This is a genomic window from Paraburkholderia sp. WC7.3g (assembly GCF_050436345.1).
GTDB lineage: Bacteria > Pseudomonadota > Gammaproteobacteria > Burkholderiales > Burkholderiaceae > Paraburkholderia > Paraburkholderia podalyriae.
On the sequence record NZ_JBNDMA010000002.1, the window covers coordinates 1,603,630 to 1,660,248 of the forward strand.

A 56,619-nucleotide genomic window follows, 5' to 3' on the forward strand; every position below is an offset into this window, starting at 1 on the left:
TACTTCAAGGCCTTCGGCCCGAACTTCGCGGTGCCTGCGCTGTTCCTGCACTTCTTCCCGTCGTGGTTCGTCGGTGTCGCATTCGCGGCGATCGGTATCGGCGCGCTGGTGCCGGCGGCGATCATGTCGATCGCGGCGGCGAACCTGTACACGCGTAACGTGCACAAGGAGTTCGTCAACCGCAACATGACGCACGAGCAGGAGACCAACGTCGCGAAGCTGGTGTCGCTGATCGTCAAGGTCGGCGCGGTCGCGTTCATTCTCGGTCTGCCGCTCACGTACGCGATCCAGCTGCAGCTGCTCGGCGGTATCTGGATCATCCAGACGCTGCCGGCCATCGTGCTCGGTCTGTACACGCGCGTGCTCGACTATCGGGGTCTATTGATCGGCTGGGCGGCCGGTATCGCGACCGGCACGTGGATGGCGCTTTCGCTGAAGCTCGCGAGCTCGATCTTCACGATCCACCTGTTCGGCATGGCGATTCCGGGCTATGCGGCCATGTGGTCGCTGATCGTGAACCTCGTGGTGGCGGTGGTCGTGAGCCTGATCGTGCGCGCGGTGGGCATGCAGCGTGCCGAGGACCGCACGCGTCCGGAAGACTACCTGGACGTCGTCGAAGGCTGATCGGGCTGAAATTCACGCTTTGAACAACGCGACGCCCGCCAACGAAAGTTGGCGGGCGTTTGTGTTGGCGGGCCACTTCAGGGCAGGATAGCGGAACCGTCCTTTCACGCGCTCGCCGCGCGCCGCCATGGCTGCTGCCGATTCTCCCAAACTTATTCCCCGCCGCGCGGCGCTCAGCCGGATGGTGCGCGCGGTCACGTCGCCGTATTACCGCTACCGGCACGCGAAGGTGCTGCATAGCCTGCGCGTCGGGCTCGCGATGCTGGTGTCGATTCTCGCGACGACCGGCATCGATATTCCGCACGGCATCTGGTCGTCGGTGACGCTGCTGGTCGTGATCGGCGGCTTGCAGCATCACGGCAATATCCGCAAGAAAGCGGCGGAACGCGCGGCTGGCACGCTGCTCGGCGCGTCGATCGGGCTGCTGCTGATCGTGCAGCAGAACTTTATCGGTTCGCTGCCGCTCACCTATGTGCTGGAGGCGATCATCGCATCGATCTGCGCGTGGTTCGCGATCGGCTCGTCCGGCTATGTCGGGCTCTTGACCGCGATCACGATGTGCATCGTCGCGGGCCACGGCGACAACCTGATCGCCGTCGGCCTGTGGCGCACGCTGAACGTGCTGATCGGCATCGTGATCGCGCTGGCGTTTTCGTTTGCCTTTCCGCTGCACGCGACGTATTCGTGGCGCTACGGGCTCGCCGCCAATCTGCGCGAATGCGCGGGTATCTACGCGCGGCTGCTCGACGGCGAGACGATTACCGAGGAGGAGCAGGTCAAGCGCTTCCTGCAGATCAACAAGCGGCTCGTGCAACTGCGCTCGCTGATGCCGTCGGTCGCGAAGGAAATCGACGTGCCGCAGACGAAGCTCGAGGAAATCCAGCGGCTGCATCGCTCAGTGCTCAGCTCGCTCGAACTGCTCGCGACGGGCCCGCTGATGAGCGCGGACGCCGCCGCGCGCACCGCCTACGCGGCGCAGTGCGGCGCGGAGGTGCGCGCCGTGCGCGCGATCCTGCTGTCCACCGCGCGCGGGCTGCGCTTTGGCCGCCCGGCGCGCTTCGGCATTCCGGCGGCAGCCCCGCTCGCGAACCGGCATGGCCACGCGGCCACCGCGCTGCCGCCCGACTGGCAAGGACCGTACTGGCTCGGCCAGCGGCTCGCGGAGCAGGTGGACCGATTGCGCGCGCTGCTACTGGAGACGGAGCCGAACTGGAATATCGAGCGTCATGCGCGGGCGGCGCGGATCGCTTAGGCGGCGCTGATCCTCAAACCTGGGCCGGCAAGGTGACCATCCACATCATGCCGAAGCGGTCCATCACCATTCCGAAGCCCTTGCTCCAGAACGTTTGCTGGAACGGCATCACGACCTGGCCGCCGTCGGCGAGCGCGTTGAAGCATTGTTCCGCCGACGCGCCGTCTTCGACGGTCAACGACAGGCTGAAGCCGTTGAACGGGCCGGCCGCCGGATCGCAGTTGCCGTCGGAAGCCATCCACGTGCTCGAGCCCAGCTGCACGTTGGCGTGCATGATCTTGTCGGCGAGCTCGGGGCGCGGCGGGTTGTGCGCGTCCGGTGGCGCTTCCTTGTACAGCATCTTGAAGGTCACCTGGGCGCCGAGCTTGTCGGTGTAGTAGTCGAGCGCTTCCTGACAACGGCCGTTGAAAAACACATAAGGCTGAACGTACATGATCGTCTCCATGGTCAGGCGTTGGGGTGGCGCCGTCGTTGCAAACGAGGAGCGGCGCTGAACCGTGAGGTTCAGCGCCGCCTGTGATGGATGATGGCTTCGCGTGGATCAGCGCAGCGTTTCGATCAGCTTTTCCAGCTTCACCGCGTCCGCGGCGAACGTGCGGATGCCTTCGGAGAGCTTCTCGGTCGCCATCGCTTCGTCGTTGAGGAGGAAGCGGAACGACTTCTCGTCGACCGGCACGCGCTCGATATCCGCGTCGTGCGATGCCTCCGGCGACAGCTTGCGCTCGATCTTGTCGGTGCTCTCATGCAGCTTCTGCAGCAGGTCGGGGCTGATCGTCAGTAGATCGCAGCCGGCGAGTTCCAGAATTTGCGAGGTCGTGCGAAAGCTCGCGCCCATCACCTCGGTCTTGTAGCCGAACTTCTTGTAGTACGCGTAGATGCGACGCACCGACTTGACGCCCGGATCGTTGGCGCCGCCGTCTTTCGCTTCGTCCCATTCGCTGCCGGCGTTCTTCTTGTACCAGTCGTAGATGCGGCCGACGAACGGCGAGACCAGCTGCGCGCCAGCTTCCGCGGAGGCGACCGCCTGCACGAGCGAGAACAGCAGCGTCATGTTGCAGTGGATTCCTTCCTTCTGTAGCACCTCGGCCGCGCGCACGCCTTCCCACGTCGACGCGAGCTTGATCAGCACGCGGTCGCGCTCGACGCCGTGCTCCTTGTACAGCGCGATCAGCTCGCGGCCTTTCGCGATCGAACCTTCGACGTCGAACGACAGGCGCGCGTCGACTTCGGTCGACACCCGCCCCGGGATGATCTTCAGGATTTCGGTGCCGAAGGCGATCAGCAACTCGTCGATGATCGCACCGGCCGGCTTCGACGCATGCGCCTTCACGGTCTTTTCGAGCAGCGGCCGGTAGTCATCTTTCTGCACGGCCTTCAGAATCAGCGACGGATTGGTGGTCGCATCCCGCGGCTTGTACTGCGCGAGCTGCTGGAAGTCGCCAGTGTCGGCCACCACGGTGGTGTATTGCTTGAGTTGGTCGAGTGCGGTTGTCATGTTCGGGCCTTCAGGGCGCATACGCGCCGTGGTTCAGGAGAAGTGAGGACGCCGCCGCGCCGGCTGGACAGAGCAGAGAAACCAGCCGGCGCCGGCGGCCGCGGATCAAGCCGCAGCGCGTCCCACGATGGCGCCGGGAAACGCTGCCGGATACTTCTATTCTATGGCGGATCGCCGAGGACGGTATGAACACCGGGTAGGGACAGCGGGGCATGGCGATCCGTTTACACGCGCCGCGCGTTCAGCACGGCTTGCGTCACCACGCCGGCGACGAGCCCCCAGAACGCCGAGCCGATCGACAGCAGCGTGAGCCCCGAGGCAGTCACCATGAAGGTGACGAGCGCTGCCTCGCGCTGCCTCGTATCCTGCATTGCATTGACGAGCCCGCTCATGATCGAGCCGAACAGCGCGAGCGCCGCGACGGAGACGACCAGCTCCTTCGGGAACGCCGCGAACAGCGCGGCGATCGTCGCGCCAAAGACCCCCGCGAGCAGATAGAAAATGCCGCCCCACACGGCCGCCGTGTACCGCCTGGCGGGATTTTCATGCGCTTCGGGGCCAGTGCAGATCGCCGCCGTGATCGCCGCAAGATTGATGCCGTGGGAGCCGAACGGCGCGAGCAGCAGCGATGCGACGCCGGTCGTCGCGATCAGCGGCGCGGACGGTGTCGCGTAGCCGTCCGCGCGCAGCACCGCGATGCCCGGCACGTTTTGCGAAGCCATCGCGACCACTAACAGCGGAATGCCGATGCTCACGCACGCCGCCACCGAAAACGACGGCATCGTCAGCACCGGATGCGCGAGCGCGACGTGAAAGTGGCTGAAATCGAGCAGCCCGAGGCCGCCGGCGGCGGCCGTGCCGGCCACGAGCGTCGTCGGAATCGCGTAACGCGGCACGAACCGTTTGACGATCAGGTAGGTGAAGAACATCGTCAGCACGAGCGCGGTCTGGAACTGCGCCGCGCGGAAAATCTCGATGCCGATCTCGAACAGGATGCCCGCGAGCAGCGCCGACGCGAGGCCGGACGGAATCCGCTTCATCAGCGAGTCGAACCAGCCGGTGACGCCGACCAGCGTCAGCAGCGCCGCGCAGAAGATGAACGCGCCGATCGCCTGCGCATACTCGACATGCGGCAGCGACGACACCAGCAGCGCGGCGCCCGGCGTCGACCACGCTATCACGATCGGCGCGTGAAAGCGCAGCGACAGGCCGATCGTGCAAAGGCCCATGCCGATCGACAGCGCCCAGATCCACGACGAAATCTGCGCATCGCTCAAATGCGCGGCCTGGCCCGCCTGGAACATCAGCACGAGCGAGCTCGTGTAGCCGGTCATCGCCGCGACGAAGCCCGCGACGATCGTAGACAGCGACGTATCGGCGAGCGGATTGAAGCGCCTCGGCGGCGTGGCGGCGGGGGACAGCTGGGGCGTCGGGGACGAACTCATGCGAAGGCTTTGTTGTTGTGGAAGTTAAAGCGTCAGGGTGCGGCGGGTTGATCGGCGGGCGTTACTTGCTCAACACCCGCATGGCTGTCTCCAGGCCCGCGAGCGTCAGCGGATACATGCGGTGGCCCAGCACTTCGCGGATCGCGCTGACCGACTGCCGGTACGCCCACAGTGCTTCCGGTTCCGGGTTCAGCCACGCGAAGTGCGGGAAATGATCGGCGAGCCGGCGCAACCACACCGCACCGGCCTCGGCATTGTTGTACTCGACCGAGCCGCCCGGCTGCAACACTTCGTATGGGCTCATCGTCGCGTCGCCGACGAAGATCAGCTTGTAGTCGGGCGTGAACTTGTGCAGCACGTCCCACGTCGGCGTGCGCTCGGCGTGGCGGCGGCGGTTGTGCTTCCACAGGAAGTCGTACACGCAGTTGTGGAAATAATAGAACTCGAGGTGCTTGAACTCGGCCTTCGCGGCGGAGAACAGCTCTTCAGTGCGCTTCACGTGATCGTCCATCGAGCCGCCGACGTCGAGCAGCATCAGCACCTTCACGTTGTTGTGCCGCTCGGGCACCATCTTCAGATCGAGCCAGCCGGCGTTGGCGGCGGTGCTGCGGATCGTATCGGGCAAATCGAGTTCTTCCGCGGCGCCTTCGCGGGCGAAACGGCGCAACCGCCGCAGCGCCACCTTGATGTTGCGCGTGCCGATTTCGATCTGGTCGTCGTAATCGCGATACGCGCGCGCTTCCCAGACCTTGACGGCCGTGCGATTGCCGGCCGCGTCGCCGCCGATGCGCACGCCCTCGGGGTTATAGCCGCCATTGCCGAACGGCGACGTGCCGCCCGTGCCGATCCATTTGTTGCCGCCCTCGTGACGCTCCTTCTGCTCGTCGAACAGTTCCTTGAGCCGCTCCATCAGCTTGTCGAGGCCGCCCATCGCTTCGATCTGCGCCTTTTCCTCCGGCGACAGATCGCGTTGCAGCTTCTTCTTCAGCCAGTCGAGCGGAATGTCGAACGCGAGTTCCGAGGTCGCCGCGACACCGTTGAAAAACGTGCCGAACGCCTGGTCGAACTTGTCGAAATACTGCTCGTCCTTCACGAGCGTGATGCGCGCGAGGTAGTAGAACTCGTCGAGCGACGGCGCGATCACGTTGGCCTTCAGCGCTTCGAGCAGCGTCAGGTATTCCTTCACCGAGACCGGCAGTCGCGCGGCGCGCAGCGAGTAGAAAAAGTCGATCAGCATGCTGGATGTCCTGCGGCGCGGCGCCCGCTCAACGGTTGTTGCGGTTCATGAACAGCAGCCGCTCGAACAGGCTCACGTCCTGTTCGTTTTTCAGCAGCGCGCCGTGCAGCGGCGGCACGATCTGCTTCTGATCGGCCGAGCGCAGTGCTTCGGGCGGGATGTCTTCGGCGAGCAGCAGCTTGAGCCAGTCGAGCAGTTCGGACGTGGACGGCTTCTTCTTCAGTCCCGCGACGTTGCGCAGCTCGAAGAAGCTCTGCAGCGCCGCCGCGAGCAAATCCTTCTTGATGCCGGGGTAATGCACGTCGACGATCTGCTGCATCGTCGACGCATCCGGAAACCTGATGTAGTGGAAGAAGCAGCGGCGCAGGAACGCGTCGGGCAATTCCTTCTCGTTGTTCGACGTGATGATCACGAGCGGGCGATGCTTCGCGCGCACCAGCTCGCGCGTCTCGTACACGTAGAACTCCATGCGGTCGAGTTCGCGCAGCAGGTCGTTCGGGAATTCGATGTCGGCCTTGTCGACCTCGTCGATCAGCAGCACGCTCTGTTCGTCCGATTCGAACGCCTGCCACAGCACGCCCTTGACGATGTAGTTGCGGATGTCCTTCACACGCTCGTCGCCGAGCTGCGAATCGCGCAGACGCGATACCGCGTCGTATTCGTAGAGCCCCTGCTGCGCCTTGGTGGTCGATTTGATGTGCCATTGCAGCAGCGGCATGCCGAGCGCCGCGGCGACTTCCTCGGCAAGCATGGTCTTGCCGGTGCCGGGTTCGCCCTTGATCAGCAGCGGACGCTTGAGCGTCATCGCGGCGTTGACCGCGAGCTTGAGGTCGTCGGTGGCGACGTACTGCGATGAGCCTTCGAAACGCATGGCGAGATGCTCTTGTGCAGGAAAAAACCCAGTATAAGTCAGAAGGCCTGTTGGCCTGAAACCGGCTCACGTAGGGTGTCAGCCGCGCAGTGATGCCGCTGCGGTGCCGCTGTGATACCGCCTCAGTGCCGTTGCGATGCCGCCGCGGGCACGGCGCGGGGCCAGTCCCGGCGGGGGTTGCGCGGTGCCCGTGTCTGGTGGACGTTCGGCGCGGCGTCGCGGTACAATGGGCCCGATTTTTTTGGCCTGCGTGGCTACCCTACAAGAAGAACGGCGCGGACCGCTGCCTTTGTGGGCACCCGTTTCCCCTCAAGCCAGGTTACATCTATGAATAAATTCGTCGGCAAACACGTCGTGATCGCAGCGCTGTCGGTGCTCGCGGGGTATGCGGCCAGTGCGCACGCAGCGGATGTCGTAGGCAACGCCAAGGCGGGCCAGGACAAGGTCGCGATGTGTATCGGCTGCCACGGCATCCCTGAGTACCGCACGGCTTATCCAGAGGTTTTCCGCGTGCCGAAGCTCGGCGGACAAAATCAGGCGTACCTCGACAACGCGCTGCACGCCTACAAGAAAGGCGACCGCCATTTCGCCACCATGCACGCGATCGCGACGTCGCTGTCGGACCAGGACATCGCCGACATCGCCGCGTACTACGCAGCGCAAACTGCCGCTTCGAAAAACAATCCCGACAAGTGATCGGCGTCGGTCACCAGCACATCCAATTCGCGGGATAGGAGATTTCATGATCAAGCCCCAACAGGCACTCCACACGGTATTCAAGGCGGTCGGCGCGGCGGCGGTAATCGGTCTGGCCGCGGCGAACGCCGCGCACGCGGCGGACGCCGGCAACGGCAAGGTGCTTTCCGACAGCCACAACTGCGCGGCCTGCCACGGTGTCAACCTGAACAAGCCGGTGAGCCCGGAGTATCCGAAGCTGGCCGGTCAGCACTCCGACTATGTGTTCTGGGCACTGCGTCAATACCAGATGGGTACCGGCAATCCGCACCTCGGCCGCAACAACGCGATCATGCAGGCACAGGTGCAGAGCCTGTCGCTAAGCGACATGAAAGACATCGCCGCTTACGTCGAATCGCTGGAAGGCGACCTCGTGCAGAAGAAGTAAGCGTCGCGCGTGGGTTTCGCGCCGAAGCTTCAAAAGCAGAACACCCCGCTTCGGCGGGGTGTTTTGCTTTGGGGGTGACGCGGCGCTGGGAGTTTCAGTCGCTTCAGTGGCTCCTGTGGGCTTCAGTCGCGAGTCGCGCGCCGTTCGATGCGCTGAAGATACGCGTCGGTGTCCGGCGGTGTGCCGGTGCGCTGCGCTTCCCAGATAGTTTCGCCGAGGCAGTCCATGATCGCGTGCTGCGCCTCGTGCGTCGAGCCGAGGCGCGCGGCGAGCCGCTCGTGCGCGGCGCGAATGCCGGGCGGCTGGTCGATCGACAACTGCTCGGAGATCGCCAGATGCATCGACAGGTGCAGGAAAGGATTGGTCTGTCCGCGCTCCGGCGAATAGTCCTGCGCCTGGGCGGCGGGGCCGTCTCCGAGGTCGGCGTGGTATTCCGGATGCTCGACGATCCAGTCGGCGGCGATCGCCTCGAGCGGCGTCAGAATCTCGCCTTGGCGCTGTTTGCGCCAGGTGTCGGTGAAAAAGAGGCGAACTTCGTCGCGGCTGGGATTGAACATCGTGGAACCGGTGCGTGGGAGTGGGGCGTGTGCGAGGCGCGATGATGCGCGATGGTGCGCGACGGTGCGTATAAGCACTGCGCACTTCGGGTAAAACACTATTTTACGCGGCGGCCACGCGGGCTGCAGGCGCGGTGCACGGCCTCGGGTTTCGAGCTGGTCCGCGCCTAGAGATCGGGTGGCGGGGTCTTCGGCCGGAACTCGCACAGCGGCTCAATCACGCAATGCCAGCATTCGGGGCGGCGCGCCTTGCACACGTAGCGTCCATGCAGAATCAGCCAGTGGTGCGCATCGTGCCTGAATTCGGCGGGCGTGAATTTTTCGAGTGCCGCTTCGACCGCGCGCACGTCCTTGCCGGGCGCGAGGCCGGTGCGGTTGGCGACGCGGAAAATGTGCGTGTCGACCGCGATGGTCGGATGGCCGAACGCCGTGTTCAGGATCACGTTGGCCGTTTTGCGGCCGACGCCGGGCAGCCCTTCGAGCGCCTCGCGATTCTCGGGCACCTCGCCGCCGTACTGGTCGAGCAGGATGCGGCAGGTCGCGATCACGTTCTTCGCCTTCGTGCGATACAGACCGATCGTCTTGATATAGCTCGCGACACCTTCCTCGCCGAGGTCGAACACCTTCTGCGGCGTGTTCGCGACCGGGAACATCCTGCGCATCGCCTTGTTAACGGATACGTCGGTCGCCTGCGCCGACAGCAGCACCGCGATCAGCAGTTCGAACGGCGTCGTGTACTCGAGCTCGGTGGTCGGATGCGGATTCAGGCTCTGAAGCGTTTCGTAGATCGCGCGGCGTTTGTTCGCGTTCATGCGGAGCGGGTCCGTGTGGATGGGGCAGGCTGCGCCGGCATGGTCAGCGCGCGGTCGGTGGCGAGTTGGACGGCGGGTTCGGCTCGTCGGATGGCTGCTCCGAGCTGCGCGTGTCGTCGCCGCCAGCGAGGCCGAGACGGCGGCGGCGCGCTTCAGCGGCGTCGATCTGGGCCTGCACGTCCGCGCTGACGTTCTCGGTATTCAGCGGTCCCTCGCCCTTCGCGACCATGTCTTCTTTCTTCTTGCGCGCGCGTTCGAGCGCGGCCTGGATGATCGCGCGTTTCTTCGCTTCTGCGTCGTCCGCAAGCGGTGAAGCGGAAGTGTCGGACGGCGCTGTCGCGGCGGGGGCCTGCACCGCGGCCGGCGCAGTCGCCGGCGCGCTCGCGCTCGCCGCTCGCCGCGCCGCCGCACGCGCTTCGGCGGCGTCGCGCTCGCGCGCGATACGCGTCTCGTGGCGGTCATGACGCGCTCGCGCCGCGTCGGCCTGGCTCTGGCTCCAGGCGTTCCAACCGGAGGCCTCGCCAGTCACGGGCAGCATCGCGATGCAGTCGACCGGGCAGGGCGGCACGCACAGGTCACAGCCGGTACATAGCTCGGCGATCACGGTGTGCATCTGTTTCGGTGCGCCAACTATCGCGTCGACGGGACACGCCTGCATGCACAGCGTGCAGCCGATGCACACCTGTTCGTCGATAACCGCCAGGGGACGCGGACGTTCGACGCCATTGGCGGAATTCAGCGGAATCACCGGTTTGCCGAGCAGCGCGGCGAGGCGCGCGATGCCCTCGGCACCGCCGGGCGGGCACTGGTTATAGTTCGCCTTGCCGCTAGCGACGGCTTCGGCATACGGACGGCATGCGGGATAACCGCACTTCGTGCATTGCGTTTGGGGCAGCAGATCTTCGATGCGATCCGCGAGTGTTTTGACGTCTGTCACGGTTACGACGTGGGGAGTTGCCGTGCGATCGCACAGCCTGAAATAAATAGCCCATTATCGCCGATTTCCCGGATTGCCATTCGCAATCCATGTGCCATAATCGAAGCGCTTCATTCGAAAGACCGCAGAAAGGGTGTGTTTCCCAACCACGACGCGCCCGCTAAACGCCGCCACTGCAAGGCTCGAGGAGAGGCCGGCGGCGCGATCCGGACAACGCGGCTCACGAAGACGATGCCACCATGAATCAGCCGAAAATCAAAAGAGATCCTGAAGGCACGAGGCGCCGCATTTTGCTTGCGGCTGCCGAAGAGTTTGCAAGTGGAGGACTGTTCGGCGCGCGAGTCGATCAGATCGCCCGCCGCGCGGAAACCAATGAACGTATGCTCTATTACTACTTCGGTAGCAAGGAGCAGCTATTCACCGCGGTACTCGAGCACGCGTTCAGCGCGCTCAACGAAGCGGAGCGCACGCTCGAACTCGGTGGAGTCGCGCCCGTCGAGGCCGTTACGCGTCTCGCGCATTTCGTGTGGGACTACTACCGCGATCATCCCGAGTTGCTGCGACTCATCAACAACGAGAATCTGCACGAAGCACGCTATATGCAGAAGTCGACGCGCATACGCGAAATGATTTCGCCGATCGTCGCCACGCTCGGCGGCATTCTCGAACGCGGGCAACGCGCGGGGCTGTTTCGCACGAACATCGACCCGCTGCGCTTTTACGTCACGCTGTCGGGCATGGGCTACTACATCGTGTCGAACCGTTTCACGCTCGAGGCGACGCTCGGCCGCGATTTCAGCAGCGCCGCCGAACGCGGCGAGGTGATTCAGATGAATACCGAACTGCTGCTCGCGTATCTGTTGAGAAAGTAACGGGTGTTGCCGCGGGGACCATTGCTGCGGTAAAAAATCAGTATCACGAACAAAGCGAGATAAAAAAGCCAACGGCCTCGAACGAGACCGTTGGCTTTTTCAATGCTATTGCAGGTTTAGTGCTCAGGCTTCGACTTTCTCTTTCGTCGTTCTTGCCGCCTTGTTGTGCTCGAGAATGAAGTCGCGCAATTGCGGGTAAATGATCGTGCGCCAGCGGCGGCCCGAGAAAATGCCGTAGTGGCCGCATTTCTCCGCAGTGAAGTGACGCTTGTTCTTCGCCGGAATGCCGCTGCACAAGTCGTGCGCCGCGTAAGTCTGGCCGTCTCCGGAAATGTCGTCGAGTTCACCTTCGATCGTAAACAGCGCGGTCGTCGTGATGTCCTGCGGCCGCACTGGTTCGCCGTTGACGACCCACGTGCCATCGGCAAGACGGAATTCCTGGAACACGACGCGGATCGTGTCGAGGTAATAGTCGGCATCCATGTCGAGCACCGCGTTGTACTCGTCGTAGAAGCGGCGGTGCGCTTCGGCGTCGTCCTCGTCGCCGCGCAGCAGGCTCTGGTAGAAATCCCAGTGCGACGCCGCGTGACGCTCCGGATTCATCGCGACGAAACCGGTGTGCTGCAGGAAGCCGGGATAGACCTTGCGGCCCGCGCCCGGATAGTTCGGTGGCACCGTGAAGATCACGTTGTTCTCGAACCACTCGTACGAGTGCTGCGTGGCCAGCGAATTGACCGAGGTCGGGCTCTTTCGTGCGTCGATCGGGCCGCCCATCATCGTCATCGTGCGCGGCGTGTCCTCGCCGCGGCTCGCCATCAGCGAAATGGCGGCGAGCACCGGCACCGTCGGCTGGCACACCGAGATCACGTGCAGATTCTTCGCGCCGATATGGCGAATGAATTCCTGGATATACGCGATGTAGTCGTTCAGACCGAACTCGCCGGCTTCGAACGGCACCATGCGCGCGTCGATCCAGTCGGTGATGTAGACCTTGTGGTCTTGCAGCAACGTGGTGACGGTGTCGCGCAGCAGCGTGGCGTGGTGTCCCGACAACGGTGCGCAGACGAGCACGACCGGCTCGTCTTTCAATTGGTTGACAGCTTCGCTGTCGTCCGCGAAACGCTTGAAGCGCATCAGACGGCAGAACGGCTTTTCGATGAACGTCTGCTCGACGATCGGAATGTTATGACCGTCCTTGACAATCTGGTGAATATTGAATTCAGGCTTCTCGTAGTCCTTGCCGAGCCGGTACAGCAGTTCGTAGCCGGCGGAAAGGCGCGTGGCGCCCGGCACATAGGCTAGCGGACTGGCCGGATTCGCAAATGATTTCGATGCGGCCTGAGCCCAGGCAGTGAGGGGGCTCAGGATCGCCCGCTGGAATTCGTGAAATTGATAGAGCATGTTTGCTCCGTATTAAGCGGTTCGCATGGGGCTTCGCAAACACGCGTGAGGCGTTGCGGCGGGCCATTGTAGTTGTAGGCACATTATTGTCGGCCGACAGTCATCGATGATATCGAACAAGGCAAATTTGTGCAAAGCAACAATATTCGCATTCAGTGTACGCGAATTGTCACGGCGTCATGCTAATGGCGATGCTGCTCCGCCGCTATCAGGGCTTGCCTGAACCTCAAGCTCCATCGCGCGGATGCCGTTATGCGGCGGATGGCCGGTCGCCTGCGCCATTTCCTGCTCGTGCTTCATCAGGTTCAATCCGGTGTGTACCAGCGCCACGTGCGAAAACGCCTGAGGAAAATTGCCCACCAGACGTTTTTCGACCGGGTCGTACTCCTCGGACAGCAGGCCGACGTCGTTGCATAGCGCGAGCAGCCGCTCATACATCTCGATCGCCTCCTGCACGCGCCCCTGCAGCGCGAGGTTGTCCACCATCCAGAACGAACATGCAAGAAAGGTGCCCTCCCCGGGCGGCAGGCCGTCGTCGTATTCGGTGGTGCGGTAGCGCCGCACGAAGCCGCCGTGCATCAGGTCCCGCTCGATCGCCTCGACCGTGCCCTTGATACGCGGATCGTGCGGTGGCAGGAAGGCGACCAGCGGCATCAGCAGCACGCTCGCGTCGAGCTGGTCGCTGCCATAGTACTGTGAAAACGCATTGAGCTCCGGATTCCACGCCTTCTCGCAGACCTCGGCGTGGATCGTGTCGCGCGTCGCGCGCCATTCGTCGAGGGGGCCGTCGAGCTTGAACATTTCGGCCGAGCGGATCGCGCGGTCGAACGCGACCCACGCCATCACCTTCGAGAACGTGAAATGCTCGGGGCCGCCGCGCGTCTCCCAGATGCCTTCGTCGGGTTCGCGCCAGATCGTGCTCAGGTGCTCGAGCATCGCGCGCTGCACGCTCCACGCGGTGACGTCGGCCTGCAGTCCGCCGACGCGCGCGAGATGCAGCGCGTTCATCACCTCGCCGTAGACGTCGAGCTGACGCTGCCCGACCGCGTTGTTGCCGATGCGCACCGGTTTCGCGCCCTCGTAGCCGGGCAGCCAGTCGATTTCGGATTCGGGCAGGCGCCGCTCGCCGCCGATGCCGTACATGATCTGCAACTGGTTCGGCGCGCCCGCCATCACGCGGCCGAGCCAGCTGCGCCAGGCGCGCGCTTCGTCGTAGTAGCCGCCGCGCATCATCGCGAGAAGCGTGATGGTCGCGTCGCGCAACCAGCAGTAGCGGTAGTCCCAGTTGCGCTCGCCGCCGAGCTGCTCCGGCAGCGACGTGGTGGGCGCCGCGACGATGCCGCCGGTCGGCTCGTAGGCGAGCGCGCGCAGGGTGATGAGCGAGCGGCGGATCGGTCCGGCCCAGCGCCCCTCGACGGTGCCGCGGGCCGCCCATTCGAGCCAGTGGTTCTCGGTGCGCGCGAGCGACGTGTGCGGATCGTGCGCGGGCGGAATGCGCAGGTGCGACGGCGCGTAGGCGAGCGAGAACGGCACCCGCTCGCCTTCGGTCACGGTGAATTCGGCGACCGTCTTCATGTCTTCGCCGTGTAGTTCGACCGGCGTGCGCAGCACCGCGTTGTCCGGGCCGACGATCGCCTTGATGCCGCTGTCGTGCTTGAGCTTGTCGACCCACGGAATCGAGAAGCCGTAGTCGAAGCGCAGCACGAGTTCCATCTTCATCCGCACGGTGCCGCGCTTGCCGACGACGATACGGATCAACTCCGACCAGCCGTTGCCAGGCGGCATGAAGTCGATCAGCGTGACGGCGCCGTCGGGCGTTTCGAAGTCGGTTTCGAGAATCAGCGTTTCGCCGCGATAGCGCCGCGTGATGGTCGGCGCGCCGTGCTCGCCCCCGGTGGCGGGGGCGAGCAGCCAGCGGCCGTTGTCGGGCGTGCCGAGCAGCGCGGCGAAGCATGCGCCCGAGTCGAAGCGCGGCCAGCAGAGCCAGTCGATGGAACCCTCGCGGGAGACGAGCGCGGCGGTATGGCCGTCGCCGATCAGTGCATAGTCTTCGATGTGTGCAGGCATGGACAACGTGTCGGAAAAACGAGTCGTTATTACGGACGGCGACAACAGCCGCGCTTCGAGGGAGTGTTATTACCGGACTACGATCAGCATTGTTTGGTTCACCACATAGTGCGGCAAAACGTGGATTGGTAAATTGTCAAATCCATGCCTACAATCGGATTTCATGCCGATGTCCGGCGATATGCCGGACTGCGAATCGGCCTTGCTCATGGCGCATGCAGACGCCGTTTCCGAGGACGAAAGCCATGCTGAACCCTTCGAAAGCCGATTGCATCACGATTCTCTCCGCCGCCAGTCAGCTTGCCGGCGATTCCATGCTGCCGCTCGATCATGACCGGCTCGGCCTGAGCCGCAACGGCATGCTGGCTGCCGCGTCCTTCCTGGTCGAGCGGGCCTGCTTCCGGCGCTATCAGCAGGACGCCGGTCATTATGCGGTCGGCGCGCTGTCGTTGCAGGGACGCCTGCGGCTCGATCAACTGGCGAACGGTTGAGCGGTAGCGCCGCGGGTTCGTCGCGCAGATCCTGGCGTATCCGCGCCGCGCTTTCGCCGCATTCTTTCGTACTGCGCCTTCGCGTGGCGTAGGCGGATGTTCGCGTGGCGCGTTGAAGTCGCGCGCGTGCATTTCGCACAATGCCCGCATCTCGCGTATGTCACGGCGTGACATTTGCCGCGCTCTGACTCGTGCGAAAGGCGTTGGCACCGCCCGAACGTTCGCTTCAGGCCAAAACGCCTCGACACCGGACGCAAATCTCGCGCCCGGTGTTGCCGCATGTCGCTCACAGATGCGACGAGCCCACGCCGAAGATCCCGATGATGCCGATGATAATCAGATAAAGCGCGACGATGTAGTTCAACAGGCGCGGCATGATCAGGATCAGGATGCCGGCGATCAGCGAAACGAGCGGACCCAGGCTGAGAGTGACGTTCATGAAGACTCCGTAGTTGAGACGCGTGACGCGCGATTGAGAAAACGATTGAAGAACGCCCCGCCGCGCGGGACCAGAGCCGCTGGCGCAGACCGCGCGGCAGCGGCGGATTCACTGCATGATCCGACCTAACGCTCTTATACTGACTGCGACAACAACAACGCGGAACGACACTCGATTCGCGGCGCGGCAGACCAGACACCGTAACACCCGCTTGTACACCGGCTCATTCGCGAGCCCGTACCGGACAACCGATGTCCAGGAGGCCCCATGCTTCGCAGTCGCCGTGCCGTCTGGCGTGTTGCCGTGCGCCCAGTCCCGACTTCCGCTTTTACTTCTGTTCTTGCCCGTGTTTGTCTTTCGGGTTCCCGTCCGCATCGCGCGGACCGCGCCGCGCGTCGCGCGAGGCGGCCAGCGCACTTGCGGGCCGCCCGTTCGATGATAAAAGGTTTCGCGCTGATGGTTTCGATTGTTGCTTCGCACGCGTATGCGCAAGATTCCGGCCCGGTCCCCGCGGACGGCGTCTATACGATGCTGGTCGGTACTTACACCAGCGGCAAGAGCGAGGGCATCTACGTCTTCCGCTTCGATACGAAGACCGGCGCGGCGACCCAGGTGTCGGTCGCGCAGACGGTCAATCCGTCGTTTCTGGTCGTGAGCCGCGACCGCCGCTTCGTCTATTCGGTCAACGAACTGCCCGGCGACAACGGCCCGGCCACCCAGCGTGGCGGCATCAGCGCGTTCGGCTTCGATGCCGCGCGCGGGCAGCTGACGTTTCTGAACAAGGTGTCGTCGGATGGCAATGATCCTTGCTATCTGAGCATCGCGCCGGACGGCAAGTATCTGCTGAGCGCAAACTATTCGGTCGCGCCCGATCCGGGCGGCAGCTTCGCGGTGTTTCCGCTGCAGGCGAACGGCCAGCTCGGCACCTCGGTGCAGACCGTGCATCACGAGGGCGGCGGTCCGGTGAAAGGGCGGCAGGACAACTCACACGTGCATTCGACCGTGTTCTCGCCGGACGGCCATTATCTGTTCGCGCAAGACCTCGGCGCCGACAAGCTGTACTCGTACCGCTACGCGCCGCAGAGCAGCGCCGGCGCGGGCCCATTCGTGGCGACCGACTGGGGCTACACGCAGCAGAAGGCCGGCACCGGTCCCCGCCATCTGATCTTTGGCACTGACGGCAAGCACGCGTATCTGACGAGCGAACTGGCGGCCACCGTCAGCACGTTCGACTACCACGACGGCAAGCTCGAGCTCGTACAGACGCTGTCTCTCACCGAGCCTGGCTTCAAGGGGCAGGTGGGCGCGGCGGCGATCCACATGTCGCCGGACGGTCGCTTCGTGTATGCGTCCAATCGCGGCGACGCAAACGAGATCGTGATCTTCTCGGTCGATCCCGCCAATGGGCATTTGAAGCAGATCGGCCGGCAGTCGACCCTCGGCAAGTCACCGCGCGAGTTCACCATCGATCCGACCGGCAACTGGCTGATCGTCGGCAATCAGTTGAGCGACACGGTCTATGTGTTCAAGCGCGATCCGCAGACGGGGCTGCTCGATCCGAATCCGAAGCAGCATTTCGAACTCGGCTCGCCGGTCGATTTCAAGCTGGTGTCGCCGTCGTGACGCACACCGCCTCGCCAATTCACCGCGCGCTCATTCCGCCGGCCCCGGCGCGAGCACTTCGCGGCTGCCGTTGATACTCATCGCCGACACGAGTCCGGCCGTCTCCATCTGCTCGACGAGCCGCGCCGCGCGGTTGTAGCCGATGCGCAATTGCCGCTGCACCGACGAGATCGACGCGCGCCGCGTGCGCACGACGAAGGCGACCGCTTCGTCGTACAGCGGATCGGCTTCCGCATCCGGCGCCTCGCCGAACAGGTCCTGGGCCGCGCCGCCATCGGTGGCTGGGCCGTCGAGGATACCTTCCTCGTATTGCGGCTCGCCGAACTGCTTCAGATACTCGACGATCGCATGCACTTCCTCGTCGGCGACGAACGCGCCATGCACGCGCTGCGGGTAGCCGGTGCCCGGCGGCAGGAACAGCATGTCGCCCTGGCCGAGTAGCGACTCGGCGCCCATCTGGTCGAGAATCGTGCGCGAGTCGATCTTCGACGACACCTGGAACGCGACGCGCGTCGGAATGTTCGCCTTGATGAGGCCGGTGATCACGTCGACGGACGGCCGCTGCGTCGCGAGGATCAGGTGGATGCCGGCCGCGCGCGCCTTCTGCGCAAGCCGCGCGATCAGCTCTTCGATCTTCTTGCCGGCGACCATCATCAGATCGGCGAGCTCGTCGATCACGACGACGATCAGCGGTAGCGGCGCGAGCGGCTCGGGTGCGTCGGGCGTCAGCGAGAACGGGTTGCCGAGCTTCTTGCCCTTCGCCTCGGTGTCGCGGATCTTCTGGTTAAAGCCCGCGAGGTTGCGCACGCCGACCGCCGACATCAGCCGGTAGCGCTTTTCCATTTCACCGACGCACCAGTTCAGCGCGTTGGCCGCGAGCTTCATGTCGGTGACGACGGGCGCGAGCAGATGCGGAATCCCTTCATAGACCGACAGTTCGAGCATCTTCGGGTCGATCATGATCAGGCGCACTTCCTCGGGCGTCGCCTTGAACAGCAGCGAGCAGATCATCGCGTTGATCGCGACCGACTTGCCCGAACCGGTCGTGCCGGCCACCAGCATGTGCGGCGCCTTCGCGAGATCGGCAACGACCGGATGACCGGTGATGTCCTTGCCCATCGCGAGCGTCAGTTGCGAGTGCGAGTTCTGGTAGACGTTCGCTTCGAGAATTTCCGATAGCCGGATCGTTTGGCGCTTCGCGTTCGGCAGTTCGAGGCCCATGCAGGTTTTGCCCGGAATCGTTTCGACCACGCGAATCGACGTGAGACCGAGCCCGCGCGACAGGTCCTTCATCAGACCGACGATCTGGCTGCCGCGCACGCCGAGCGCCGGCTCGACTTCGAAGCGCGTGATGACCGGCCCCGCCGATGCGCCGACCACCGTCACCGGCACCTTGAATTCCTGCAGGCGCTGCTCGATCAGCTGGCCGGTTTCGCGGAGCTTTTCGTCCGGGATCGATTCGATGTCGGTGTCCGCAGGGGCGAGCAGATCGAGCGTCGGCAGTTCGACCATCGATGCGGCCGGCGCATGGAACTCGAAGCCGTTGACCGGCACGTGGCCGCGCAGCGGCGGGCGGGCGGCGGGCTCGGTGGCGGCTTGGTCGGCGGGTTGGCCGATGGGTTGGTCCTGCGGTTGCGGTGTCGGCGTCGAAGTCGATGACGGCGAGGCGGTCGCGGGCTCGATCGCGGGCTCGGTCGGAGCGGGCAGGGAAGCGGGGCCGAGCTTGCTCTCCCACGGCACCAGCGTTTTGTCGATGACGATTTCGGCGACAGGCGCGAGCGCTTGGTGCGGCGTCGCGTTGACGGCGGGGGCCGATTCGACGGTTCGCGCGGATTCTTCCCTCTGCGATGCCGGGATGCTGGTGTTTGTCTGTATGGCTGTAGTCGCTTGCGCAGCGGTGACGCCGATCTGCGCGGCGCTGTCGATCAAGGGCGCCGACTGCGTCGGATCGTTGTCGACCGGCGGTACGTCTTCTGGCGAAGCGTCGTCGTGCAGGCTGGCTGCGAAGCGCTGGAATGGGGTGGCTGTCGGTGCGGCGCCCGGCGTCTCATGTTGCGGCGCGCTTGCAGCAGATATCGACCGCTCGTCCGCCGCAACCGGCTCTACCCCCGCGGCTTCGACAGCCGCCACGTCGGCCACCGACTCCATCGCAACCGTAAGCGGCGCATGAATGACCGGCGGTTCGGTCGGCCATTGCGCTTCGTTGCCGCCCTCGACCGGCGTATCAGACTCAGCCGCCGTATGCTCAGCCCTCAACTCGACCGGTGCGGCTTGTTGCTGCGACTGCGCCGGCAGCACGCTCTGCGCCGCTCTCTGCACGTTCTGCACATGCGAGGCCGTAATCGTCTCGCCGTTTTCGACAGGTAGCGCGTCCTGCTGCGCCGGCGGCAGATCGAACGCCGTCGACGCATGCTCCGCATCGCCGATCTTCGCGCTATCGGCGCCACGGCTGCGCGCGAGACTCACGCCGGCCATATCGGTCCAGCGCGCGGCGTTTTCCGCGATGCTGCGCAGCGTTTCCTCGACGCTCGCGGGCGGCGCGACTGTCGACGCGTTCGCCATCGTCCGCGTGAAGTTCGGTACGGGCCGGCCCACGGTCGACGGCAATGTCACGCCATTGGCGCGCGTAGCGGCCGGGAACGGTTGACGCGCGGTCGCACCGCGATTGACCGCCGCGCTGCCATCGGCCGGACGTGGCAGCGACGACGGACGGCTTGCGCGGCCCGCAGCATTCATCGATCCCGCTGTCACGCCGATACCGGCGCCCGACGCGGCGGCGCGACCCGCCATTGCCTGTGCCGCTCGCGCCGATACGCCGGACGCGGCCGCGGCCGTCGCCGCCAACGCGGCACTGGAGCCGAACGGCGCGGCCGAGCGCTGTTCGCCGACGGAGCGCCGACCGACCTGCGCCGCGCCGTCACGAGCCGACGTGCCCGATGCAGACGATGCACCCGCGGCACCCAGCGATCCCGCCAACGTCGCCGCACGCGGCTGCGTCGGGCGCAGCCAGCCGGCCGGCGCGACCGGCTCGGTCGGCACGAACGATGCGGCGGGCCTGTGCGCCGCTCGATCGACATGCGGCGCCTGGGTCGCCATCGATGCGGCTGGACGCGGCGACGCAATCGACCCCGGGCGCAACTCCGGCTCGTTCTGCCTGGCCGGCCCGCGCGCGGGGCCAGCGGCCACATCGGCGCGCCGGCCCGCGCCGGCGCTACGGGCGGAAGCGTCCTTGCTACCCGCAATGCCGGCCGCTGCAGCGGCGGCGCTTGCGCCGCGCCCGCTCGCGGGCGGACGCCACACCGTCGGCCGCGCGTAGCGACCCTTGCTGTTGCGCGGTGCCATCGTGTTGGTAGCAGGCGAAACATGCGATGGCGCGCCGTCGTCGACGCTGCGGTGGCGGCGCGCATCCTCGTCGCGCTTCGCGAGTCCGCGCGACAGACCGAGGCCGAACGCGCCGTCGGCCCAGGCGGCGACGTCGCTCCAGCGGAAGTCGATGAGCCAGGGCAGGCTGATCACGAGCAGCGCGAGCGCCGCGAGCGGCGTGCCGATACGGCCGAGCAGATGACCCAGCCCCGCGGCGAGCGCATGACCGAAACCATTGACGCCGACGCTGCCGATCAGCGAGCCCTCGAGCGTGCAACTCGCGACCAGCACGCAGACGAAGCCGAGCCACAGCCGGATCGTGCCGGGGCCGCGCAGACCCGCGCCGCCCGGCAGCACCGATTTCACGAGGCGCCACAAAAGTGGAATGAACCAGACGGCCGACCCGCCGAACCAGCCGAAAACTACCGTGTGCATACCAGACATCTACGAATGACGGAGCGCGCGCGAGAAGCGCAATCCGTCGAGTTTAAACGGCGCAGCGCGCGGCTTCGAAAGCCGGCGTGAGTCCCGAACGCAGCGCAAACTCGCATCACTTGTCGCTACGATCGAACGTAAGTGTGTCGCCGTTATCGAGGATCAGCTGCATCTGCTGCGGCGCTCGCATCTGCACGCCGGTGCGATCGATGCGCTCGAGCGCATCGAGGAACGGCTTTTCGATGTCGCCGCGCGGCGAGACGCACGCCATGCGCGTGCCGGCGAGGGTGCCAAAGCTCAGCTTGCCGTCCTTCAGCATGTATGAACCCATGAAGCGGTTGCAGCCGGAAAAGCCACTCGCGTGACGCTGACCGCCTTCGGTCGATAACGTCAGCGTGAGCGGCCTCTGATCCTTCGGCGGCACCGCGCGCGCCGTGCCATCGGCGTTCTTCCACGCGCTCAGCACCCAGCTCGTGTCGTCGAGCAGTTGCGCGGCGGCGGGATTGAACGGATCGGGCGGCGGCGCCGACGTGTCCGGATGCTTCGGAATCGCGCAGGCACCGAGCAGCGCGGCGATGCTCAACGCGGCGACGGCCGTGCGCAGGCACGGAGTGATGCGCGCAAGACGTCGCGGGCGGGAGCGGATGAGCATGGCGTCGTTCCTGTTCAAACTGGCGAAGGCGTAAGGGTAACGTACTAAGCTTGCCGTGCGCGAGCGATGCTCGCGGCGACGTGATCGCGGGTACCAACGTCGCAGCGGCAGCGCGGTTCCGACCGACCGCGATGGCCTCGCGAGCGCGCCCACGGCCGCCGCGCGGCAAGGGGCCCGCATGTTAACATCGCGGTCTATCCAATCCCACCCTAATCCCGACTTTTATCTGGAGTTCCCATGCAGATCGGCCAACGGATCGGCACGCCCCTTTCTGAATCCGCGACGCGCGTGATGCTGCTGGGCGCCGGCGAACTCGGCAAGGAAGTGATCATCGCGCTGCAACGGCTGGGCGTCGAAGTGATCGCCGTCGACCGTTACCCGAATGCGCCGGGCCATCATGTCGCGCACCGCGCGCACGTGATCGACATGACCGACCGCGCTGCGCTGCGCGCGCTGGTCGAGCAGGAACGCCCGCATCTGATCGTCCCCGAAATCGAGGCGATCGCCACCGACGAGCTCGCCGCGATCGAAACCGAGGCGCTCGCCGAGGTGATCCCGACCGCGCGTGCCACCCAACTGACGATGAACCGCGAAGGCATCCGCCGCCTCGCCGCCGAAGAGCTCGCCCTCGCGACCTCGCCGTACGCATTCGCCGATTCGCTCGACGAGCTGCGCGCGGGCATCGCGACGGTCGGCTATCCGTGCGTCGTGAAGCCGGTGATGTCGTCGTCGGGCAAGGGGCAGTCGGTGCTGCGCAGCGACGCCGATGTCGAACCCGCGTGGCAGTACGCGATGGCGGGCGGCCGCGTGAATTACGGGCGCGTGATCGTCGAGGGTTTCATCGACTTCGAATACGAAATCACGCTGCTAACCGTGCGCGCGATCGACCCCGCGAGCGGCGCGGTCAGCACGTATTTCTGCGATCCGATCGGCCACGTGCAGGTGGCGGGAGACTATGTCGAATCGTGGCAACCGCAGCCGATGAGCCCGCTCGCGCTCGAGCGTTCGCGCGAGATCGCCCACAAGGTGACGGCGGCGCTCGGCGGCCGCGGTCTCTTTGGCGTGGAACTTTTCGTGCGCGGTGACGACGTATGGTTTTCGGAAGTCAGCCCGCGTCCGCACGACACGGGGCTCGTCACGCTGTGCTCGCAGCGCTTCTCGGAGTTCGAGCTGCATGCGCGCGCCATCCTCGGCCTGCCGGTCGACACGTCGCCGCGTGCGCCAGGCGCGTCGGCGGTGATCTACGGCGGGCGCGACGAAGCAGGCATCGCGTTCGAGGGCGTCGCGGCGGCGCTCGCGGTACCCAATGCGGACCTGCGCCTGTTCGGCAAGCCGGAGAGCTTCGTCAAACGCCGCATGGGCGTCGCGCTCGCGACCGGCGAGAACATCGACGAAGCGCGTTCGCGCGCGAAGCAGGCCGCGGCCGCGGTGCGGCCGGTGTCGGCGAAGTAAGGGGGGCGGCGACGCGTGGCGCAATAGTGTGCGGGACGCACACGAACGAGCCCGCCGCATTCGTTTTTCGCTTATCGAAGCAAAGAGATTGGAGCAGAGGATCGTATGGCGCCTGAATCGCGTAGCAATCGATGGCGCGGCGCGTTTCGCCGTGTCGGCGCACTCGGCGTGGCGTTCGCGCTGTGTGCCGGCATCAGCGGCTGCGGCCTCGGGGCCGCACCTTGCCCGGGTCGCTTCGGCGGGACTGAAGATCGTGCCGATCGTCGGGCACGTCGCCGCCGCGCCGACCGATGCGTGCGCCGATGTGATCGATCCTTGACCTATCGTTGAACTGCCTGTGACTCGTCTGTAAGCCGGCCTCGCGGCTGGTGTGCCTTCCCCGCCTGACCCTCGCAACAATCGAGGTGCTCGATGAAGACATGGCGTGTTGCACTCCTCACGGCGGCAGTATCGACGGTGGGCTGGGCGGCGGCATTTTCCGGCGGCGCGTCGGCCGCGCCGCTGCAGTTCCGGCACATCGAGGGCAAGAACCACCAGACGCGCAAATACACGTGCGCGACCGGCAAGATTCTGCAGGTCACCTACTGGAACGCGCAGAACGGACAAAGCTTCGCCGTGCTGCCGGTGAAAGGCACGTCGATGCTGTTCGTCAACACGATCTCGGCGTCCGGCGCGAAGTACCAGGCCGGCAGCTATACGTGGTGGACCAAGGGTCCGCGCGCCAACCTGTATGACCTGACGAGCGGCGAGAACGCTCCGCCGATCCTCTCCGACTGCGTGACCGTGATCCGTTGATTCGCCGATCGGCGACACATGGACCCGATGCGATGGTTCCTTCCTCTGCCGCCGCCTCCTTCCGCCGCTTCCTTTTTTGCGCGCACTTCTCGTGCTTGGCCTCCTGCCCCCCGCGCGGCCTCCCGCTTTCGCGCGCATCGTTTCCATTCGAGTAGTAAGCTGTCCGGCATGGCGCTCGCCATGCCGTTTGCCATGCCGCGCGCGGTGCCGTGTTTCGCGCGCTGCCGTCGTTATCGTCTTCGATTGTCCCCCGAGTCATCAAGCGAGACCCTCAATGAAAGCATCGGACCTGTTCGTCAAATCGCTGGAAGCCGAAGGTGTCGAGTACGTGTTTGGCATCCCCGGTGAAGAAAATCTCGATCTGCTCGAGTCGCTGCGCCGCTCGAAAATCCGTCTGATCCTCACGCGCCACGAGCAGGCGGCCGGCTTCATGGCCGCCACCTACGGGCGGCTCACGGGCCGCACCGGCGTGTGTCTCGCGACGCTCGGCCCCGGCGCGACCAACTTCGTGACCGCGGCCGCCTACGCGCAGCTGGGCGGCATGCCGATGCTGATGGTCACGGGCCAGAAGCCGATCAAGTCGAGCAAGCAGGGGCACTTCCAGATCGTCGACGTGGTGCGGATGATGGAGCCGCTCACGAAATACACACGGCAGATCGTGTCGATCGGCAATATTCCGGCGACGGTGCGCGAGGCGGTGCGCCGCGCCGAGGAAGAGCGTCCGGGCGCGACGCATCTGGAATTGCCCGAGGACGTCGCGCACGAGGAGGGCGACGGCAAGCCGATTCCGAAGAGCTACAGCCGCCGTCCGGTCGCCGAGGAGAAGGCGGTCGCGCGCGCGGTCGAGGCGATCACCGCCGCGAAGCATCCGCTGCTGATGATCGGCGCTGGCGGCAACCGCAAGACTACGACGAAGATGCTGCGCGAGTTCGTCGACCAGATCGGCATTCCGTTTTTCACGACGCAGATGGGCAAGGGCGTGATCGACGAATCGCATCCTATGTGGCTCGGCAACGCGACGCTCTCCGACGGCGACTTCGTGCACCGCGCGATCGAACTCGCGGACTGCATCATCAACGTCGGTCACGACGTGATCGAAAAGCCGCCGTTCTTCATGCGCAGCGGCGAGGCGGGCGAAAAGACCGTGATCCACGTGAACTTCCTGGGCGCCGAAGTCGATCCGGTGTATTTCCCGCAGATCGAAGTGGTCGGTGATATCGCCAACGCGGTGTGGCAACTCAAGGAGAGCCTGAAGACGCGTCAGGAGCACTGGGACTTCACGCGCTTCAAGGAGATCAAGGAGCACTTCGAGGCGCATCTGGTGAAAGGCCAGCACGACGACCGTTTTCCGATGTACCCGGTGCGGATCGTCAACGACGTGTACGAGACCACGCCGGTCGACGGCATCGTGTGTCTGGATAACGGCATGTACAAGATCTGGTTCGCACGCTACTACCGCGCGCACGAGCCGAATTCGCTGCTGCTCGACAACGCGCTGGCGTCGATGGGCGCGGGGCTGCCGTCGGCGATCGCGAGCAAGATCGTGCATCCGGAGCGCAAGGTGATCGCCGTATGCGGCGACGGCGGCTTCATGATGAACTCGCAGGAGCTCGAAACGGTGGTGCGTCTGAAGCTCGATCTGGTGATCCTGATTCTGCGCGACGACGCTTTCGGCATGATCCGCTGGAAGCAGGAGAACATGAACTTCCCGGACTACGGCATGACGCTTGCGAACCCGGATTTCGTCGCCTATGCGCAGAGTTATGGCGCGCAGGGGCATCGGGTCGAGGCGGCAGGGCAGTTCGCGCCACTGTTGCGCGAGTGCTTCGCGACGCCCGGCGTGCACGTGATCGACGTGCCGATCGACTATTCGGACAACGAGCGCGTGCTCAATCGCGAGATCAAGCGGCTGTCCGCGCGGCTTTGAGCTTCCGTGCATCGAATCAAGGAGAGTGCGACATGTTGCAGACAACCTATCCTTACTACCTCGCCAACGAGCCGGTGGCCGCCAACACCGACCTCGAAGTCACCGACAAATTCAGCGGCGAAGTCGCCACGCGTGTCGCAATGGCCGACGCCGCCGCGATCGACAAGGCGATCGGCCTCGCGGTCGATGCGATGCCCGCCATGCGCGCCTACCCGCCGTTCAAGCGCCAGGCGGTGCTCGAACATTGCGTGAAGCGCTTTCGCGAGCGCTACGACGAACTCGCGCTCGCGCTGTGCATCGAGGCGGGCAAGCCGATCAACGATTCGAAGGGCGAAGTCACGCGCCTGATCGATACGTTCAAGGTTGCCGCGGAGGAAAGCGTGCGTATCGACGGCGAGATCGTCAATCTGCAGATTTCTCCGCGCGCGAACGGTTACCACGGCTACGTGAAGCGCGTGCCGATCGGGCCATGCTCGTTCATCTCGCCGTTCAATTTTCCGCTGAACCTGACCGCGCACAAGGTCGCGCCGGCGATCGCGGCGGGCGTGCCGTTCGTGCTGAAGCCGGCGAGCCGCACACCGGTCGGGGCGCTGATCATGGGCGAAATTCTCGCCGAAACCGATCTGCCGAAGGGCGCATTCTCGATTCTGCCCGCGCATCGCGACGGCGCCGACCTGTTCACGACCGACGAGCGCTTCAAGCTGCTGTCGTTCACGGGGTCGCCCGCGGTGGGCTGGGAGTTGAAGCGCAAAGCCGGCAAGAAGAAGGTGATTCTGGAGCTGGGCGGCAACGCGGCCGCGATCGTCGACGGCGACCAGGGCGGCAAGCTCGACTACGTGGTCGACCGGCTCGCGTTCGGCGCGTTCTATCAGTCGGGGCAGAGCTGCATCGGCGTGCAGCGGATTCTCGCCCATGCGAGCGTCTACGACGCGCTGCGCGAGAAGCTGATCGCGAAGACGAAGTCGCTCGTGATGGGCGATCCGAAGAACGAAAAGACCTTCGTCGGGCCGATGATCTCCGAATCCGAAGCGAAACGGCTCGCCGGCTGGATGGAAGGGGCGGTGCAGGCGGGCGCGCGGATCGTCGCGGGCGGCAAGGTCGACGGCGCGATGTTCGAGGCGACGCTGCTCGAAAGCGTGAAGCGCGACACCGACCTGTATCGCAAGGAGGCCTTCGGGCCGGTCGCGATACTCGAGCGCTTCGACGATTTCGAGGCGGCGCTCGCGCAGGTCAACGACAGCGACTTCGGCCTGCAGGCCGGCGTGTTCACCGACTCGCTCGCGCATGCGCATCGCGCGTGGGATGCGCTCGAGGTGGGCGGTGTCGTCATCAACGACGTGCCGTCGTTCCGTGTCGACAACATGCCGTATGGCGGCGTCAAGGATTCGGGGCTCGGGCGCGAGGGCGTGCGCTACGCGATCGAGGATATGACCGAACTGCGGCTGATGGTGATGCGCGAGACGTGGTGAAGGGATCGATCTGACGTGAGCGGGGGCGGGGCGGCGGTTCGCAATGGGGCCCGTGCGGGGCGGGGCGGCTGGCTGATGCCGCCGGTCGCCCGCAGCCGGTCGCCCGCAGCCGGTCGCCCGCAGCCGGTCGCCCGCAGCCGGTCGCCCGCAGCCGGTCGCCCGCAGCCGGTCGCCCGCCAAAGCGCCCGACTGTCACGCCACTGTCGTTTGTGCGCACTACGCTTCGACCGAAGCGACGGCCGGGAGCCGCCAGTCGGCTGTCACGAGCGTTTTTGCTGAAGTGCTACAATGCTCGGCTTTCGGCGGGTGTTTCCGCCAGCCGGAGCCGGCCGCATTAACCGAACTCAGACGGGTCTCGCGCGGAACGACGTGGCTCCGCCTTCATCATGATGCCCTCCGCGGTCCCGACCGCTGCTGCGCGCATCGCGCCACGCGCATTTTTAGCGAAAGCCACCATGTCCGACACCGCCGTCACGCCCAGTACCGAGACTTTTGATCAATTCGGCCTCGCGCCCGACATCCTGAAAGCCGTCAAGGAATCGGGCTATACGTCGCCCACGCCGATCCAGGCTCAGGCGATCCCGGTCGTGCTGGCGGGCCGTGACGTGATGGGCGCCGCGCAGACCGGCACCGGCAAGACCGCGAGCTTCTCGCTGCCGATCATCCAGCGTCTGCTGCCGCAGGCCAGTACGAGCGCGTCGCCGGCGCGCCATCCGGTCCGCGCGCTGATCCTCACGCCGACCCGCGAACTCGCCGACCAGGTCGCCGCGAACGTGCAGGCCTACGCGAAGCACACGGCGCTGCGCAGCGCGGTCGTGTTCGGTGGCGTCGATATGAATCCGCAGTCCGACCAGTTGCGCCGCGGCGTCGAAATCCTGATCGCGACGCCGGGCCGTCTGCTCGATCACGTGCAGCAGAAAACCGCGAATCTGGGTCAGGTGCAGATGCTCGTGCTCGACGAAGCCGACCGCATGCTCGACATGGGCTTTCTGCCCGACCTGCAGCGCATCCTGAACCTGCTGCCGAAAGAGCGCCAGACGCTGCTCTTCTCCGCGACGTTCTCGGGCGAAATCAAGAAGCTCGCCGCGACGTATCTGCGCAACCCGCAGACCATCGAAGTCGCGCGCAGCAACTCGACCGCGACCAATGTCACGCAGGTCGTCTACGAAGTCGCCGAGGGCGACAAGACCGGCGCGGTCGTGCAACTGATCCGCGAGCGCGGCCTGAAGCAGGTGCTCGTGTTCTGCAACAGCAAGATCGGCGCGAGCCGGCTCGCGCGCAGCCTCGAGCGCGACGGCGTAGTCGCGACCGCGATTCACGGCGACCGCACGCAGAGCGAGCGCATGCAGGCGCTCGACGCGTTCAAGCGCGGCGAAGTCGAGGCGCTCGTCGCGACGGATGTCGCCGCGCGCGGTCTCGACATCGTCGAACTGCCGACCGTAATCAACTTCGACCTGCCGTTCAACGCCGAAGACTACGTGCACCGGATCGGCCGGACGGGCCGCGCGGGCGCATCGGGCGACGCGCTGTCGCTGTGCAGCCCGAACGAGCGCAAGCAGCTGGCCGACATCGAGAAGCTGATCAAGCGTCCGCTCGACTTGCAGCGCCTGACCGTCGAGGCGCCAGTGCGCCATCATCACGAGGATCGTCCGCCGCGCCGCGATCGTAGCGAACCGCGCGACGAGCGCAGCCGCCGTCGCACGGGCGGAGCGTCGGGTTCGTATGACCGTCCGCATCATCATCGCGCGCAGCCGGTCGACGATTTCTTCCTGAAGCCGTACGAGCCGTCGCCGGCGTCGGTGCGCCAGATCGAGGACACGGCCACGTCGAACGCGCAGCAGAAGTCGGTGCCGAAGCGGCAGCTGGCCGCGTTGCTCGGTGGCTTCGGGATGCCGAGGAAGACGCCTTCGTCGTCGTAACGAAGGCTGCAGCTTGACGCGCTGGTGCAACGCCGCGCGTGCGCATCATGCCGATGTGCGAATGTTCATCCGTTGCGCCCACGCCGCGGTCGCGGCGCTGTAGAACTGTTCCAGCGTCGCAGGCGGCTCGCTCCCCAGCTCCAGTCCCAGATGCCGTGCCGCCGCGCCTAGCGCGTCCAGCGGTTTGTCGGTATCGAGCGCCGACGCGCCGTTCTGCTTGCTCAGTTTCTCGCCGTGCTCGTTCGTGACGACCGGCACATGCAGATACGCGGGCGTCGCCACGCCGAGACAACGCTGCAGGTAGATCTGCCGCGCCGTCGAATCCATCAGATCCGCGCCTCGCACGATGTGCGTGATGCCCGCGTCCGCATCGTCCACCACCACCGCCAGCTGATATGCCCACTGATGGTCCGCGCGGCGCAGCACGAAATCGCCAACCTCGGTCGCGAGGTTTTGCGTCTGCGGGCCCTGCCAGCGGTCGTCGAACGTGATCACGGCCCGCTCGCCGTCGGGCACGCGCAGCCGCCACGCGCGCGCCGGCTTGCCATGCAGACCCGTGCGGCACGTACCGGGGTAGGCGAGCGTGGTGTTGCGCGCGTGCGCGTGCACCAGCGAATCGGCGATTTCCTTGCGCGTGCAGCCGCACGGATAGACGAGACCGGTCGATTTCAACTGCTCCAGCGCCCGCTGATAGCGCGCCATGCGCTGGCTTTGCCAGACCGGCGTTTCGTCGGCGTGCATGCCGAAACGTTCGAGGGTCGCGAGGATGTCCTCGGCGGCACCGGGCACCGTGCGCGGTCCGTCGACATCTTCGATGCGCACGAGCCACGCGCCGCGATGCGCGCGCGCGTCGAGCCAACTCGCGAGCGCGCTGACCAGCGAGCCGACATGCAGCGGGCCGGTCGGCGACGGCGCGAAGCGTCCGCGATAGGTCATGGTTTGGGGACGACAGGCGACGCGCCCGCGCCGCTTGCCGCCCGGGCTGTGATTACGCGGCGCACGCGGCCTTGCGGTCCGGATGGCACACCGGACAGGTCTTGCCCGCGACGTACATCGGCGATTGCTGTTGCTCGGGCGTGACCACCGCGCGGCAGCCGAAACATTGAACGGTCGCGGTCGGTTCGAGTTGCGGATTCAGCGCGGTGCGATAGTCGAACACGAAGCAGTCGCCGTGATAATGCGCGCCGCCCACTTCCTCGAAGTATTTGAGGATGCCGCCTTCGAGCTGGTACACGTTGTCGATGCCGGCGTCCTTCATATGGATCGCGGCCTTCTCGCAGCGGATGCCGCCCGTGCAGAACGACACGACCGTCTTGCCTTCGAGGTCGGCGCGGTTGTTCTCGATCACCTCGGGGAATTCGCTGAACTTCGTGATGCGATAGTCGAGCGCGTTGTCGAACGTGCCGACGTCGACTTCGAACGCGTTGCGCGTGTCGAGCATCACGACCGGACGGCCTTCGTCGTCGTGACCGCGGTCGAGCCAGGTCTTCAGCGTGGGTGCGTCGACGAACGGTGCGCGGCCGAGTTCCGGGCGAATCGCCGGCTTTTTCATCGTGATGATTTCGCGCTTGAGCTTGACCAGCATGCGCGTGAACGGCTGCTGGTCCGACAGGCTTTCCTTGAACCGCAGATTCGCGAACTTGCCTTCGAACAGCGGATCGTGGCGGAGGTAGTCGATGAACGCGTCGGTGTTCGCGCGCGCGCCGGCGATGAACAGATTGATGCCTTCCGGCGCCAGCAGGATGGTGCCGCGCAGGCCGAGCGCATTGCAGCGCTCGGTGACGAGCGGGCGCCAGGCGGCGGTGTCTTCGATGGTCGCGAATTGATACGCGGCGAGATTGACGATACTCATGTGTGTTCTGCGGTAAAGATGGCCTGCGTGGCGACGTGCGGCGGGCTGTGCCGCCGCTGTTGTGCCCGCGCTGTCGTGCCCCCGTATAAGCGCCGCGGTTTGGCGCGCGGTTGGGGCGGCCAGATGGCCATGTCGAAAGAGGCGAAACCGCTATTATCCCCCAACCCGGCATTTTCCCCGACCTGGCCGAACGGCCAAGGGGTTGCGCCAGCTCAAACAGCATTCGCGCCGCCCCCGTCCTGGCCGCTTGGCCAACGCCGTTTCGACCTGAAATCTGCGGAAGGGTGGGGTTACAATGTCGCCCATGTCAGATCCCCGCTTTGTTCATCTCCGCGTTCACTCCGAATTCTCGATTGCCGACGGCATCGTGCGTCTCGACGACATCGTCGAGGCGGCGGCCAAAGACGGTCAGGGCGCGCTCGCGCTCACCGACCTCGGCAACGCGTTCGGCCTCGTCCGTTTCTACCAGGAAGCGCGTGGCAAAGGTATCAAACCCATTGCCGGCTGCGACGTCTGGATCACCAATCCTGACGACCGCGACAAGCCTTCCCGCCTGCTGCTGCTGGTCAAGGACCACCGCGGTTACCTGAACCTCTGCGAATTGCTCAGCAAGGCCTCGCTGACGAACCAGTATCGCGGCCGCGCGGAAATCGAAGCCGGCTGGCTCGAATCCGGTCTGGGCGAAGGGCTGCTCGCGCTGTCGGGCGCGCAGCAGGGCGACATCGGTCTCGCGCTGGCGGCCGGCAACGAAGAGGCGGCGAAGCGCAACGCGCAGCATTGGGCGAAGGTGTTCCCGGGTGGCTTCTATATCGAGCTGCAGCGCTATGGCCAGCCTGGCGGCGAGCAGTACGTGCAGCAGGCGGTTGCGCTCGCGGCATCGCTGAAACTGCCGGTCGTCGGGACGCACCCGATGCAGTTCATGACGCCGGACGACTTCACCGCGCACGAAGCGCGCGTGTGCATTTCCGAAGGCGACATTCTCGCGAATCCGCGTCGCCAGAAGCGCTTTACGGCCGAGCAGTATTTCCGCTCCCAACAGCAGATGGCCGCGCTGTTCGCGGACATTCCTTCGGCGCTCGCGAACACCGTGCAGATCGCGAAGCGCTGCAATCTGACGCTCGAACTCGGCAAGCCGAAGCTGCCGCTGTTTCCGACGCCCGACGGCATGTCGCTCGACGACTACCTCGTGCAGCTGTCGAAAGAAGGCCTCGAAAAGCGGCTCGAACAGCTGTATCCGGACGCGGCCGAGCGCGACGCGCAGCGCGCGACGTATTATCAGCGCCTCGAATTCGAGTGCGGCACGATCATCAAGATGGGCTTTCCGGGCTACTTCCTGATCGTCGCGGACTTCATCAACTGGGCCAAGAACAACGGCGTGCCGGTCGGTCCCGGCCGGGGTTCGGGCGCGGGTTCGCTGGTCGCGTATGCGCTCGGCGTGACCGATCTCGATCCGCTGCGCTACAACCTGCTGTTCGAGCGTTTCCTGAATCCGGAGCGGGTGTCGATGCCCGACTTCGATATCGACTTCTGCCAGCACGGCCGCGATCGCGTGATCCAGTACGTGAAGGAGAAATACGGTGCGAACGCGGTGTCGCAGATCGCGACGTTCGGCACGATGGCAGCGAAGGCGGCGGTGCGCGACATCGGCCGCGTGCTCGATCTCGGCTACATGTTCACGGACGGCATCGCGAAGCTGATCCCGTTCAAGCCGGGCAAGCACGTGACGATCGCCGACGCGATGAAGGAAGAGCCGCTGTTGCAGGAGCGCTTCGACAACGAAGACGAAGTGCATCAGCTGCTCGAACTCGCGCAGCGCGTGGAAGGCTTGACGCGCAACGTCGGGATGCATGCGGGCGGCGTGCTGATCGCGCCCGGCAAGCTGACCGATTTCTGCCCGTTGTACACGCAGGGCGACGAAAGCGGCGTCGTCAGCCAGTACGACAAGGATGACGTCGAAGCGGTCGGCCTCGTGAAGTTCGACTTTCTGGGCCTGACCACGCTGACCATTCTGGATTGGGCCGAGCGCTACATCCGCCGCCTCGATCCGTCGAAGCAGGACTGGTCGCTCGCCCAGGTGCCGCTCGACGACCCGGCGTCGTTCTCGATCCTGAAGAAAGCGAACACGGTCGCCGTGTTCCAGCTGGAAAGCCGCGGCATGCAGGGCATGCTGAAGGACGCGCAGCCCGACCGCTTCGAAGACATCATCGCGCTCGTCGCTTTGTACCGTCCGGGTCCGATGGATCTGATCCCGAGCTTCTGCGCGCGTAAGCACGGCCGCGAGGTGGTGGAATATCCGGACCCGCGTGTCGAACCTGTTCTGAAAGAGACCTACGGCATCATGGTCTACCAGGAGCAGGTGATGCAGATGGCGCAGATCATCGGCGGCTACTCGCTTGGCGGCGCCGACTTGCTGCGTCGCGCGATGGGTAAGAAAAAACCCGAGGAAATGGCGAAGCACCGCGAAATTTTCGCGGAAGGCGCGGCCACCAACGGACTCACGCGCGAGAAATCCGACGAAATCTTCGACCTGATGGAGAAGTTCGCGGGCTACGGCTTCAACAAGTCGCACGCGGCCGCCTACGCGCTGCTCGCGTACTACACCGCGTGGCTGAAGGCGCACCATCCGGCCGAATTCATGGCGGCCAACATGTCGCTCGCGATGGACGACACGGACAAGGTCAAGATCCTGTTCGAAGACTGCCTCGCGAACCGGATGGCCGTGCTGCCGCCGGACGTGAACCTGTCCGCGTACCGTTTCGAGCCGGTCGCCGAAGCCGACGGCAAGCGCTCGCGCACGATCCGCTATGGCCTCGGCGCGATCAAGGGCAGCGGCCAGAACGCGATCGAAGAAATCCTGCGCGCGCGCGAGGAAGGCCGCTTCATCGACATCTTCGATTTCTGCAACCGCGTCGATCGGCGCATCGTCAATCGCCGCACCGTCGAGGCGCTGATTCGCGCCGGCGCGTTCGACACGCTGCATCCGAACCGCGCGCAGCTGATCGCGTCGGTGTCGCTCGCGATGGAAGCGGCAGAGCAGGCGGCGGCCAATGCGCTGCAAGCCGGGCTGTTCGACATGGGCGATGCGCCGTCGCAAGGCCACGAACTCGTCGACGAACCGGAATGGCCGGAAAAGCGCAAGCTGCAGGAAGAGAAGGCCGCGCTCGGTTTCTACCTGTCGGGCCATCTGTTCGATGCCTACAAGGACGAAGTGCGTCGCTTCGTGCGCCAGAAGATCGGCGAGCTGAAGGAAGGGCGCGACAAGCTGGTCGCGGGCGTGATCGTGTCGCTGCGCACGCAGATGACCCAGCGCGGCAAGATGCTGATCGCGCTGCTCGACGACGGCACCGGCCAGTGCGAAGTGACCGTCTTCAACGAGGTCTTCGAAGAGCACAAGCAGTTGTTCAAGGAAGACGAGCTGCTGGTCGTGCAGGGCCAGGCGCGTAACGACGCGTTCACGGGCGGCATCCGCTTCACGGTCGAAACGGTGATGGATCTCGGCCGCGCGCGCTGCCGTTACGCTGACTCCCTCAAGGTGCAGATGAACGGCAACGCGGACGCGCAGGCATTGCGCCGGGTGCTCGAAGCGCACACCGCGGGCAAGGACGAGCCGTCCGCCACAGCCGCGCCGGCGGCCGCGTCACGCGGCAATGGCGGCGGGCGGGGCGGCTTCGGCGGCGATGGCGGCCGTCAGCGTCAGGCGGTGCAGATTCCGAACGGGCTCGCGGTGCAGGTCGTTTATCGCAGCGAGCATGCGCAAGGCGAAATGCGTCTGGGCGACGCATGGCGCGTGAAGCCGACCGATGAACTGCTCGCCGCGCTGCGCGGCGAGTTTGCGGGAAGCTCGATCGAGATCGTGTATTGAGCGGGGCCGGTGGCGTGGTGGCCGGTGCCGGGTGTAGCGGCTGACCTTACCGGCCGCCCGTTTGTTCCAGACGTGCCAGCTTCAGAAACCGGTAGTACACGGTCTCCGCGTTGAACAGAGCGATCATCAACCCGGCGCGGCCGTCCAGAAAGCCGCGGCGCAGCAGATAGGTCCGCACGAACGCCCACAGGCCTCGCCCGAGCGCGAGGCGAATGCTGCCTTTCTGCCCGGCCTCGTAACGCTGCCGCGCGCCGGCTGTCGAATACGCGTCGAGCTTGCGCAGCACGCCCTCGTAGTCCTCGTACGAGTAGTGCATCAGCTTGCCGGTCAGGCGTTGCGCGGGCGTGTCGAAAACGAGGCGCTCGTGCACGAGGTCGTCGGAGAAGCGCGCGGTGCCGCGTTTAAAGAGACGCGGAATCCAGTCGGGATACCAGCCACTGTGATGGACCCAATGGCCGCAGAAGCTCGACAGACGGTCCAGCGCGTAGACGTCGGCGGCGGGCGCGGCGAGCGTCGCGCGAATCGATGCGGCAAGTTCCGGTGTGACGATTTCGTCGGCGTCGAGCGACAGGATCCAGCTTGTCGTCAGTGCCTCGACCGCGCGATTCTTTTGCGGGCCGAAGCCCGGCCAGTCCGTCTGTTCGATGACCCGAGCGCCGTGCGCGCGGGCAATGTCGGCGGTGCCGTCGCTGCTGCCGCCGTCGATCACGACGATCTGATCGGCGAAGGCCACGGCTTGCAGGCATTCGGCTAGCCGCGCCGCCGCGTTGCGGGTGATGATGGCAACGCCAAGAGTGGTTTCTTGCATACCTGAGTGGCGTGGAGGACGAAGTGACGGAGCGGGCTGCGACCCGGCAATCGAGCAGCGAGTATACACACCCCATCCCGCCCCACACCACAGCGCCGCTTCGCCAGGGGTTCCGCGCATGGCGGCGCGCACCGGGCGCCGGCCATCATCTTCAACCGATTACAATGCTCTTTTTCGATATTCCACGCGGCGGGCCAACCCTGCGCCGCGTGCTCGCTGTTCGGCATTTCCAGAGGATTCCTTGAGCGCCAAGCCAACGTTAAGCAAACCCATGGGTTCAGGCGATGCATCGTCGCCGGCCGTCGTCCTGCGGCGTCTGTGGCCATTCATCAAGCCGCTGCTGTGGGTCGTGCTCGGCGCGATCGTCGCGATGGCGGTGAGCGCCGGCACCGACGCCGCCATTCCCGCGCTGCTCAAGCCGCTGCTCGACAAGGGTTTCGGCTCGCATGCGGTCGACAGGACCAGGTGGCTCGTGCCAGCCGCGGTGATCGGCCTCGCGTTGATTCGCGGCGTGTCGCAGTACGCGTCCGGCTATCTGCTCGCCTACGTGTCGAACAAGATCCTGCTCGAACTGCGTCTGAAGATGTTCGACCGCATGATTCACACGAGCGTCGCGTTCTTCCAGCGCGAAACCGCGAGCACGGTGATCAACGCGATCGTCTTCGAGGTCAACCAGATCCTCAACGTGCTGCTGAGCGTGATGGTCACGCTGGTGCGCGATTCGCTGACGGTGATCTTCCTGCTCGGCTATCTGTTCTATCTGAACTGGCGCCTGACGCTGATCGTCGCGGTGCTGCTGCCGGGCATCGGCTGGCTAGTCGGCAAAATCAACCGCCGGCTGCGGCGCCTGAACCGCGAGCATCAGCTGCTGACGAACGAGCTGTCGTATATCGTCGAGGAGACGGTGGGCGGCTACAAGGTCGTCAAGGTGCATAACGGCGAGCAGTACGAGACGGACCGCTTCACCGAAATGAGCCGGCGCCTGCGCGGCTACGCGATGCGCATGACGGTGTCCGGCGGCCTCGCGCAGCCGTTGACGCAGTTCCTCGCGTCGATCGCGCTCGCGGTCGTGATCACGATTGCGGTGGTGCAGTCGTCGTCGGATCAGACGACGGTCGGCGGCTTCGTCGCGTTCGTCACGTCGATGCTGTTGATCATCTCGCCGCTCAAGCATCTGATGGACGTGAATCAGCCGTTGCAGCGCGGCATGACCGCGGCCGAACTGATCTTCGGCCTGATCGACGAGCCGGCCGAGCCAAAAGGCGGCGGCAAGCCGCTCGCCCGCGCGCGTGGCGAGGTCGAGTTCCGCGACGTGTCGTTCAACTACGGCGCGAACTCCACGCACAACCGTCACACGCTCGACCAGGTGTCGTTCAAGGTTGCGCCGGGCGAGATGGTCGCGCTCGCGGGTCCGTCGGGCAGCGGCAAGACCACGCTCGTGAACCTGCTGCCGCGCTTCTTCGATCCGACCGGCGGCGCGATTCTGGTCGACGGCGTGGCGCTGCCCGAATACGACCTGCACGCGCTGCGCAGCCAGATCGCGATGGTGAGCCAGGATGTCGTGCTGTTCAACGACACCATCGCGCACAACGTCGCGTACGGTCAGGCGGTCGATCCGGACAAGGTCAAGGCGGCGCTGCGCGCCGCGAACCTGTGGGACACCGTGCAGGCGATGCCGCAGGGCATCGAGACGCTCGTCGGCGACAACGGCATGATGCTGTCGGGCGGCCAGCGTCAGCGTCTCGCGATCGCGCGGGCGATCCACAAGGACGCGCCGATCCTGATTCTCGACGAAGCGACGTCCGCGCTCGATTCCGAGTCCGAACGCCACGTGCAGGCGGCGCTCGAAACGCTGATGAAGGGCCGCACCACGCTCGTGATCGCGCACCGGCTCTCGACGATCGAGCGCGCCGACCGCATTCTCGTGATGGAGGCGGGGCGGATCGTCGAGCGCGGCAGCCATCGCGAACTGCTCGAGCACGACGGCTTGTACGCGCATCTGCACCGCATCCAGTTCCAGCAAAGCGCGGTTTGATCCGGCACGTTGCGGACGGGAGCGCGGGCCGGTGTTGTGTTTAAGTCTCAATTGGTTGCGCTTTTTCGGCGCTAATCGCATGCTGGCGGGCAACCACGGCCCGTCTGGCGGAAATCGACTGCCCATGTTTCACGACGATCCGAGCAAGCCGCTCGTCTCCATCGCGCTCGCGACGTACAACGGCCGCACTTATCTGCCCGAGCTGCTGGCCTCACTCGAAGCGCAGAGTTGGCCCCGTCTCGAAGTCGTGGTGTCCGACGACGCCTCCAGCGACGGCACCCGCGAACTGCTCGCGTCCTATGCGGGACGCGTGTCGGTGCGGCTCGTCGGCGATGGTACGCGGGCCGGCATCGTCGGCAATTTCGAGCGCGCGCTCGCCGGCTGCCGCGGCGACTACATCGCGCTCGCCGACCAGGACGACGTCTGGGCGCCCGACAAAGTCACCGATCTGATGCGCGAGCTGCGGCGCGCGGAGAGCGCGGGAGGCGGCGCCGCGAAGCCGGCGCTCGCGTTCTGCGACATCGAGCTCGTCGACTCGACGCTGTGCTGTTTATCGCGCTCGCTGTTCGATATCACCGCGAAGTCGCGCTGCGCGACGCGACTGCGCGATTTTCTGCTGAGCAACCACGTGCCCGGCTGCGCGATGCTCGTCAATCGCGCGACGCTCGAACGCGCGCTGCCATTCCCGCCCGGCATCGCGATGCATGATTGGTGGCTCGCGATGGTGGTCGCGTCGTTCGGCGAGATTCGTCACGTCGAGGCGTCGCATCTGAAGTATCGGCAGCATGACGGCAACGCGGTCGGCGCGAGCGCGACCAACGAGCGCGGCGCGGCGCGCGACGAATGCGGCGCCGAGGCGGCACGGCGACGCGGCGCGAGCCGGCAGCGGCAGATCGAAGCCATCGCGGATCAGGTGCGGGCGTTCGCGCGGCGCTTCGGCGCCGAGCTGCCCGTCGACGCGCGCCACGACATGTACGCGTTTTCGCGCGGTGTCGCGAGCTGGCGCGGCGCGTTCGAGTTCGTGATGATCAGCCACACCGGCGAGACGTTCGTGCGCTCGGTGAAGATACTGCGGCGTTTGCGCGCGAGCGTGTTGAGCTTTGGCGTCGAGGTGCGACGGCCGAGCCTCGTGCGACGCTTGCGGCAGCGGCGGGGCGCGAAGCGCAGTGTTTCGCGACGCTCGCGTCTGTGAAGACGGCCATGCGCGCTCTCGTCATGCCTTTCTGCCCCGCACGACCCGCTTGATCCAGATGCCCGGCGCATACACCACCGGGCAACTCGCATAAAGAAACATCCGAATCCGCAGCCCGAGCTTCACGCCGGCGCTGCGCGTCACCAGCCCGATGCGTTCGCCGAGGCCGCCCGCTTCGAACATCGCGTGGATGAACTGCTCGCGCGCGAGCTTCGGCGCCATCGCCGCGCGCATGCGTTCGGCGACGCCGGCGATTTCAGCGTCGCGCTGCAGCTGCGCGAGTTCCGCCAATCCGTAGCGATTGCTCTGCCGCATCCGCGCGACCAACTCGTCGACCGACTGGTAACGGCGCTTGCGCGATAGCCCGCCGCGCCGGTAGCGGACCAGCGGCTCGCGCAGACTGATCGCACCGCCCGACAGGATCGCGCGCAGCACCATGATCTGATCCTCGGCCGCGGCGCCGGGCAGCATCGGCCCGAAGCGTTCTATCAGGCGTCGTGACCACGTATGCGCGGCGCCGATCAGCCATGGACGCTCGACGAGCCAGTCGTCGAAGCTGCGATAGCGGTCGAGCCCGGTCGGGCTCACGCGCTCGTGCACCTGACCCGCTTCGTCCATGTCGGCGAGATCGGTCGCGATCAGGTCGGGGCGGCGCCCATGCGCGAGCCAGCAGTCGACGACGCGTTCGCAGCGTTCGGGCGCCGACATGTCGTCGCCGGCGGCGACGAACAGCAGTTCGCCTTGCGCGAGCTGCGCGAGTTGCGACAGGTGCGCGCTGATGCCCTGGTTCGCGCTATTGCGCCGCGCGATCACGCGATGCGGCCCTGTGTAGCCGGCGAGCGCCGCTTCGATCGAGGCGTAGGTGGCGTCGCTGGACGCGTCGTCGGAGACGATGATTTCGAGCGGCTCGTAGGTCTGCGCGAGCGCGCTGCGCACGGCGTCGCCGATCTGCTCCGCCTGGTCGTAGGCGATCACGAGCATCGAGACGAGCGGACGGGTGGTGTCGGCGGTTGCAGGGGTTGCGAGGCGCGGCGGGCTATCGGTCATAAGGTCGAGGCGAAGGCGATTGGCCTAGATTCTAGCCGCTGACGGCCGCGCCGCGCGACGCACGCGGCAAACCTGAGCACTGCGAGCTGAGCCCGGCGAAACCATCCTTTACAATTGCCGCTGCCCCGAAACTGCGCACCCACGGCCCCGTCCGCGCGTGCGTCTCACCGAGACCGATCCTTGTCAGAGCCAACCCGCGACGCAGCCCTCGACCCGCACCGCCGTCCCCTCGTCGACATCGCGCTGACCGCCCAGGCGCTGAAGAACAGCGGCGGCGCCGAGCGCTACACGCGCGATGTGATCGCCGGACTGCATCGCATGGGTCTGCGCCCGACGCTGTTCGCGCGCGAGATCGATCGCGCGCTGCCCGAGGCCGCGTGGATCGATGCGCAGCCGCTCAACGTGCGCTGGGCGCCGCGCAAGCTGCGCAACCTCGCGTTCGACTGGCGTCTGAAGCAGCGTTTGAAGCGGCATCGTCCGGCGTGCGTGTTCTCGATCAATCACTCGACGCATGCCGACGTCGCGTTGTGCGGCGGCACGCACCCGGGCTCGCTCGAAGCCGCGGGCCGCGCGCCGCGCCGCAGCGACGCATGGCAGATCGAGCTCGAGCGGCGCGTCTACACGCGGGCGCGCTCGATCGTCGCGCATTCGCAATTGATGAGCCGGGAGTTGCAGCGTTTCTATCACGTGCCGGCCGCGCGCATCGACGTGCTGTATCCGCCGGTCGACACTGAACGCTTCAGGCCGCTCGACGCCGCCGCGCGCGCGGCCGTGCGCCGCCAGCTTGGTGTGCCCGACGATCGCGTGATGTTCGTGTTCTCGTCGACGAGTCACGAGCGCAAGGGCTATGCGCTGCTCGAAGCGTTTTTCTCGCGGACGACCCTGCCGGTGTGTCTCGTCGTCGCGGGCCGCCCGGTGCCAAAGACCAGTGACACGATCCGTTACGCGGGCTATAGCAAGGACATCGAGAAGCTGTTCGCGGCCGCCGATTTCACGGTCGTCGCGTCGGCGTACGAGCCGTTCGGACTCGTCGGCGTCGAGTCGGTGATGTGCGGCACGCCGCTCGTAATCGCCGACAACGTCGGCTCGGCGGAGACCGTGACCGGCGCGGCGAAGATCGAGTTCTCGCGGCAGTCCGCGGGCAGTTTCGAGCGCGCGATCGAGCAGGCGATCGCGCGCGTGAAGAGCGGTGGTGCCCGCATCGCGGCGCCGCGCGACAGCCTCGTGTACGACCCGAGCGTCGATGCGCACCTCGCGGCGCTTTACGAGGTGTTCACGCGCGGATGACAGCGGCGCGCCGCGCTCGGCTCGCCGCTTCTGCTCGCCGCTCCTGCTCGAATCGAAATCAATCGCGCGGCTGCTTCTCGCGCACCAGCGCCGCTGGCGTCGGCGTGGCCCGCGCTTCGCTTCGCAACTCGCGTTTGCGCGCATCGATCACCGCCAGCAGCGTCGCCACCAGCAAGGCGAGCAGCACCGTCACCATGATCGGCACCAGCACGTCGATCGTGAGCCCGAAGATCACCGTGCTGGCCGCGACCGCAAGACCCGCGTACGACGCGGCGCGAATCGCTGGATCGGTCGCATGCCGGTGCCGCCAGAAATACACCCCCATCCCGTAGTAGAACAACAGCAGGCAGATCACGCCGACCGCGCCCATCTCGGCGAGCGTCGAGAAAAAGTCGCTATGCGCGCGCTCGTTGACGATTTCGGCCTTCACTTCGCCGTGCTTTGCCATCACGCCGAGTTCGTCGACCAGACGGCCCTTGCCGATGCCCCACACCGGATGTCGCTCGAAGATCATCCGCGACGCATCCCACAGTTGCAGGCGCAGACCCGTGGCCGTGAAATCCTCGCCCTTGTGCATCATCGATACGTCGTTCGGCACTTCGGCGAAGCGCTTGCGAACCCGTTCGGTCGATAGCAGACCACCCGCCGCGATCACGATCACGAGCGTCGCGATCAGCATGCGCTTTTTATGGGCGAACCACTGGTACTGCATGCCGAGCAGCACGACGAACACCGGCACCGCGAGCCAGCCGCCGCGTGAGCCCGACAGAAACGACGCATAGCCGCCCGACACCAGCGCGAGGACCCGCGGCACGAGCACGCGCCAGTCGCGTGGATTGTCCCAGCCGAGCGTGAATACTGACAGGAACGCGAGCAGCAGCGCGGTATCGCCGAACGGAATCGCGTTCGTGTACGAGTTGTTCAGGCGTTTCGCGTCGGTCCAGCCGCCGGGCGGCTGATCGATGATCGCCCATGCGCCGACCGCGAGCGCGCCGGCCGCGCAGCCCCAGCCGATCATGCGCAGATTGCGCGACGGCAATTGCCGCAGCAGCAGGAACACCAGCAGTGCGAGCACGAAGCGCGTCAACGAGTCGAACTCGCGTGGCAGCCAGTAGCCGAGCGCCAGCTGCTGCACGCCGACCCCGACGACGAACGCGAGCATGCCGACCGTGAACCAGCGATAGGTGCGCAACGCGGAGAAATAGCCCGGCATGCGCCGGTTGACGATGGCCGCGCCGAGCGCAAGCGCGACGAGCGCGAAAAAGCAGTAGCCGGTGCCGCCGCGCCAGATCAGATTGACCGCGGGCGCGAGAAACAGCAGAGCCGACGTGAGCCAGACCAGACTGGATGCAAAAATCATAGGTCTACGTTATCGATGAACACTACCGTTCCGGTGGTGAAATTGCAGGAGGCGCCGGACCATTTGAGTTTTTCAAGACGGCAGAGCGATCCGGATTATAACCATGCGCTTCCTTGCGAAATGCTTGCTGCCGCACGCGGTAGGGTTCTACTGGCGCGCGGCATGCGGCGGGGCGGGGGCGGGCGGCGTCTGTCGTGCGAGCAGACGGGGGCGGTACAATCGCGCGACACTCATGGCCGGCGCGCGGCGCATGCCGCACCCGCGCCCAGCTCAACGGACCGACTCGATGTTCTCAATCATCATCCCGACCTGGAACAACCTGCCTTATCTGCGCCTCGTGATCAAAAGCCTGCGCCGTCATTCGACACATCCGCACCAGCTCATCGTGCACGTGAACGACGGCTCGGACGGCACGCTCGCGTGGGTGCGCGACGAGGGCATCGAGCACACGGCGTCGCCCGGCAATATCGGCATTTGCCACGCGGTCAACATCGCGGCGGCGCGCGCCACGCAGGACTACATCGTCTACATGAACGACGACATGTACTGCTGCCCCGGCTGGGACGAAGCTCTCGTCAAGCGTCTCGTCCAGATGCCGGCCGACAACCTGTTCATGCTGTCGGGCACGATGATCGAGCCGGTCGATTCGGGCAATCCGTGCGTGGTTGTGCGCGACTTCGGCCGCGACGCGCAGGTGTTCCGCGCCGACGAGCTGGTCGCCGCCGCGCCTGGCCTCGCGCGCGCCGACTGGCGCGGCGCGACGTGGCCGCCGACGCTCGTGCATCGTGACTGGTGGTTCAAGGTGGGCGGCTACAGCAGCGAGTTGAGCCCCGGCATGAGCAGCGACAACGATTTTTCGATGAAGCTGTGGGACGCGGGCTGTCGCGTGTTCGTCGGTGTCGGCGACAGTCTCGTCTATCACTTCCAGCAGAAGAGCACCGGCAAGATCGTGAAGAACGACGGGCGTCGCCAGTTCCTCAACAAGTGGGGGATGACGCAGGCGACCTTCGACCGCTATTATCTGCGCCGCGGCACCGCCCTCGCCGGTGCGCTCGCGCTCAGCGAGCCCGAGCGCACCGGCCGGCTGCGCCGTGCGCTTTTGAAGTCGCGCATCAAGCGCGCGCTGGGCTGACGGGCGTCGAGCCGAAAGCGGCTGCCTGACGCGCGGCGCGTGTCAAACGCCGCCCGTCACGAGCGGCAGCACGGTCAGGTCCGGATGCGTGCCGTCGATGATGCTGCGCCCCACGTGCACCGCTTCGTATAGCGCGTCGTCGAGGCTTGCGAAACTCTCCTCGCCGTCCGCGTGAAACGGCACCGCATGGCCGGGAAGCTGGGGGTTGGCGCCCGGGTGGCAGACATAGCCGAGATACGTGTAGCGGCTGCTTTGCGCGGCCGCTCCTGCGCCATGCGCCGCGTCGGGCGGGTCCTTCGCGACAGGTGAAACGTGTATTTCGAAGCCCTCGTATTGCACCGTCTGCCAGGCTGCGGTTTCGTCGGCCATGGCCGCCTCCGTCTAAGTCTGTCCTGTCCAGAAGTCTAGGTGATTTACCGCCAGAACGCGCGGGCGGGCCGCCAGGCTCGCCAGAACGCCCCTGCCAGCTCGCGTCGGATAAAATGCTGCGCTTTGCCCAAATCCGACTTCGCTCATGTGGTTCAAAAACCTTCAGCTGCACCGTCTGCCCGCTCCGTGGTCCGTTACCCCTGAACAGATGCAGAAATGGCTCGCGCCGTACGCGTTCGCGCCCGGCCAGAGCATCGAGATGCAGGCCCAAGGCTGGGCGCCGCCGCGTGACGGCGACTCGCTCGTCTACGCGATGAACGGACAGATGCTGCTGACGTTTCGCGCCGAGAAGAAGCTGCTGCCCGCATCGGTCGTCACGCAGGTCACGCGCGAGCGCGCGGCCGAGCTCGAGGAGCAGCAGGGCTTCAAGCCTGGCCGCAAGCAAATGCGTGATCTGAAGGAGCAGGTCACCGACGAGCTGCGGCCGCGCGCGTTCAGCATCCGCCGCGATACGCGCGTGTGGATCGATTGCACGAACGGCTGGCTCGTGATCGACGCGGCGTCGCAGGCGGTCGCCGACGATGTGCGCGGTCTGCTCGTGAAGTCGATCGACTCGTTGCCGATGATGACGGTGCGCGTCGCGCAGTCGCCGGTCGCGGCGATGACCGGCTGGCTGCTCGACGGTGACGCGCCGGCGGGTTTCACGCTCGACCAGGACACCGAGCTGCGTTCGCCCACCGAGGGCAACGCGACGGTGCGCTATGTCGGCCATGCGCTGGATGCCGAAGACATGCGCCGCCACATCGAGGCCGGCAAACAATGCATGCGGCTTGCGATGACGTGGAACGATCGCGTGTCGTTCGTGCTGACGCCGTCGCTGACGATCAAGCGCGTCGCGCCGCTCGACGTGCTCAAGGAAGCGAGCGACCCGACCGCGCAGAACGACGACGAGCGCTTCGATTCCGACGTCGCGCTGATGACGGCCGAACTCGACCGCCTGCTGCGCGATCTGATCGATGCGTTGGGCGGCGAGCAGAGCGAGCAAGGGTTCGCGTTGCCGCAGGCTGTGGCGGCTTGAGCGCAAATGGATCGGGTAGGTCCGCCGCTGGCCTGGCGCGCCGCGCTGACGACAGTCTGCGCGCAATCGGCCACGCATGAACCCCGGTAAAACTCCGTGCGCTGCCGCACCTTCGATGCAGACGAAAAAACGACAGCCGTATCAAAGGCTTGCAGATCTTTCCGGGAAGTTATGCACAGATTTGCCAACAAAAACTGTGGGTAACTTTGCCGTGTCGTCGCGCGCTTCGCCGCGCGTCGACGCGCCGTCAGTCTTCGAGCGCCCACGCGCGCTTGCGGCGCAGCAGCGCCGAGCCGATCGCTACCGCCGCGCCGATGCCGCCCATCGTCAGCGATAGCGCGACGATCAGTGGGCCGGTTTGCGCGCGCGCGGAGAACACGCCGACGAGCAGGCCGGCGAGAGGCTGCGTCAGGTTGTTCAGCAGAATCGCGACGCCGATCGTCTTGCCGTAATCCTCGGGCGGAATGATCTGCAAACGCGCGCTGCGGATGTAGACGTTGAACATCTTGTCAAAGCCGACGATCAGCAGAAAGCCGAGCGCATAGCCCCACGGCGACGCGCTCGCGCCCGCGATCACGCCGCCCGCGCAGATCGTCACGAACGCGACGAGACCGAGCACGCGCGCGGGCCAGCCGGCGCGCGCCACGGTCAGCAGCACCAGCACCGTGGCGATCGCGCCGGCCGTTTGCAAACCCGCGTAGTAGCGGTTCGATTGCGCATGCAAGCCCGTCACCATCGCCGCCGATGTCGCGAGTGTCACACCGATTACGAGGTTCTCCGCGGCCGCGAGCATGATGACCTTTCTCAGGCCCGGCAGGGTCCACACGTGATCGAGCGCGATGCGCAGCGGCGTGCTCCAGTGAGCGGTGGGTGCGAGCGAATGGGCGGACGAATCAGCGGACGAATCAGCGGGCGCGCGAAAACCGCTTAGTCGCTGCCAGACGAACAGCGCGGCGTCGGCGCAGAGAAACAGCACGCCGGTCGCGGCGACTACCCATTCCCAGCGCCACAAGCCGAGCAGCAGCGCGGCGAGCATCGGCCCGAGCACGAAGCCGAGCTGATCGGCCAGTTGCGAATACGCGAGCACCTTCTGGATCTGCTGAGTGCTGAAGATCTGCGGCAGCATCACCTCGCGCGCGACGAGTCCCTGGCTCGTCAGCACGCCGCACGCGGCCGACAGCGCGATCAGCCAGCCGATGCCGCCGAACAGCGCATACGCGGCGATACCGCCGAAGCATGCGAGCGCGCGCACCGCCTGGCTCAGCCGCATCAGACGCAGTGGCGGGAAGCGGTCGCACAGCGCGCCGAAGAACGGGAACACGAGGTAACGCGGCAGCGTTTCGATGAAGAACGCGAGGCCCGACCACGAGACTTGGCGCGTCGTCTGAAACACGACGAGCGGCACCAGAAAGAGCAGGATCTGATCGGCGAGACGCGCGATGAACAGCGAGCAGAAGAAGGCCTGATGGTTGACGCGCACCGTGGTTGTCTCGCCGTGTTGGGGTCGAGACCGATGCTATCAAAAGTTCGCGCGTGCGAGGTACGCGCACGCGCCCGTGTGCTCTGCTACTCGCTGCGATACGCGTGCTCGAGCGGCGCGATATCGAGCTTGACCATCTTCATCATCTGCGCCATCACGCGGCTTGCCTTCTTGCGGTCCGGGTCGCGCAGCATGTCCATCAATACGTTGGGCGCGATCTGCCACGACACGCCGAAGCGGTCCCGCAGCCAGCCGCACGCCCACGGCTCGCCGCCGCCGTCGAGCAGCTTCGACCAGTAGCGGTCGACTTCTTCCTGCGAGTCGCAGTGCACGAACAGCGAGATGGCCGGCGTGAATGGATATTGCGGGCCGCCGTTCAGGGCCATGAACTCCTGGCCTTCGATTTCGAAGACGATGGCCACTACCTTGCCTTCCGGTCCGGGCCCAGCGTCCGTGTAGTGCAGTGTGGTTGCAATGCGCGAAGCCGAAAACACGGACGTGTAGAACGCCGCGGCTTCTTCCGCATTGCCGTCGAACCATAGGCACGGCGCGATTTTCTGCATGACGTTGCTCCTTCGCGACGAATGATGGCGGGCGGCGGGCGGCGGGCGTATGTTCGCCCGACGCCCGCCGGCTGCTTACTTCTTCTCTTCGGACGAACAGTTCATCGCGGCCATCCCCTGCTGGATTTCCTCGGCGCTCAGGTCGCGCTTGTGCGTCGCGAGCGACCAGCTGTGACCGAACGGGTCCTTGAGCTGGCCGTAGCGGTCGCCCCAGAACATGTCGGTGACGGGCATCGTGACGGTGGCGCCCGCGTCGACCGCCTGTTTGAAACTCGCGTCGACGTCCTGGACGTAGTAGTGAATCGTGACCGGCGTGCCCTTCAGCGTGATGGGGCCGAAGGATTGATGCTCGGGCCATTCGTCGGTCAGCATCAGCATCGAGTCGCCTATTTTCAGCGTCGCGTGCATCACCTTGCCGTCGGGGCCCGGCAGGCGGACCTGTTCGACGGCGTTGAAGGCTTTCGTGTAGAACGCGATCGCTTCGGCGGCGTTCTTGCAGATCAGGTACGGCGTGAGCGAGTGCATCCCGTCCGGGATCGGTTTGACGGCGGCGCTGGACATGACGGTGACTCCTTGAAGTAACGGTTCCTCAGTGGAAAGACCGGCTGCGTGAGCTGGGTCTTCAACGTTACGACGAGTTCGCGGCCGTCGGATCGACACCCCGAAAAAAATATTTTCAGGCACGGGCGAGGGCGGCCCGGCCATTTATCCCGCCGGATTGTCCTCGTCCGCGGGCGGCGCGGCCGACGGCGCCGCGCTGCCCGCCGGCGCGCCGAGGATGCTGATCTGAAACGTGTGCGTCGCGGCGAGCGACTGCAGCGTCGCGTCCTCGGGGATGCGCTCGTCGAGCGGCAGGATCACCGAGCCGCCGATCACCGCGCGGCGGCTGTCGTCGGCCGGGCGCAAGCCCCACACGTCCTGATACACGACGGGGACCGAGACGCCGTCGCGCGTCGTGTTGCCGAGGTACAGCATCACGTGCCCGCCGATGTAGATCAGCGTGCGCAGCGGCACCCCATGCCGCGCCAGATAGTCGAGCCGCCCGGCGGGCGTCGAGTCCGACAGATCGACCATGCGGCCGGCGCTCATCTGCGTCGACGAATGGCGCGGCAGCCACACGCCGAACGCGGCGAAAATGCTTTGCAGTTCCGACGAACAGTCGTTGTAGAGCCCGCTATTGCCCCAGCCGTACGGCCGGCCGATCAGCGCTTTCAATAGCATCGCGAGATGGCGCGGCGTCGCGGCGAGCGGCATCGGCGTGATCTGCGTGGCGTCGAGCGACGCGCTGCGGATCAGGGCGCGGCCGTCGACGTCGCGCGCGGGTACGAGCAACTGGAGCGTGGCTGCGTTGCTGCCGGTCGCAGCCGATGATGCCGGGGCACCCGTCACCAGCGGCAGCATCGTCCCGGCCGGAGCGTCGAAGCGGAACACGCCACGGCTGTCGTTGATCGCCGCCGACGCGACGATCACCGCGCCCAGCGACTTCCCGGCCGCCGCGCGCCATTGATCGATGAAACGATCGTCGGCGAACGCGACGCCGTCGCTGCGCACCCAGCCCTGCACGTCGGGCGTCTGCACGTAATGCCACGCGCCGTCGACGCTGCTGCCGAGTACATAGAGCGGCGCGCCGGGCCGCACCGCCGAAATCTGCAGGTTGTCGAACGGGTAACCCTCGCCGGCCAGGCGATGGTCGTAGAACGACGGATCGGTGGTAGGCAACTCGCGCACCATCAGGTTGCCGGTCGCGATCGCGCGCCGCGCGGCCTGATAAACCGGGGTTTGCGTGAACTGCGCGACGTTGATGTTGTGCGCGATCGCGTCGATCCACGCCTTGTCGTGCGGCCGGAAGTTTTCGCCGTAAGCGATGATGCTGCCATGCTTGCGGGTGTTGTCGAACTTGTCGATACGGCGCTGTTGCAGTGCGGCGATGTCCTCGCCCTCGTCGCGAAACACGCGCGTCGTCACCCAGGCGGGATTCCACGGCGATGGCGCGTTCGCGCCCGTGCCGAAGTAGCGCGCGAACAGCGCGTCGAAATGCGCGCGCTGCTCGGCGGCGCTGAGAAACGGCCGATCGTAGTCAGGGCTGTCGGGGTCGAGCCAGTGATCGACGTTCTGGTCGTAATGGGCGAGCGGAAACAGCGTGACGTTGTCGACGAACGCGTGCGTATCGCGCGGCGGCGTCGGCGTGCTGCACGCGACGAGCGTCGTGATCGCGGCGCACAGAACAAGGGCGTGGCAGGCACGGCGGGAGAGAGCGGCGACGGGCATAAAGATCAGGCGGATGAGGTCCAGGGGCACGATGATACGGTGTCGGCGATGCCCACGGCGGATTGGATGTTTAGCGGCGGCGCGCGGCTTCCATTACACTCCTTTATCCGTCCACCCCGCGCGTCGCCACGCGCTTGAATCGATAGGGAGCCCGGCATGAAAACCAGCGCACGCAATCAGTTCAGCGGCGAAGTCACCGAAGTCAAGCACGGCGCCGTCAACGACGAAGTCACGCTGCGCACGCCGGACGGTCTCGAGGTCGTCGCGATCATCACGCACGGCAGCGCGAAGTCGCTCGGGCTCGCGGCCGGCAAGCAGGCGTTTGCGCTCGTGAAGGCATCGTCGGTGATCGTGATGGTCGATGTCGCGAGGCATCAGGTGTCGGCGCGCAACTGCATCGAAGGGACCGTCGCGGCCGTGACGAAGGGCGCGGTCAATTCGGAAGTGACGATCAGCGCGGGTAGCGTGCAGATCGCGGCGATCATCACGAACGACAGCGTCGAGCGCCTCGGCCTCGCGAGCGGCAAGACGGCGACGGCGATTTTCAAGGCGTCGAGCGTGATTATCGGTGTCGATCAGTAAGGGGCTCCGGTATCGCGTATGGCGCGAACGATGATGCCGTCCCATCCAGAAACAATCGTGTGAGCGTCACCTGTTGGCGCTTTCCATCCCGCATTGATCACGGACGCCGTCATGTTCGAAGTTTCCTCAACCTCGCATCTGCCCAAAGCCGCGCAATACGACGAACTGGTCACGCAGGCGCGCGCGCTGCTCGCCGGCGAAACCGACTGGATCGCGAACGCGGCGAATTTTTCATCGTTCGTGTTTCATTCGTTGAGCGATCTGAACTGGGCCGGCTTTTACTTTCACGACGGCCGCGAACTGGTGGTCGGCCCGTTCCAGGGCAAGCCCGCATGCGTGCGCATTGCGCTCGGCAAGGGTGTCTGCGGTACCGCCGCGCAAACCCGTCAGACCCAGATCGTGCGCGACGTGCATGAGTTTCCCGGCCATATCGCTTGCGATTCGGCGTCGCAATCGGAAATCGTCGTGCCGCTGGTCGCGCCCGACGGCACGCTGATCGGCGTGTGGGATGTCGATAGCCCGTTCATCGCTCGCTTCGACGACGAGGACGCCAAGGGCATGGAAGCGCTGTGCGCGGTGTTCATCGAGGCAGCGCTGCCGCGCGTCGTGTAGTGTCGCCGATTCGCTCCGGCAAGCAACTCGCGTACCGCGCGATGTAACGGCTGGACAGGAACGTATCGTGCGTCATCTGCGTCGGGGACCAACAAACGAATCGAGCCGACGATGAACGACACCCTCTACCGTCTATTTCATCTTCAGCCGTCGCTGCTCGTCACGCTGACGCACGACGTCGTGCATATCGCGATCGCGGTGCTGATCGTCGTGGTCGGCTGGTGGTTGTCGAACCGCGTCGGCGCGATGTTCGCGAAGGCGCTCGCGCGCACGGGCGCGGACCCGACCCTCGCGCCGATGCTGGCCGCGTTGGGTACGTGGGCCGTGCGCGTGTTCGTCTTCATCGCGGCACTCGGTGAAGTCGGCATCGCAACCGCCAGCATATTGGCGGTGCTCGGCGCGGCTGGCCTCGCGATCGGCCTCGCGCTGCAAGGCACGTTGCAGAACATTGCGGCCGGCATGATGCTGCTGTTGCTGCGACCGTTTCGCGTCGGCGACGTGATCGAGGGCAGCGGCGCGGCGGCGGGCATCGTGCGAGAGGTCGGGCTCTTCACGACGCGGATCGAACGAGGCGACGGCAACATCGTGTTCGTGCCGAACAGCCAGATCTGGAGCAATCCGGTGATCAACTACAGTTGTGGCGGCACGCAGCGCATCGAGGTCGACGTGGAACTCGCGCAGCGCAAGGACGTGGATTCGGCGATCGGGCAACTGCAGAAACTCGTGGCCGACGAGCCGCGCGTGCTGAGCGGCTCGACGCTGGCGCCGGTGGTATCGGTTGCGGACTATCCGGCGGATGGCGGCGCGACGTTGCGGATCGCGGCGTGGGTCAGGTCGCCGGATGCGTTCTTCGCGGCTGCTAGAGAATTCGAGGTTGAAATTCTCTGCGTTGCCGTTGCGATAGATGGGGCAGCGCGGATCGTCCAATCGTTAACGCTTGTTGACCTTATTCAGAAGGCAATTCGACTTCCGATGTTCTACTCAGATCCACTACCAAAGGGTGTTCCAAACGCTTGAGCCGATGTTTTGCGGTCTGCCGATCTATCCCGTAATTAATCGCTTTCGACGATCTGCTAGCTTCATGCAATGACAAATGAAGCGATAGGCACGGTACCGCATGCGATCACTTGAAGTAGAGATAAAAGCGGGTAAGCCGTCGCCTTTGTGATTTGCCGCTGGCCGGACGCCAGACCGGCTGACTACGGACGGCTTTGATGCGCCCCCTCTGCGTCGCCCAAAAGGCGCACATCACCACAGCGTGACACTCGCGTAGGTCTTTCGCACCCACTACATCAACACAATGTCGTACTGCTCCTGACTCAAATTCGACTCCACCTGCAACGACACCGGTTTGCCGATGAAATCGATCAGCATCGCCAGATGCTGCGACTCTTCCTCGAGAAACAGATCGATCACCTGCTGCGAAGCGATCACGCGAAACTCGCGCGGATTGAACTGCCGCGACTCGCGCAGAATCTCGCGCAACACGTCATAGCAAACCGTCCGCGCGGTCTTCACCTGCCCCTTGCCCTGGCAAACCGGGCACGGCTCGCACAGTACATGCGCGAGCGACTCGCGCGTACGCTTGCGCGTCATCTCCACGAGCCCGAGTTGCGAGAAGCCATTGACGGTCACACGCGTGCGATCGCGCGACAGCGCCTTCTTCAATTCTCCTAGCACCTGGTCGCGATGTTCGACGTTTTCCATATCGATGAAATCGATGATGATCACGCCGCCCAGATTGCGCAGCCGCAGTTGCCGCGCGATCGTGTGCGCGGCTTCGAGGTTGGTCTTGAAGATCGTGTCGTCGAAGTTGCGCGCGCCGACGTAACCGCCGGTGTTCACATCGATCGTCGTCATTGCCTCGGTCTGGTCGATCACGAGATAGCCGCCCGACTTCAGATCGACGCGACGCGACAGCGCGCGCTGAATCTCGGCCTCGATGTTGTAAAGATCGAAGAGCGGCCGCTCGCCGGTGTAGTGGTGCAGCTTCGACGATACCGCCGGCGTGAATTCGGCCGCGAAATCGGCGAGCATCTGATACGTCTCGCGCGAATCGACCTGAATGCGCGACGTTTCGTCGTTGACGAAATCGCGCAGCACGCGCTGCGCGAGATTCAGATCCTGGTAGAGCAGGCTGGTGGGCGGCATGCGCTGCGCCTGCGACAGAATCGTCGCCCAGGTCTTGCGCAGATACGCGACGTCGGCGGCGAGTTCTTCGCTCGTCGCGTCCTCGGCGATCGTGCGCACGATGTAGCCGCCTTTCTCGTCGGCGGGCAGCACCGCGGTCAGACGCGCGCGCACGGCCTCGCGCTCGGCTTCGCTTTCGATCTTCTGCGAGATGCCGATGTGCGGCTCCTGCGGCAGATACACGAGCGTGCGCCCGGCGATGCTCGCTTGCGTGGACAGCCGCGCGCCCTTCGTGCCGATCGGGTCCTTGACGACCTGCACCATCAGCGTCTGGCCTTCGAAGACGATCTTTTCGATCGGTTGATGCGGCGTTTGATGTTGTGCTTCGCCGGCGATGCGCGGATGCCAGATGTCGGCGACATGAAGGAACGCGGCGCGTTCGAGGCCGATGTCGATGAACGCCGATTGCATGCCCGGCAGCACACGCACGACCTTGCCGAGATACACATTGCCGACGCGCCCGCGCGACAGCGTTCGTTCGACATGAAGTTCCTGGACGGCGCCCTGTTGAACGAGCGCGACGCGCGTTTCCTGCGGCGTGACATTGATCAGGATTTCTTCATTCATGGTGTTGTTCTAGAAGTCGATGCGCGCTGCCCGCAGCAGGGCAGCGGTTTCAAAAAGCGGCAAACCCATGATACCCGAATAGGACCCGTCTATACGCTCGATAAACTCCGCCGCGCGTCCCTGCACGCCATAAGCGCCTGCCTTGCCGAGCGGCTCGCCGCTCGCCGCGTAGCGACGCAGCGCGTCTGCGTGCACTGCAGCAAAACGCACCTTCGAGACCGACAGCGCCGGGGGCAGCAACGTACCATCGGCGTCGATCACGGCGAGCGCGGTCAGCACTTCGTGCGTGCGGCCCGCGAGGCGTGTGAGCATGGCGAGCGCGTCGTCGGCATCGATGGGTTTGCCGAGAATCGCGTCGTCGATCGTGACGGTGGTGTCGGCGACGAGGATCGGCCGCGCCGCGTGGCCGCCGTCGACCAGCCGTGCGCGCGCCGCATGCGCCTTCGCGATGCACACGCGCTGCACGTAGTCGCGTGCATGTTCGCCAGTCCGTTCGGCTTCGAGCGCTTCGGCGTCTTCATCGGGACGCGGCAGCAGCAATTCGAAACGCACGCCGAGCTGTTGCAGCAGCTCCTGGCGGCGTGGACTTTGCGAGGCGAGGTAGACGAACGGATGCAGAGAAGCGGAGGACGTGGGCATGAACGGGTATCGACGGAGCGGGAAACGGATGGTTTGAGGGCGGTGAACGCCGGTGAAGTGTGGATGCGCGGCGGCTAACTTGGTGACGCGATCGATGCGCGGCATCCATTTACGGCATCGATGCGCAGCGCGTCGCGCGCATCATCGCATCAAGCGGCAACGATACGTTCAGGCGTGTCGACAGAGCCCCCACGACGCGCCATCAGCAACGAACGGTTGGCAGGCGTCGCCTCGCCTGGCTCACCACTCACGCGCGATGATAAGGATGATTCTGCGTAATGGTCCACGCGCGGTAAAGCTGCTCGGCCAGCAGCACGCGCACCATCGCGTGCGGCAGCGTGAGGCTCGACACGCGCAGCATCATATCGGCGCGTGCCTTTAGCTCGGGATCGAGCCCGTCCGCGCCGCCGATCAGAAAGGCCACGTCGCGGCCGTCCTGCTGCCAGCCCGGCAACGCGCCCGCGAGCTGCATCGTGGTCCAGTCCTTGCCGCGTTCGTCGAGGGCGACGATGCGGGCGTTCTTCGGCAACGCGGCTTCGATCTTCTGCCGCTCGGCGGCCATCACGCTTTCGGCCGAACGCCCCGACGAGCGCTGCTCCGGTTTGATCTCACGCAGCTCGATGCGCAGCTCGGGCGGCATGCGCTTCGCGTATTCGTTGAAGCCGGTCGCGATCCAGTCCGGCATCTTGTGGCCGACGGCGAGGATGTGCAGTTTCATTTCGAGGGCAGTAGCGGTGTGCCCGACACGGCGCGCTTACTTGCGGCGCGCCGTGGTTTTGCGCGCGGGTTTCGCGGCCGGCGCTTCGTCGTCTTCCTCGTCGTCGGGCTCGCTCGCGCGCGCGCCACCGAACGGGTTCGGCGTCGACAGCTTAATGCGCACCGGCTTGTCGCCCCAGATTTCCTCGAGGTTGTAGTACTGGCGCAGCGCCGGCTGCAGGATGTGCACGACCGCGTCGCCGCAATCGACCAGCACCCATTCGCCGATATCCTCGCCCTCGGTGCTGATGATATCGCCGCCGGCTTCCTTCACGCCTTCGCGCACGCTCGACGCGAGCGCCTTGGTTTGCCGGTTCGACGTACCGCTCGCGACGATCACGCGATCGAACAGCGAGGTCAGGTGGCTGGTGTTGAACACTTTGATGTCTTGCGCCTTGACGTCTTCGAGAGCGTCGACGATCACACGTTGCAGTTTGCGAATATCCATGGAGTTACCGGTGGTACAGATGATGTTGAAGAATATAGTCCCACACCGCGGCGGGGACATGACTTGCGGCCTGATCCTGTGCGCTGCCCGCGCCCGCGTGGGCGAGCCGCTGGTTGAGCTGCTCGCGTAGATGCGCGCGAATGTCGGTGGCCGATACGTTGAACGCGAGCGTCGTGTCGATCAGCAGATGACCGCAGGGCGTGCCCCGCAGCACGGCGGCGCTCGCGCGGCGCGCGGCGATCTCGCGGGCGACCGCGGGGGCGCTCGACGCGAGCTCGAAGCCGGGCCGCGTGGCCGCGCCGATATGCGCGAACTCGAACAGGCGCCGCCAGTCGCGCCATGTGTCGAGCTGCACCAGTTGATCCGCGCCGATCAGCAGCGTGATCGATGCGTCGTCGCCTTCGCGCTCGCGCCAGCGTCGCAGCGTGTCGACCGTGTAGGTCGCGCCATCGTGCTCGATTTCGTCGGTCGCGACGCGCACCGTCACGCCGGGGATCGCGACAGAAGCGGCCGCCGCGCGCGTCATCGCGAGTCGATGTTCGGCGGGCGACACGTCGGCTTTCTGCCACGGCTGGCCGGCCGGCAGCAGCACCAGTTCGGTCAGCCGCAGCACGTCGGCGAACCGCCGCGCGAGCGCGAGGTGGCCGTCGTGGATCGGATCGAATGTGCCGCCCAGCAGTCCGATCCGGCGAGGCAGGGCGACAGGGTGAGCGTTCGGCTTCAGATGAGGATCCTTTGTCGTGACCGTAAGCGAGACAGGTGGCGCGTCACACCCACTCGCGCGGCACGAGGAAGTCGCTGTACAAACGCGCTTCCGACGTGCCCGGCTCGGGCTGCCAGTCGTAGCGCCAGTTCGCCACGGGCGGCATCGACATCAGGATCGATTCGGTGCGCCCGCCGCTCTGCAGTCCAAACAGTGTGCCACGGTCGAAGACCAGATTGAACTCGACGTAGCGGCCGCGCCGGTAGGCCTGGAACGCGCGCTCGGCTTCGCCGTACGGCGTATTGCGGCGCCGCTCTATGATCGGCAGGTACGCGTTGAGGAAGCCCTCGCCGACGCTCCTGAGCATCGCGAACGACTCGTCGAAGCCCGGCGCCGAGAAATCGTCGAAGAAAATCCCGCCGATGCCGCGCGGTTCGTTGCGGTGCTTCAGGAAGAAGTACTCGTCGCACCAGCGCTTGAAGCGCGGGTACAGGTCCGCGCCGTACGGCGCGAGCGCGTCGCGGCAGACCT

General features: G+C 65.5%; 49 protein-coding genes and 2 pseudogenes (2 of these 51 cut by a window edge). 22 read left to right on the forward strand and 29 right to left on the reverse strand.

The window, feature by feature from the left end; genetic code table 11:
- Positions 1-624, forward strand: the final stretch of a protein-coding gene (mctP, locus tag OKW43_RS18895; RefSeq protein WP_187635082.1) for a monocarboxylate uptake permease MctP. The gene continues 927 nt to the left of window position 1, outside the view; only the last 624 of its 1,551 coding nucleotides appear in the window; the start codon falls outside the window, past its left edge; its stop codon occupies positions 622-624.
- 127 nt (positions 625-751) lie between these two features.
- Positions 752-1,876 carry an FUSC family protein gene (locus tag OKW43_RS18900; RefSeq protein WP_429449049.1) on the forward strand — a complete coding sequence of 375 codons (1,125 nt, stop codon included), beginning with the start codon at positions 752-754 and terminating at the stop codon, positions 1,874-1,876.
- 13 nt (positions 1,877-1,889) lie between these two features.
- Here the strand turns inward: OKW43_RS18900 and OKW43_RS18905 are convergent, their stop codons facing one another.
- From OKW43_RS18905 to OKW43_RS18925, 5 genes are all read right to left on the reverse strand, one after another.
- On the reverse strand, positions 1,890-2,309 hold the full coding sequence (locus tag OKW43_RS18905; protein WP_187635080.1) for a VOC family protein: 420 nt from the start codon (positions 2,307-2,309) through the stop codon (positions 1,890-1,892).
- Positions 2,310-2,417: 108 nt separating this feature from the next.
- Positions 2,418-3,371, reverse strand: a complete 954-nt coding sequence (gene tal, locus OKW43_RS18910; RefSeq protein WP_187635079.1) for a transaldolase — start codon at positions 3,369-3,371, stop codon at positions 2,418-2,420.
- A gap of 224 nt (positions 3,372-3,595) precedes the next feature.
- Positions 3,596-4,816: a benzoate/H(+) symporter BenE family transporter gene (locus OKW43_RS18915; RefSeq protein ID WP_429449051.1), complete on the reverse strand. Its 1,221-nt coding sequence runs from the start codon at positions 4,814-4,816 to the stop codon at positions 3,596-3,598.
- Positions 4,817-4,877: 61 nt separating this feature from the next.
- Positions 4,878-6,053 (reverse strand): vWA domain-containing protein, encoded by a 1,176-nt coding sequence (locus OKW43_RS18920; RefSeq protein WP_429449053.1) that lies wholly within the window; start codon positions 6,051-6,053, stop codon positions 4,878-4,880.
- Between the two features lie 28 nt (positions 6,054-6,081).
- Positions 6,082-6,924, reverse strand: coding sequence for an AAA family ATPase (locus tag OKW43_RS18925; protein ID WP_187635076.1), 843 nt, complete (start codon positions 6,922-6,924; stop codon positions 6,082-6,084).
- Positions 6,925-7,251: 327 nt separating this feature from the next.
- Here OKW43_RS18925 and OKW43_RS18930 point away from each other — a divergent pair, with 327 nt between their 5' ends.
- Positions 7,252-7,620: a c-type cytochrome gene (locus OKW43_RS18930; RefSeq protein WP_187635075.1), complete on the forward strand. Its 369-nt coding sequence runs from the start codon at positions 7,252-7,254 to the stop codon at positions 7,618-7,620.
- A gap of 46 nt (positions 7,621-7,666) precedes the next feature.
- The gene (locus OKW43_RS18935) at positions 7,667-8,047 is read left to right on the forward strand and encodes a c-type cytochrome (RefSeq protein WP_187635074.1); all 381 of its coding nucleotides are present in this window, start codon (positions 7,667-7,669) and stop codon (positions 8,045-8,047) included.
- A gap of 122 nt (positions 8,048-8,169) precedes the next feature.
- Here the strand turns inward: OKW43_RS18935 and OKW43_RS18940 are convergent, their stop codons facing one another.
- From OKW43_RS18940 to rsxB, 3 genes are all read right to left on the reverse strand, one after another.
- Complete coding sequence (locus OKW43_RS18940; protein ID WP_187635073.1) at positions 8,170-8,604, reverse strand: DUF1841 family protein; 435 nt, start codon at positions 8,602-8,604, stop codon at positions 8,170-8,172.
- Positions 8,605-8,771: 167 nt separating this feature from the next.
- Complete coding sequence (gene nth, locus OKW43_RS18945) at positions 8,772-9,416, reverse strand: endonuclease III (RefSeq protein ID WP_187635072.1); 645 nt, start codon at positions 9,414-9,416, stop codon at positions 8,772-8,774.
- A 43-nt stretch (positions 9,417-9,459) separates the two neighbouring features.
- Complete coding sequence (gene rsxB, locus OKW43_RS18950) at positions 9,460-10,353, reverse strand: electron transport complex subunit RsxB (protein WP_429449057.1); 894 nt, start codon at positions 10,351-10,353, stop codon at positions 9,460-9,462.
- A 239-nt stretch (positions 10,354-10,592) separates the two neighbouring features.
- Between rsxB and OKW43_RS18955 the strand changes: the two genes are divergently transcribed.
- Complete coding sequence (locus OKW43_RS18955; RefSeq protein WP_187635070.1) at positions 10,593-11,225, forward strand: TetR family transcriptional regulator; 633 nt, start codon at positions 10,593-10,595, stop codon at positions 11,223-11,225.
- A gap of 123 nt (positions 11,226-11,348) precedes the next feature.
- Here the strand turns inward: OKW43_RS18955 and OKW43_RS18960 are convergent, their stop codons facing one another.
- The gene (locus tag OKW43_RS18960; RefSeq protein ID WP_187635069.1) at positions 11,349-12,626 is read right to left on the reverse strand and encodes a polyhydroxyalkanoate depolymerase; all 1,278 of its coding nucleotides are present in this window, start codon (positions 12,624-12,626) and stop codon (positions 11,349-11,351) included.
- A 177-nt stretch (positions 12,627-12,803) separates the two neighbouring features.
- Positions 12,804-14,693 (reverse strand): glycoside hydrolase family 15 protein, encoded by a 1,890-nt coding sequence (locus OKW43_RS18965; protein ID WP_187635068.1) that lies wholly within the window; start codon positions 14,691-14,693, stop codon positions 12,804-12,806.
- Between the two features lie 245 nt (positions 14,694-14,938).
- Here OKW43_RS18965 and OKW43_RS18970 point away from each other — a divergent pair, with 245 nt between their 5' ends.
- Positions 14,939-15,184: a hypothetical protein gene (locus OKW43_RS18970; RefSeq protein WP_429451725.1), complete on the forward strand. Its 246-nt coding sequence runs from the start codon at positions 14,939-14,941 to the stop codon at positions 15,182-15,184.
- Between the two features lie 286 nt (positions 15,185-15,470).
- Here the strand turns inward: OKW43_RS18970 and OKW43_RS18975 are convergent, their stop codons facing one another.
- Positions 15,471-15,623 carry a DUF3096 domain-containing protein gene (locus tag OKW43_RS18975; RefSeq protein WP_013088853.1) on the reverse strand — a complete coding sequence of 51 codons (153 nt, stop codon included), beginning with the start codon at positions 15,621-15,623 and terminating at the stop codon, positions 15,471-15,473.
- A 267-nt stretch (positions 15,624-15,890) separates the two neighbouring features.
- Here OKW43_RS18975 and OKW43_RS18980 point away from each other — a divergent pair, with 267 nt between their 5' ends.
- Positions 15,891-17,246, forward strand: a complete 1,356-nt coding sequence (locus OKW43_RS18980) for a lactonase family protein (protein ID WP_376776371.1) — start codon at positions 15,891-15,893, stop codon at positions 17,244-17,246.
- 30 nt (positions 17,247-17,276) lie between these two features.
- On the opposite strand, the pseudogene OKW43_RS18985 reads toward OKW43_RS18980, so the two are convergent.
- Both OKW43_RS18985 and OKW43_RS18990 read right to left on the reverse strand, forming a co-directional pair.
- Positions 17,277-18,821, reverse strand: a pseudogene (locus OKW43_RS18985) (DNA translocase FtsK); the annotation flags it as partial.
- Positions 18,822-21,159: 2,338 nt separating this feature from the next.
- Positions 21,160-21,696, reverse strand: a complete 537-nt coding sequence (locus OKW43_RS18990; protein WP_429449060.1) for an META domain-containing protein — start codon at positions 21,694-21,696, stop codon at positions 21,160-21,162.
- A 237-nt stretch (positions 21,697-21,933) separates the two neighbouring features.
- Between OKW43_RS18990 and purT the strand changes: the two genes are divergently transcribed.
- The 6 genes and pseudogenes from purT to OKW43_RS19020 all read left to right on the forward strand — a co-directional run bounded on the left by purT (position 21,934) and on the right by OKW43_RS19020 (position 29,258).
- Positions 21,934-23,148 (forward strand): formate-dependent phosphoribosylglycinamide formyltransferase, encoded by a 1,215-nt coding sequence (purT, locus tag OKW43_RS18995; RefSeq protein ID WP_429449062.1) that lies wholly within the window; start codon positions 21,934-21,936, stop codon positions 23,146-23,148.
- A gap of 105 nt (positions 23,149-23,253) precedes the next feature.
- A pseudogene (locus tag OKW43_RS19000) lies at positions 23,254-23,467 on the forward strand (DUF6726 family protein).
- A 92-nt stretch (positions 23,468-23,559) separates the two neighbouring features.
- Positions 23,560-23,943, forward strand: a complete 384-nt coding sequence (locus OKW43_RS19005; protein WP_187635062.1) for an MliC family protein — start codon at positions 23,560-23,562, stop codon at positions 23,941-23,943.
- Between the two features lie 274 nt (positions 23,944-24,217).
- Entirely contained in the window at positions 24,218-25,870 is a 1,653-nt protein-coding gene (locus OKW43_RS19010) for an acetolactate synthase large subunit (RefSeq protein WP_429449065.1), read from the forward strand.
- A gap of 32 nt (positions 25,871-25,902) precedes the next feature.
- Entirely contained in the window at positions 25,903-27,339 is a 1,437-nt protein-coding gene (locus OKW43_RS19015) for an aldehyde dehydrogenase family protein (protein ID WP_429449067.1), read from the forward strand.
- 455 nt (positions 27,340-27,794) lie between these two features.
- The gene (locus OKW43_RS19020; protein WP_187635059.1) at positions 27,795-29,258 is read left to right on the forward strand and encodes a DEAD/DEAH box helicase; all 1,464 of its coding nucleotides are present in this window, start codon (positions 27,795-27,797) and stop codon (positions 29,256-29,258) included.
- 45 nt (positions 29,259-29,303) lie between these two features.
- Here OKW43_RS19020 and gluQRS read toward each other — a convergent pair whose 3' ends face one another.
- Together gluQRS and OKW43_RS19030 are read right to left on the reverse strand one after the other, a co-directional pair.
- The gene (gene gluQRS, locus OKW43_RS19025) at positions 29,304-30,194 is read right to left on the reverse strand and encodes a tRNA glutamyl-Q(34) synthetase GluQRS (protein WP_429449069.1); all 891 of its coding nucleotides are present in this window, start codon (positions 30,192-30,194) and stop codon (positions 29,304-29,306) included.
- 52 nt (positions 30,195-30,246) lie between these two features.
- Positions 30,247-31,110 (reverse strand): sulfurtransferase, encoded by an 864-nt coding sequence (locus OKW43_RS19030; protein ID WP_429449071.1) that lies wholly within the window; start codon positions 31,108-31,110, stop codon positions 30,247-30,249.
- 295 nt (positions 31,111-31,405) lie between these two features.
- Here OKW43_RS19030 and dnaE point away from each other — a divergent pair, with 295 nt between their 5' ends.
- The gene (gene dnaE / locus OKW43_RS19035; RefSeq protein ID WP_429449073.1) at positions 31,406-34,972 is read left to right on the forward strand and encodes a DNA polymerase III subunit alpha; all 3,567 of its coding nucleotides are present in this window, start codon (positions 31,406-31,408) and stop codon (positions 34,970-34,972) included.
- A 46-nt stretch (positions 34,973-35,018) separates the two neighbouring features.
- Here the strand turns inward: dnaE and OKW43_RS19040 are convergent, their stop codons facing one another.
- Positions 35,019-35,780, reverse strand: a complete 762-nt coding sequence (locus tag OKW43_RS19040) for a glycosyltransferase family 2 protein (RefSeq protein ID WP_187635055.1) — start codon at positions 35,778-35,780, stop codon at positions 35,019-35,021.
- A gap of 241 nt (positions 35,781-36,021) precedes the next feature.
- Here OKW43_RS19040 and msbA point away from each other — a divergent pair, with 241 nt between their 5' ends.
- Together msbA and OKW43_RS19050 are read left to right on the forward strand one after the other, a co-directional pair.
- Positions 36,022-37,815, forward strand: coding sequence for a lipid A export permease/ATP-binding protein MsbA (gene msbA, locus OKW43_RS19045; protein ID WP_429449075.1), 1,794 nt, complete (start codon positions 36,022-36,024; stop codon positions 37,813-37,815).
- Between the two features lie 124 nt (positions 37,816-37,939).
- Positions 37,940-39,007 carry a glycosyltransferase family 2 protein gene (locus OKW43_RS19050; RefSeq protein WP_187635053.1) on the forward strand — a complete coding sequence of 356 codons (1,068 nt, stop codon included), beginning with the start codon at positions 37,940-37,942 and terminating at the stop codon, positions 39,005-39,007.
- Positions 39,008-39,028: 21 nt separating this feature from the next.
- Here the strand turns inward: OKW43_RS19050 and OKW43_RS19055 are convergent, their stop codons facing one another.
- Positions 39,029-40,054, reverse strand: coding sequence for a glycosyltransferase family 2 protein (locus OKW43_RS19055; RefSeq protein ID WP_429449078.1), 1,026 nt, complete (start codon positions 40,052-40,054; stop codon positions 39,029-39,031).
- 180 nt (positions 40,055-40,234) lie between these two features.
- Here OKW43_RS19055 and OKW43_RS19060 point away from each other — a divergent pair, with 180 nt between their 5' ends.
- Positions 40,235-41,341: a glycosyltransferase gene (locus OKW43_RS19060; RefSeq protein ID WP_429449080.1), complete on the forward strand. Its 1,107-nt coding sequence runs from the start codon at positions 40,235-40,237 to the stop codon at positions 41,339-41,341.
- Positions 41,342-41,399: 58 nt separating this feature from the next.
- On the opposite strand, the gene OKW43_RS19065 is transcribed toward OKW43_RS19060, so the two are convergent.
- The gene (locus OKW43_RS19065; RefSeq protein ID WP_429449082.1) at positions 41,400-42,701 is read right to left on the reverse strand and encodes an O-antigen ligase family protein; all 1,302 of its coding nucleotides are present in this window, start codon (positions 42,699-42,701) and stop codon (positions 41,400-41,402) included.
- Between the two features lie 286 nt (positions 42,702-42,987).
- On the opposite strand from OKW43_RS19065, the gene OKW43_RS19070 reads away from it, so the two are divergent.
- The gene (locus tag OKW43_RS19070; RefSeq protein WP_187635049.1) at positions 42,988-43,833 is read left to right on the forward strand and encodes a glycosyltransferase family 2 protein; all 846 of its coding nucleotides are present in this window, start codon (positions 42,988-42,990) and stop codon (positions 43,831-43,833) included.
- A gap of 42 nt (positions 43,834-43,875) precedes the next feature.
- On the opposite strand, the gene OKW43_RS19075 is transcribed toward OKW43_RS19070, so the two are convergent.
- Positions 43,876-44,202, reverse strand: a complete 327-nt coding sequence (locus OKW43_RS19075; RefSeq protein WP_429449084.1) for a hypothetical protein — start codon at positions 44,200-44,202, stop codon at positions 43,876-43,878.
- Positions 44,203-44,347: 145 nt separating this feature from the next.
- Between OKW43_RS19075 and OKW43_RS19080 the strand changes: the two genes are divergently transcribed.
- Complete coding sequence (locus OKW43_RS19080) at positions 44,348-45,280, forward strand: recombination-associated protein RdgC (protein WP_429449086.1); 933 nt, start codon at positions 44,348-44,350, stop codon at positions 45,278-45,280.
- Between the two features lie 247 nt (positions 45,281-45,527).
- Here the strand turns inward: OKW43_RS19080 and OKW43_RS19085 are convergent, their stop codons facing one another.
- The 4 genes from OKW43_RS19085 to OKW43_RS19100 form a co-directional block, all read right to left on the reverse strand.
- On the reverse strand, positions 45,528-46,760 hold the full coding sequence (locus tag OKW43_RS19085) for an MFS transporter (RefSeq protein WP_429449088.1): 1,233 nt from the start codon (positions 46,758-46,760) through the stop codon (positions 45,528-45,530).
- Between the two features lie 86 nt (positions 46,761-46,846).
- The gene (locus OKW43_RS19090) at positions 46,847-47,323 is read right to left on the reverse strand and encodes a VOC family protein (RefSeq protein WP_187635045.1); all 477 of its coding nucleotides are present in this window, start codon (positions 47,321-47,323) and stop codon (positions 46,847-46,849) included.
- 75 nt (positions 47,324-47,398) lie between these two features.
- The gene (locus tag OKW43_RS19095) at positions 47,399-47,884 is read right to left on the reverse strand and encodes a VOC family protein (RefSeq protein ID WP_187635044.1); all 486 of its coding nucleotides are present in this window, start codon (positions 47,882-47,884) and stop codon (positions 47,399-47,401) included.
- Positions 47,885-48,028: 144 nt separating this feature from the next.
- Complete coding sequence (locus OKW43_RS19100; RefSeq protein ID WP_429451727.1) at positions 48,029-49,591, reverse strand: SH3 domain-containing protein; 1,563 nt, start codon at positions 49,589-49,591, stop codon at positions 48,029-48,031.
- A gap of 156 nt (positions 49,592-49,747) precedes the next feature.
- Between OKW43_RS19100 and OKW43_RS19105 the strand changes: the two genes are divergently transcribed.
- The 3 genes from OKW43_RS19105 to OKW43_RS19115 all read left to right on the forward strand — a co-directional run bounded on the left by OKW43_RS19105 (position 49,748) and on the right by OKW43_RS19115 (position 51,802).
- Complete coding sequence (locus OKW43_RS19105; protein ID WP_429449091.1) at positions 49,748-50,173, forward strand: TOBE domain-containing protein; 426 nt, start codon at positions 49,748-49,750, stop codon at positions 50,171-50,173.
- Positions 50,174-50,284: 111 nt separating this feature from the next.
- On the forward strand, positions 50,285-50,785 hold the full coding sequence (locus tag OKW43_RS19110) for a GAF domain-containing protein (protein WP_429449093.1): 501 nt from the start codon (positions 50,285-50,287) through the stop codon (positions 50,783-50,785).
- Between the two features lie 111 nt (positions 50,786-50,896).
- Complete coding sequence (locus OKW43_RS19115; RefSeq protein ID WP_429449095.1) at positions 50,897-51,802, forward strand: mechanosensitive ion channel family protein; 906 nt, start codon at positions 50,897-50,899, stop codon at positions 51,800-51,802.
- 270 nt (positions 51,803-52,072) lie between these two features.
- On the opposite strand, the gene rng is transcribed toward OKW43_RS19115, so the two are convergent.
- The 6 genes from rng to hemF all read right to left on the reverse strand — a co-directional run.
- Entirely contained in the window at positions 52,073-53,542 is a 1,470-nt protein-coding gene (rng, locus tag OKW43_RS19120) for a ribonuclease G (protein WP_187635041.1), read from the reverse strand.
- Positions 53,543-53,551: 9 nt separating this feature from the next.
- Positions 53,552-54,181 (reverse strand): Maf family protein, encoded by a 630-nt coding sequence (locus OKW43_RS19125; protein ID WP_429449097.1) that lies wholly within the window; start codon positions 54,179-54,181, stop codon positions 53,552-53,554.
- A 247-nt stretch (positions 54,182-54,428) separates the two neighbouring features.
- Entirely contained in the window at positions 54,429-54,899 is a 471-nt protein-coding gene (gene rlmH, locus OKW43_RS19130) for a 23S rRNA (pseudouridine(1915)-N(3))-methyltransferase RlmH (RefSeq protein ID WP_429449099.1), read from the reverse strand.
- A 36-nt stretch (positions 54,900-54,935) separates the two neighbouring features.
- Positions 54,936-55,385, reverse strand: a complete 450-nt coding sequence (gene rsfS / locus OKW43_RS19135) for a ribosome silencing factor (RefSeq protein ID WP_429449101.1) — start codon at positions 55,383-55,385, stop codon at positions 54,936-54,938.
- 4 nt (positions 55,386-55,389) lie between these two features.
- Positions 55,390-56,109, reverse strand: coding sequence for a nicotinate-nucleotide adenylyltransferase (locus OKW43_RS19140; protein WP_222945618.1), 720 nt, complete (start codon positions 56,107-56,109; stop codon positions 55,390-55,392).
- Between the two features lie 43 nt (positions 56,110-56,152).
- Positions 56,153-56,619: the 3' portion of an oxygen-dependent coproporphyrinogen oxidase gene (gene hemF / locus OKW43_RS19145; protein WP_429449103.1), read on the reverse strand. 457 nt of this gene lie beyond the right edge of the window; 467 of the gene's 924 nt are visible here — the last part of the coding sequence; its start codon lies beyond the right edge, outside the window; the stop codon is at positions 56,153-56,155.

Excerpts from the sequence above, each read along its gene's own strand:
- OKW43_RS18900 (WP_429449049.1), top strand. The coding sequence starts at position 752 with ATGGCTGCTGCCGATTCTCCCAAACTTATTCCCCGCCGCGCGGCGCTC.
- OKW43_RS18905 (WP_187635080.1), bottom strand. The coding sequence starts at position 2,309 with ATGTACGTTCAGCCTTATGTGTTTTTCAACGGCCGTTGTCAGGAAGCG.
- tal (WP_187635079.1), bottom strand. The coding sequence starts at position 3,371 with ATGACAACCGCACTCGACCAACTCAAGCAATACACCACCGTGGTGGCC.
- OKW43_RS18915 (WP_429449051.1), bottom strand. The coding sequence starts at position 4,816 with ATGAGTTCGTCCCCGACGCCCCAGCTGTCCCCCGCCGCCACGCCGCCG.
- OKW43_RS18920 (WP_429449053.1), bottom strand. The coding sequence starts at position 6,053 with ATGCTGATCGACTTTTTCTACTCGCTGCGCGCCGCGCGACTGCCGGTC.
- OKW43_RS18925 (WP_187635076.1), bottom strand. The coding sequence starts at position 6,924 with ATGCGTTTCGAAGGCTCATCGCAGTACGTCGCCACCGACGACCTCAAG.
- OKW43_RS18930 (WP_187635075.1), top strand. The coding sequence starts at position 7,252 with ATGAATAAATTCGTCGGCAAACACGTCGTGATCGCAGCGCTGTCGGTG.
- OKW43_RS18935 (WP_187635074.1), top strand. The coding sequence starts at position 7,667 with ATGATCAAGCCCCAACAGGCACTCCACACGGTATTCAAGGCGGTCGGC.
- OKW43_RS18940 (WP_187635073.1), bottom strand. The coding sequence starts at position 8,604 with ATGTTCAATCCCAGCCGCGACGAAGTTCGCCTCTTTTTCACCGACACC.
- nth (WP_187635072.1), bottom strand. The coding sequence starts at position 9,416 with ATGAACGCGAACAAACGCCGCGCGATCTACGAAACGCTTCAGAGCCTG.
- OKW43_RS18955 (WP_187635070.1), top strand. The coding sequence starts at position 10,593 with ATGAATCAGCCGAAAATCAAAAGAGATCCTGAAGGCACGAGGCGCCGC.
- OKW43_RS18960 (WP_187635069.1), bottom strand. The coding sequence starts at position 12,626 with ATGCTCTATCAATTTCACGAATTCCAGCGGGCGATCCTGAGCCCCCTC.
- OKW43_RS18965 (WP_187635068.1), bottom strand. The coding sequence starts at position 14,693 with ATGCCTGCACACATCGAAGACTATGCACTGATCGGCGACGGCCATACC.
- OKW43_RS18970 (WP_429451725.1), top strand. The coding sequence starts at position 14,939 with ATGCTGAACCCTTCGAAAGCCGATTGCATCACGATTCTCTCCGCCGCC.
- OKW43_RS18975 (WP_013088853.1), bottom strand. The coding sequence starts at position 15,623 with ATGAACGTCACTCTCAGCCTGGGTCCGCTCGTTTCGCTGATCGCCGGC.
- OKW43_RS18980 (WP_376776371.1), top strand. The coding sequence starts at position 15,891 with ATGCTTCGCAGTCGCCGTGCCGTCTGGCGTGTTGCCGTGCGCCCAGTC.
- OKW43_RS18990 (WP_429449060.1), bottom strand. The coding sequence starts at position 21,696 with ATGCTCATCCGCTCCCGCCCGCGACGTCTTGCGCGCATCACTCCGTGC.
- purT (WP_429449062.1), top strand. The coding sequence starts at position 21,934 with ATGCAGATCGGCCAACGGATCGGCACGCCCCTTTCTGAATCCGCGACG.
- OKW43_RS19005 (WP_187635062.1), top strand. The coding sequence starts at position 23,560 with ATGAAGACATGGCGTGTTGCACTCCTCACGGCGGCAGTATCGACGGTG.
- OKW43_RS19010 (WP_429449065.1), top strand. The coding sequence starts at position 24,218 with ATGAAAGCATCGGACCTGTTCGTCAAATCGCTGGAAGCCGAAGGTGTC.
- OKW43_RS19015 (WP_429449067.1), top strand. The coding sequence starts at position 25,903 with ATGTTGCAGACAACCTATCCTTACTACCTCGCCAACGAGCCGGTGGCC.
- OKW43_RS19020 (WP_187635059.1), top strand. The coding sequence starts at position 27,795 with ATGTCCGACACCGCCGTCACGCCCAGTACCGAGACTTTTGATCAATTC.
- gluQRS (WP_429449069.1), bottom strand. The coding sequence starts at position 30,194 with ATGACCTATCGCGGACGCTTCGCGCCGTCGCCGACCGGCCCGCTGCAT.
- OKW43_RS19030 (WP_429449071.1), bottom strand. The coding sequence starts at position 31,110 with ATGAGTATCGTCAATCTCGCCGCGTATCAATTCGCGACCATCGAAGAC.
- dnaE (WP_429449073.1), top strand. The coding sequence starts at position 31,406 with ATGTCGCCCATGTCAGATCCCCGCTTTGTTCATCTCCGCGTTCACTCC.
- OKW43_RS19040 (WP_187635055.1), bottom strand. The coding sequence starts at position 35,780 with ATGCAAGAAACCACTCTTGGCGTTGCCATCATCACCCGCAACGCGGCG.
- OKW43_RS19050 (WP_187635053.1), top strand. The coding sequence starts at position 37,940 with ATGTTTCACGACGATCCGAGCAAGCCGCTCGTCTCCATCGCGCTCGCG.
- OKW43_RS19055 (WP_429449078.1), bottom strand. The coding sequence starts at position 40,054 with ATGACCGATAGCCCGCCGCGCCTCGCAACCCCTGCAACCGCCGACACC.
- OKW43_RS19065 (WP_429449082.1), bottom strand. The coding sequence starts at position 42,701 with ATGATTTTTGCATCCAGTCTGGTCTGGCTCACGTCGGCTCTGCTGTTT.
- OKW43_RS19070 (WP_187635049.1), top strand. The coding sequence starts at position 42,988 with ATGTTCTCAATCATCATCCCGACCTGGAACAACCTGCCTTATCTGCGC.
- OKW43_RS19075 (WP_429449084.1), bottom strand. The coding sequence starts at position 44,202 with ATGGCCGACGAAACCGCAGCCTGGCAGACGGTGCAATACGAGGGCTTC.
- OKW43_RS19080 (WP_429449086.1), top strand. The coding sequence starts at position 44,348 with ATGTGGTTCAAAAACCTTCAGCTGCACCGTCTGCCCGCTCCGTGGTCC.
- OKW43_RS19090 (WP_187635045.1), bottom strand. The coding sequence starts at position 47,323 with ATGCAGAAAATCGCGCCGTGCCTATGGTTCGACGGCAATGCGGAAGAA.
- OKW43_RS19095 (WP_187635044.1), bottom strand. The coding sequence starts at position 47,884 with ATGTCCAGCGCCGCCGTCAAACCGATCCCGGACGGGATGCACTCGCTC.
- OKW43_RS19100 (WP_429451727.1), bottom strand. The coding sequence starts at position 49,591 with ATGCCCGTCGCCGCTCTCTCCCGCCGTGCCTGCCACGCCCTTGTTCTG.
- OKW43_RS19105 (WP_429449091.1), top strand. The coding sequence starts at position 49,748 with ATGAAAACCAGCGCACGCAATCAGTTCAGCGGCGAAGTCACCGAAGTC.
- OKW43_RS19110 (WP_429449093.1), top strand. The coding sequence starts at position 50,285 with ATGTTCGAAGTTTCCTCAACCTCGCATCTGCCCAAAGCCGCGCAATAC.
- OKW43_RS19115 (WP_429449095.1), top strand. The coding sequence starts at position 50,897 with ATGAACGACACCCTCTACCGTCTATTTCATCTTCAGCCGTCGCTGCTC.
- rng (WP_187635041.1), bottom strand. The coding sequence starts at position 53,542 with ATGAATGAAGAAATCCTGATCAATGTCACGCCGCAGGAAACGCGCGTC.
- OKW43_RS19125 (WP_429449097.1), bottom strand. The coding sequence starts at position 54,181 with ATGCCCACGTCCTCCGCTTCTCTGCATCCGTTCGTCTACCTCGCCTCG.
- rlmH (WP_429449099.1), bottom strand. The coding sequence starts at position 54,899 with ATGAAACTGCACATCCTCGCCGTCGGCCACAAGATGCCGGACTGGATC.
- rsfS (WP_429449101.1), bottom strand. The coding sequence starts at position 55,385 with ATGGATATTCGCAAACTGCAACGTGTGATCGTCGACGCTCTCGAAGAC.